The organism is Buttiauxella gaviniae ATCC 51604 (assembly GCF_001654835.1).
In the GTDB taxonomy this organism is placed as follows: Bacteria; Pseudomonadota; Gammaproteobacteria; order Enterobacterales; family Enterobacteriaceae; genus Buttiauxella; species Buttiauxella gaviniae.
The window spans coordinates 172,878-226,206 of sequence record NZ_LXEP01000029.1 but is presented as its reverse complement, the minus strand read 5'-3'; the positions used below and the strand labels follow the sequence as shown (position 1 = coordinate 226,206).

At 49.7% G+C, this 53,329-nt stretch carries 45 protein-coding genes and 1 other annotated feature (1 of these 46 running past the window's edge); of the genes, 25 read left to right on the top strand and 20 right to left on the bottom strand.

Features of this window, described 5'->3' with window-relative positions; genetic code table 11:
* Positions 1–1,017 (bottom strand): hypothetical protein (locus M977_RS15915; protein ID WP_157092082.1); only part of this gene is annotated, 1,017 nt, incomplete at its 3' end.
* A gap of 637 nt (positions 1,018–1,654) precedes the next feature.
* On the opposite strand from M977_RS15915, the gene M977_RS15910 reads away from it, so the two are divergent.
* From M977_RS15910 to M977_RS15880, 7 genes are all read left to right on the top strand, one after another.
* On the top strand, positions 1,655–3,823 hold the full coding sequence (locus M977_RS15910; RefSeq protein ID WP_064516746.1) for a type I secretion system permease/ATPase: 2,169 nt from the start codon (positions 1,655–1,657) through the stop codon (positions 3,821–3,823).
* Positions 3,820–5,217: an HlyD family type I secretion periplasmic adaptor subunit gene (locus M977_RS15905; RefSeq protein ID WP_064516744.1), complete on the top strand. Its 1,398-nt coding sequence runs from the start codon at positions 3,820–3,822 to the stop codon at positions 5,215–5,217. The genes M977_RS15910 and M977_RS15905 overlap by 4 nt, the downstream gene beginning before the upstream one ends.
* The gene (locus M977_RS15900) at positions 5,207–6,637 is read left to right on the top strand and encodes a TolC family protein (protein WP_209438606.1); all 1,431 of its coding nucleotides are present in this window, start codon (positions 5,207–5,209) and stop codon (positions 6,635–6,637) included. Before M977_RS15905 ends, M977_RS15900 begins: the two co-directional genes overlap by 11 nt.
* Positions 6,638–6,765: 128 nt before the next feature.
* Positions 6,766–9,273, top strand: a complete 2,508-nt coding sequence (gene copA / locus M977_RS15895; RefSeq protein ID WP_064516742.1) for a copper-exporting P-type ATPase CopA — start codon at positions 6,766–6,768, stop codon at positions 9,271–9,273.
* A gap of 91 nt (positions 9,274–9,364) precedes the next feature.
* Positions 9,365–10,171, top strand: coding sequence for a TraB/GumN family protein (locus M977_RS15890; RefSeq protein ID WP_064516740.1), 807 nt, complete (start codon positions 9,365–9,367; stop codon positions 10,169–10,171).
* Between the two features lie 485 nt (positions 10,172–10,656).
* Positions 10,657–11,136 carry a Cys-tRNA(Pro)/Cys-tRNA(Cys) deacylase YbaK gene (gene ybaK / locus M977_RS15885; protein ID WP_064516738.1) on the top strand — a complete coding sequence of 160 codons (480 nt, stop codon included), beginning with the start codon at positions 10,657–10,659 and terminating at the stop codon, positions 11,134–11,136.
* 83 nt (positions 11,137–11,219) lie between these two features.
* Positions 11,220–12,107 carry an AraC family transcriptional regulator gene (locus M977_RS15880; protein WP_064516736.1) on the top strand — a complete coding sequence of 296 codons (888 nt, stop codon included), beginning with the start codon at positions 11,220–11,222 and terminating at the stop codon, positions 12,105–12,107.
* An 85-nt stretch (positions 12,108–12,192) separates the two neighbouring features.
* Here M977_RS15880 and ushA read toward each other — a convergent pair whose 3' ends face one another.
* Positions 12,193–13,845: a bifunctional UDP-sugar hydrolase/5'-nucleotidase UshA gene (gene ushA / locus M977_RS15875; protein ID WP_064516734.1), complete on the bottom strand. Its 1,653-nt coding sequence runs from the start codon at positions 13,843–13,845 to the stop codon at positions 12,193–12,195.
* Between the two features lie 190 nt (positions 13,846–14,035).
* Between ushA and M977_RS15870 the strand changes: the two genes are divergently transcribed.
* Together M977_RS15870 and ybaL are read left to right on the top strand one after the other, a co-directional pair.
* Positions 14,036–15,244 (top strand): MFS transporter, encoded by a 1,209-nt coding sequence (locus M977_RS15870; RefSeq protein WP_064516732.1) that lies wholly within the window; start codon positions 14,036–14,038, stop codon positions 15,242–15,244.
* A 215-nt stretch (positions 15,245–15,459) separates the two neighbouring features.
* The gene (gene ybaL, locus M977_RS15865) at positions 15,460–17,136 is read left to right on the top strand and encodes a YbaL family putative K(+) efflux transporter (RefSeq protein WP_064516730.1); all 1,677 of its coding nucleotides are present in this window, start codon (positions 15,460–15,462) and stop codon (positions 17,134–17,136) included.
* Between the two features lie 39 nt (positions 17,137–17,175).
* Here ybaL and M977_RS15860 read toward each other — a convergent pair whose 3' ends face one another.
* The 7 genes from M977_RS15860 to M977_RS15830 all read right to left on the bottom strand — a co-directional run bounded on the left by M977_RS15860 (position 17,176) and on the right by M977_RS15830 (position 24,979).
* Complete coding sequence (locus M977_RS15860) at positions 17,176–18,480, bottom strand: inosine/guanosine kinase (RefSeq protein ID WP_064516728.1); 1,305 nt, start codon at positions 18,478–18,480, stop codon at positions 17,176–17,178.
* Between the two features lie 62 nt (positions 18,481–18,542).
* Complete coding sequence (gene hemH / locus M977_RS15855; protein ID WP_064516726.1) at positions 18,543–19,505, bottom strand: ferrochelatase; 963 nt, start codon at positions 19,503–19,505, stop codon at positions 18,543–18,545.
* A gap of 181 nt (positions 19,506–19,686) precedes the next feature.
* Positions 19,687–20,331: an adenylate kinase gene (gene adk / locus M977_RS15850; protein ID WP_064516724.1), complete on the bottom strand. Its 645-nt coding sequence runs from the start codon at positions 20,329–20,331 to the stop codon at positions 19,687–19,689.
* Between the two features lie 207 nt (positions 20,332–20,538).
* Positions 20,539–22,413 (bottom strand): molecular chaperone HtpG, encoded by a 1,875-nt coding sequence (gene htpG / locus M977_RS15845; RefSeq protein ID WP_064516722.1) that lies wholly within the window; start codon positions 22,411–22,413, stop codon positions 20,539–20,541.
* Positions 22,414–22,649: 236 nt separating this feature from the next.
* Positions 22,650–23,255, bottom strand: coding sequence for a recombination mediator RecR (gene recR, locus M977_RS15840; protein WP_034458095.1), 606 nt, complete (start codon positions 23,253–23,255; stop codon positions 22,650–22,652).
* Between the two features lie 105 nt (positions 23,256–23,360).
* Positions 23,361–24,038: an isochorismatase family protein gene (locus M977_RS15835; protein WP_064557068.1), complete on the bottom strand. Its 678-nt coding sequence runs from the start codon at positions 24,036–24,038 to the stop codon at positions 23,361–23,363.
* Positions 24,039–24,112: 74 nt separating this feature from the next.
* Positions 24,113–24,979: a pirin family protein gene (locus M977_RS15830; protein WP_064516718.1), complete on the bottom strand. Its 867-nt coding sequence runs from the start codon at positions 24,977–24,979 to the stop codon at positions 24,113–24,115.
* Positions 24,980–25,083: 104 nt separating this feature from the next.
* Between M977_RS15830 and M977_RS15825 the strand changes: the two genes are divergently transcribed.
* Positions 25,084–25,995, top strand: coding sequence for a LysR family transcriptional regulator (locus M977_RS15825; protein ID WP_245163512.1), 912 nt, complete (start codon positions 25,084–25,086; stop codon positions 25,993–25,995).
* 244 nt (positions 25,996–26,239) lie between these two features.
* Here the strand turns inward: M977_RS15825 and M977_RS15820 are convergent, their stop codons facing one another.
* The 4 genes from M977_RS15820 to M977_RS15805 form a co-directional block, all read right to left on the bottom strand.
* Positions 26,240–26,569, bottom strand: coding sequence for a YbaB/EbfC family nucleoid-associated protein (locus tag M977_RS15820; RefSeq protein WP_034458087.1), 330 nt, complete (start codon positions 26,567–26,569; stop codon positions 26,240–26,242).
* 212 nt (positions 26,570–26,781) lie between these two features.
* A complete protein-coding gene (dnaX, locus tag M977_RS15815; RefSeq protein WP_064516713.1) occupies positions 26,782–28,701 on the bottom strand; it encodes a DNA polymerase III subunit gamma/tau in 1,920 nt (639 codons plus the stop codon).
* Positions 27,388–27,452, bottom strand: a sequence feature (DnaX frameshifting element). It overlaps the preceding gene by 65 nt.
* A gap of 297 nt (positions 28,702–28,998) precedes the next feature.
* Entirely contained in the window at positions 28,999–29,550 is a 552-nt protein-coding gene (gene apt / locus M977_RS15810) for an adenine phosphoribosyltransferase (RefSeq protein WP_034493753.1), read from the bottom strand.
* 138 nt (positions 29,551–29,688) lie between these two features.
* Positions 29,689–30,066: a DUF454 family protein gene (locus M977_RS15805; RefSeq protein ID WP_034458081.1), complete on the bottom strand. Its 378-nt coding sequence runs from the start codon at positions 30,064–30,066 to the stop codon at positions 29,689–29,691.
* Between the two features lie 45 nt (positions 30,067–30,111).
* On the opposite strand from M977_RS15805, the gene priC reads away from it, so the two are divergent.
* The 3 genes from priC to rsmS are packed head-to-tail and all read left to right on the top strand — an operon-like array spanning position 30,112 to position 31,081.
* Complete coding sequence (priC, locus tag M977_RS15800; RefSeq protein WP_064516711.1) at positions 30,112–30,648, top strand: primosomal replication protein PriC; 537 nt, start codon at positions 30,112–30,114, stop codon at positions 30,646–30,648.
* Positions 30,649–30,676: 28 nt separating this feature from the next.
* Positions 30,677–30,925, top strand: a complete 249-nt coding sequence (locus M977_RS15795) for a GlsB/YeaQ/YmgE family stress response membrane protein (protein WP_064516709.1) — start codon at positions 30,677–30,679, stop codon at positions 30,923–30,925.
* Positions 30,926–31,081: a pleiotropic regulatory protein RsmS gene (gene rsmS / locus M977_RS15790; RefSeq protein ID WP_064516707.1), complete on the top strand. Its 156-nt coding sequence runs from the start codon at positions 30,926–30,928 to the stop codon at positions 31,079–31,081.
* Between the two features lie 3 nt (positions 31,082–31,084).
* Here the strand turns inward: rsmS and mscK are convergent, their stop codons facing one another.
* Together mscK and acrR are read right to left on the bottom strand one after the other, a co-directional pair.
* Positions 31,085–34,465 (bottom strand): mechanosensitive channel MscK, encoded by a 3,381-nt coding sequence (mscK, locus tag M977_RS15785; protein ID WP_064516706.1) that lies wholly within the window; start codon positions 34,463–34,465, stop codon positions 31,085–31,087.
* A 129-nt stretch (positions 34,466–34,594) separates the two neighbouring features.
* On the bottom strand, positions 34,595–35,236 hold the full coding sequence (gene acrR / locus M977_RS15780) for a multidrug efflux transporter transcriptional repressor AcrR (protein ID WP_064516704.1): 642 nt from the start codon (positions 35,234–35,236) through the stop codon (positions 34,595–34,597).
* 143 nt (positions 35,237–35,379) lie between these two features.
* Here acrR and acrA point away from each other — a divergent pair, with 143 nt between their 5' ends.
* From acrA to M977_RS15750, 6 genes are all read left to right on the top strand, one after another.
* A complete protein-coding gene (gene acrA / locus M977_RS15775; RefSeq protein WP_064516702.1) occupies positions 35,380–36,579 on the top strand; it encodes a multidrug efflux RND transporter periplasmic adaptor subunit AcrA in 1,200 nt (399 codons plus the stop codon).
* A 22-nt stretch (positions 36,580–36,601) separates the two neighbouring features.
* Complete coding sequence (acrB, locus tag M977_RS15770) at positions 36,602–39,751, top strand: multidrug efflux RND transporter permease subunit AcrB (RefSeq protein ID WP_064516700.1); 3,150 nt, start codon at positions 36,602–36,604, stop codon at positions 39,749–39,751.
* A gap of 553 nt (positions 39,752–40,304) precedes the next feature.
* Positions 40,305–40,679, top strand: coding sequence for an Hha toxicity modulator TomB (gene tomB / locus M977_RS15765; protein ID WP_034458068.1), 375 nt, complete (start codon positions 40,305–40,307; stop codon positions 40,677–40,679).
* 30 nt (positions 40,680–40,709) lie between these two features.
* A complete protein-coding gene (locus M977_RS15760) occupies positions 40,710–40,928 on the top strand; it encodes an HHA domain-containing protein (RefSeq protein WP_034458066.1) in 219 nt (72 codons plus the stop codon).
* Positions 40,929–41,250: 322 nt separating this feature from the next.
* Entirely contained in the window at positions 41,251–41,817 is a 567-nt protein-coding gene (maa, locus tag M977_RS15755) for a maltose O-acetyltransferase (RefSeq protein WP_064516698.1), read from the top strand.
* 101 nt (positions 41,818–41,918) lie between these two features.
* Positions 41,919–42,377, top strand: coding sequence for a YlaC family protein (locus M977_RS15750; protein ID WP_064516695.1), 459 nt, complete (start codon positions 41,919–41,921; stop codon positions 42,375–42,377).
* Positions 42,378–42,420: 43 nt separating this feature from the next.
* Here the strand turns inward: M977_RS15750 and ykgO are convergent, their stop codons facing one another.
* Together ykgO and M977_RS15740 are read right to left on the bottom strand one after the other, a co-directional pair.
* Positions 42,421–42,561: a type B 50S ribosomal protein L36 gene (gene ykgO / locus M977_RS15745; protein ID WP_034458060.1), complete on the bottom strand. Its 141-nt coding sequence runs from the start codon at positions 42,559–42,561 to the stop codon at positions 42,421–42,423.
* 3 nt (positions 42,562–42,564) lie between these two features.
* Positions 42,565–42,822, bottom strand: coding sequence for a type B 50S ribosomal protein L31 (locus M977_RS15740; protein WP_064516693.1), 258 nt, complete (start codon positions 42,820–42,822; stop codon positions 42,565–42,567).
* Positions 42,823–43,134: 312 nt separating this feature from the next.
* Here M977_RS15740 and M977_RS15735 point away from each other — a divergent pair, with 312 nt between their 5' ends.
* Genes M977_RS15735 through M977_RS15720 form a run of 4 tightly spaced genes read left to right on the top strand, consistent with a single transcriptional unit; the run spans position 43,135 to position 46,444 of the window.
* A complete protein-coding gene (locus tag M977_RS15735) occupies positions 43,135–44,172 on the top strand; it encodes an isopenicillin N synthase family dioxygenase (protein ID WP_064516766.1) in 1,038 nt (345 codons plus the stop codon).
* Between the two features lie 18 nt (positions 44,173–44,190).
* Positions 44,191–45,000: a MetQ/NlpA family ABC transporter substrate-binding protein gene (locus M977_RS15730; protein ID WP_034458056.1), complete on the top strand. Its 810-nt coding sequence runs from the start codon at positions 44,191–44,193 to the stop codon at positions 44,998–45,000.
* Positions 44,997–45,788 (top strand): methionine ABC transporter ATP-binding protein, encoded by a 792-nt coding sequence (locus tag M977_RS15725; RefSeq protein WP_074392043.1) that lies wholly within the window; start codon positions 44,997–44,999, stop codon positions 45,786–45,788. The genes M977_RS15730 and M977_RS15725 overlap by 4 nt, the downstream gene beginning before the upstream one ends.
* Positions 45,773–46,444, top strand: a complete 672-nt coding sequence (locus M977_RS15720; protein WP_064516690.1) for a methionine ABC transporter permease — start codon at positions 45,773–45,775, stop codon at positions 46,442–46,444. The genes M977_RS15725 and M977_RS15720 overlap by 16 nt, the downstream gene beginning before the upstream one ends.
* An 89-nt stretch (positions 46,445–46,533) precedes the next feature.
* Here M977_RS15720 and M977_RS15715 read toward each other — a convergent pair whose 3' ends face one another.
* Entirely contained in the window at positions 46,534–47,904 is a 1,371-nt protein-coding gene (locus tag M977_RS15715; protein WP_064516688.1) for a PTS transporter subunit EIIC, read from the bottom strand.
* 304 nt (positions 47,905–48,208) lie between these two features.
* On the opposite strand from M977_RS15715, the gene M977_RS15710 reads away from it, so the two are divergent.
* Complete coding sequence (locus M977_RS15710) at positions 48,209–49,408, top strand: enolase C-terminal domain-like protein (RefSeq protein WP_064516685.1); 1,200 nt, start codon at positions 48,209–48,211, stop codon at positions 49,406–49,408.
* Here M977_RS15710 and M977_RS15705 read toward each other — a convergent pair.
* Positions 49,396–50,118: a GntR family transcriptional regulator gene (locus M977_RS15705; RefSeq protein WP_064516683.1), complete on the bottom strand. Its 723-nt coding sequence runs from the start codon at positions 50,116–50,118 to the stop codon at positions 49,396–49,398. The two genes, M977_RS15710 and M977_RS15705, sit on opposite strands and share 13 nt — an antisense overlap.
* A gap of 142 nt (positions 50,119–50,260) precedes the next feature.
* On the opposite strand from M977_RS15705, the gene M977_RS15700 reads away from it, so the two are divergent.
* Positions 50,261–51,832 (top strand): EAL domain-containing protein, encoded by a 1,572-nt coding sequence (locus M977_RS15700; protein ID WP_064516681.1) that lies wholly within the window; start codon positions 50,261–50,263, stop codon positions 51,830–51,832.
* 5 nt (positions 51,833–51,837) lie between these two features.
* Here M977_RS15700 and norR read toward each other — a convergent pair whose 3' ends face one another.
* Positions 51,838–53,329, bottom strand: the 3' portion of a protein-coding gene (gene norR, locus M977_RS15695; protein WP_064516679.1) for a nitric oxide reductase transcriptional regulator NorR. It continues 23 nt past the right edge of the window; only the last 1,492 of its 1,515 coding nucleotides appear in the window; its start codon lies beyond the right edge, outside the window; its stop codon occupies positions 51,838–51,840.

Here is a 53,329-nt window from a genome sequence, read left to right as displayed (position 1 = left end):
AAAAGCATGCAGGTGTTCGCTATCCAGAGCCGCAAGTGTGGTGGTGGAAATCTGACCGGCCTGAACAGGCGTCATCGCCTGCAATGTTTCAAGGCTCAGGTTGTTCAACCATCCTGCGCTAAACCAGTTCATACCGATATTAATGCTTTGTATCTGTTCCGGAGTAAAGGCGCTGGCCGTGGCATCAGATATCCATGACGTGTGGGCCATCGCATGGATTTGCTCAGAGCTTAAAGTAGCAATCTGCTCAGGAGTCAGCTTTTGATAAACCGCCTGACTCATTGCGCCAATAGTAGATGTTGAAAGCTCTGAAAGATTCAGTACGGCAAATTTATCGTTACTTATTCCATCAAGCTGGCCGGCAGTGAGTGCGGAATACGAATTTTTCGTCAGATTTTTTAACGTTGAAACTGAAAGTTCGGAAATATTAAGCAGCCCAAACTGGGCGCTACTGAAGGCATCAAGGTGTGAAATGGCGTTAACCTGCCCCGCGTTTAACACCCACAGATGTGAGTCCTTCAGGTCTTTGAGGTTTTCAGCTGTGATACTGGAGAGTTGAGCGTGACTTAGTGCGCCGAAATTCCCCCTCGGTATCTCATTAAGATGAGCCGAAGTAATAGCGGCAAAAGCCTGCTGATTGAGACTGTTTAAAAAATCAGGCGTGAACCAGTAAAAATTCACCTGGATATTCGCTACCTGATCGGGTGTAAATGCCCCCAGATGAGCGTTGTCCAGGCCACAAAGAGTATTGGTAGTTAACTCATTCATCTGCTTTTGTGTCAGCCCATGTAATGCTTCGGTGCTGAGATGGTTAAACCATCCAGGTGCAAACCAGGACATGCTGATATTGATACTCGCCACCATTTCAGGTGTAAATCCAGCCGCTGTAGCGTCCGGCATCCACGAGGTATGACTCATGGCATGAATTTGGTCTGCAGTCATCTTGCTGACAAAATCTGCGGTCAGCAGTTCGTAATCAGATTTGCTCCATGAACCAATTGAATTAAGGTCGGGCATGGGGGGGGTATTTTGTATGGAATCAGGCACAGCGTGACCTCTTACCGGAATGGATAATATTTATTAGAAATGAATAACCACCTGCAATATAAGTATCGTGGCAGGCGGTTAAAGGTTAATAGCGCACACATCCTTTAAGTGATTGAAAGAAAAAGATGAGTTCATATAAATATTATCAATCAACATCATTACCAGCAGCTTTTATTTTTGCTGGAAAATTCAACACAACACATTAAATAGTAACATTTCAAAGTAACATAATACTTACAAGTATTAATTGGTATTTACTAAAGCAAAAGATTTTGTGTTTTTTCTGTTCAATTATCACTAATCAATGAGTGATAACTTAAAAAAAACTATATTTATTTATCAGTAAAGTTACAAGCAAGGTACTACTTCGCAACGTAACCGAGGCATAATATAATTCGCAAATGTCTAATTTTACTTATTTTTTATGAGCATGGCATTTTGACAACATTCAGTGCCTGTGATATTTAATCGCGCATATTTTATACCCGTAATACTTCAAGTTGCATGTACGTTAGCGTTCCTGCAACTCGAGTTATTTTGGGTATATATCCTACAATAATGACTGGTTTGTTAATAAATATGACTTCTTTACCGTCGGCGGTATCCCATGGATAGCGGTTTTTTCTGTTTGCAGGTAATTGGCTCCTTTCATCAGGTCGCTGTTGACAAAATAAACCTTCAGCATAAATTTGCCGGTCATCTTGAGATATCCCCCAACGGGCAGCCCGTGTTTGGCCAACGAGCAATTTTATTGGCGGCACAGGAGTTAGGACTTAAAACAAAGGTGGTGCGCCAGGATGCACGCCGAATGGATAAAGCTGCACTACCGGCCGTAGGCCAGAATCGTGATGGCCGTTATTTTATTCTGGGGAAATATGACCCTGGGAGTGATAGTGATAATCACGTCGCCAAACCACGGTTACTGATTCAATATGAAAACTGCCCTCCTGAGTTTATTTCCATCGATGAGTTACCCGAGGTTTGGACGGGTGAAGTTATTTACTTCGCAAGCAAAGTAAATTTCACAGGAACATTAGCTAAATTCGATTTCACCTGGTTTATTCCGGCATTGATTAAATACCGGCGAATTTTAGGGGAAATAATGCTCATTTCCCTGGTGTTGCAGTTAATCGGCTTAGCCACCCCACTTTTCTTTCAGGTGGTGATGGATAAAGTTTTGGTTAACCATGCCATGAAAACCCTTCATGTGGTTGCCATTGGCCTGGTGGCAGCAAATATCTTTGAAGCTTTATTAAGCGGGATCCGCACTTGGGTATTTGCACATACCAGCAGCAAGCTTGATGTGGAACTCGGCGCGCGTCTATTCCGCCATATGCTTAACCTGCCGATTGCTTATTTCCAGAGCCGGCGCGTTGGGGATTCGGTAGCGCGTGTGCGAGAGCTGGAAAATATCCGTTCGTTTCTGACGGGCAATGCCATCACCGTCGTACTCGATATTCTTTTCTCGTTCGTCTTCCTCGCCGTAATGTTCAGCTACAGCGTTAAGTTGACACTTATCGTGATTGCATCGATCCCGCTCTATGTTTTTCTATCGCTGGTGTTCACACCCGTGCTGCGCCGTCGGCTCAATGAAAAATTCAATAAATCGGCGGAAAACCAGTCGTTCCTCGTTGAGACCATCAGCAATATCGACACCGTAAAAGCCATGGCCGTTGAGCCGCGCTGGGTTAAGAACTGGGATGACCAACTGGCGGGCTATGTGACCTCTGGACTTTCAGCCACCAATATCTCGACCATCGCCAACGGTGGAATTACGTTGATCAGTAAGCTGGTGACCGCCGCTATCATGTGGATAGGTGCAAGCCTGGTTATCGATAACCAACTCACCGTAGGTGCACTCGTAGCATTCAACATGCTCTCCGGCCAGGTCTCACAGCCCATTTTGCGTCTTGCACAGTTATGGAATGATTTTCAGCAAGTCGGTATTTCAATGAGTCGACTTGGCGATATTTTAAATACTCACCCTGAAGTTGTTGATCAGAAATCGCGGCTGCCACGGCTGTCCGGGGCAATCGAGTTCGATAAGGTCTCATTCCGCTATCGCCCGGATGCATCCGAAGTATTGCGCCAGGTGAGCCTCACGGTTAAACCCGGCGAAGTCATTGGTATTGTCGGCCGTTCGGGTTCAGGGAAGAGCACTCTTACCAAGCTGGTGCAACGCCTGTACATCCCCGAACGCGGGCGCGTGTTACTGGACGGGCACGATCTCGCGGTGATAAACACCACGTCTCTGCGGCATCAAATTGGTGTGGTGCAGCAAGAAAACAACCTGTTTAACCGCTCGATTCGCGCCAATATCGCGCTGACTAACCCGACGCTGCCGATTGAAGCAGTAATAGAAGCCGCCCAACTTGCCGGAGCGCATGAGTTTATTTGTGAGTTACCGGAAGGCTACGACACCATGGTCGGCGAGCACGGCACCGGTTTGTCTGGCGGCCAGCGCCAGCGCATTGCCATTGCCCGCGCCTTAATCTCAAACCCACGTATTTTGATTTTTGATGAAGCCACCAGCGCGCTGGATTATGAGTCCGAAAAAATCATTCAGGATAATATGCGCCGCATCTGTGAAGGCCGAACAGTATTGATCATTGCGCATCGCCTCTCTGCGGTGCGTGAAGCCAACCGCATCGTGGTGATGGAGCGCGGAGAGATTGCCGAAGTCGGTCATCATGATGAACTGGTTCAACACGCCGGTGGGATCTACGCACATTTATATACTCTGCAACAAGGTCCGGTAAGAGAGGCTTGCGTATGAGCCTCAAACTCCGCTACAGCGCCTGGTGCGAATTGATGAAACGCTACCGTTCTCACTTTGCGTTTTTCTGGAAGCAGCGCCACTCACTCACTCCACCGGCTTTGAAAGCAGACGAAGCAGAATTTCTTCCGGCGGCCCTGGCATTACAGCTTGCCCCCGTTTCACCAACCGCTCGCTGGACGGCGCGCCTGCTTATGGTGTTAATCGTTTTCCTGGTGCTGTGGTCGGTATTGGGTAGGGTCGACATTATTGTTTCCGCCAGCGGGAAAATCATTCCCTCAAGTCACGCTAAAACCATTGCCTCTGTGGAAACCGCACGCGTTCAACATATCTTTGTTACCGATGGGCAAACCGTGCATGCCGGTGAACCACTGCTGCTGCTTGATACGCAAATTATCGACCATGAAAAAATGCGCGCGGAAGTTGGCCAGGATAACGCTGCCTTGCAGGTTGCACGTTCGCGTGCCTTGCTGGAATCAATTACCGCTCATCAATTTATTGGACTGAGCGATATAGAAAACATCACGCCAGAAAAGGTCGCTGACGCCCGTGAGCATCTTTCCAGCCAGTGGCAGAATGTAGAAAGCAGGCTAAGAGATCTGGATGGGGAAATTGCCCGTTACAGCCAGCAATTACCGATTGTCCGTGAGCGGGCACAAAATTATAAAGATCTGGCCCAAAACCATGACGTGTCGGTCACTTCATGGCAGGAAAAAGAGCAGGACAAAATTGAGTTGGAAGGCAAACTTGCCGATGCACGCCACCAGCGCGATTCATTTATCGCCGATACTCGTAAGAAAACCGAGGATGAGCTCAATGACGGGTTACGCCAGCAGGCCGAAGCACATCAGGATGTGCAACGAGCCGGCGCCCATAAAACTCAACTTCAGCTCACCGCCCCGGTTGACGGCACGGTACAACAATTAGCGGTACATACGGTTGGTGGCGTAGTAACGGCTGCCCAGCCGCTGATGGTCATCGTACCCAAGCAAAATCAGGTCGAGATCGAAGCAATCGTTGAAAACAAAGACATCGGTTTTGTGCACAAAGGCCAGCATGCCGCTGTGAAAATCGAGGCATTTGACTACACCAAATACGGCATGATGCAGGGTGAAGTGACTTATGTTTCGCGCGATGCAATGAATGCAGGAACCAGCAATGCAGCCGAAAGCACGCAATCAGGCCATAGCGATAACGCACAGAAACCGCAGAATTCTCAATACGCAATTCACATCAAACTTGACCACAAAACGATGGATATCGATGGAGAGCCCTCGACACTGCGACCGGGCATGAGCGCCTCAATCGAAATAAAAACGGGTAGCCGTCGAGTTATTGAGTACTTCCTGTCCCCTCTGATTCAACACACTCATGAGAGCCTGAATGAACGCTAAAAGGTATTTAGTCTCTCTTTGCCTGCTGACCTTGTGGGTGCAGCCTGCTGCTTTCGCTGAAGAGAAAAGTGGTTTACTGGACGATCCGTTACTGGCGCAACCTGTGCAATTGCAGGACGGCGCGACGCTCCCTGATACCAGCCGGATTAATTGTGCAACTGCGGTAGATTTCACCCAACCACTGGCGCTGACCGATGCTGTTGATACTGCGCTATGTAACAACCCGCAAATCCGCGCCACATGGGCAGAAATTAAGGTGCAAAGCGGCGTGGTAGGTGAAGCCCGAGCCGCTTATCTGCCAACCATCACCGGCTCGGTTAGCCGACTCAAAGACACCACAACCTATTCCTCTGGTTCACAACAGCCCGCATCCACCAGTATCGGCAACCAATATTATGGTTCATTAAACTGGCGCTTATTTGATTTTGGGGGCCGTGCTGCAAACCGTGAAGCGGCGAATCAAATGCTGTTAGCCGCGATTGCCGGGCATGACGCGGCTTTGCAAAAAACCATGGCATCGGTGATTCAGGCTTACTTTGAGGCGATGACCAGCCAGGCCGTAATGGAGGCTCGCATGCAGATTGCGCAGCTTGCCCAACAAACGTTAAGTGTTGCGAAACGGCGTGAGGAAAAAGGCGCAACCACGCAGGATGACACCTTGCAGGCCACCACCGCGCTGGCAAAAGCACAGCTTAATGCGATGCACAGCCGGGGGGATTTTGAAAAGAACCTTGCCCTGCTCAAGCAGGTCATGGGCATCAATCTTGAGATATCCGTTAAATTACCAGCGCAACCCGACAACGTTATCCCTTCGGACATTCACGACCTAAACCAGTGGCTGAAACAGGCGCAAATCCGCCACCCGGCAATTATGCAGGCGCGGGCAAAATGGCAGGCCGATAAAGATAAAATTATCCAGGTTCGCTCGGATGGTTTACCCACGCTCGATATGACGGCGCATATTTCCCGCAATGGTTTCCCGAATCAGGGTCTGTCGACTATTAACCAGACCGATAAAGATGTTGGCCTAACGGTTTCTATTCCATTGTTCGATGGCTTTAGTCGCCACTATAAAATCCTGGAAGCAAGGGCACAGGCCGAACAAAGCGAAGCCCAATTCGAAGATACCACCACACAGATTCTTACTGAGGTAGTGAAAGCCTGGGCTGATGCTAAAACGGCGTTGGGCGTGCTGACCGTAAGCCAACAATTGCTCGACGCCGCACAAGCCAGCGTTAATTCGTCACGCCGCCGTTACGATAAAGATGTGGCCGATATTCTTGAAGTTTTGAATGCTCAATCGGCACTGGCTGATGCACAACAGCAACGTATTCAGGCTATTGCTGAATGGCAATCTGCGCGCTTAAGCCTGCTTGCGAATACCGGAATACTGAGTCAACTGCCCGCAGGAACTGAATAATCTAACGGAGATATGCCCTAAATAGGTCGATGTATTGGCTGCGCCGCGAAATATTTAGGGTATAGCTTGACCTTACCCTTGATGGAAGGTTTAGGCTTACCACAATCCCACATAAAAGGAGTCGGATGATGTCTCACGTTATCGATCTAAACCTTGATGGCCTAACCTGCGGCCATTGCGTTAAACGCGTTAAAGAAAGCCTGGAGCAACGTCCTGACGTTGATACCGCTGAAGTGACGCAAACTCACGCCAGCGTAACCGGAACGGCTTCCGTTGATGAGTTAATCAACACAGTAAAACAAGCCGGGTACGAGGCGACTGCGGCCAGCCACCCAAAGTCTGATCCGCTGACAGAGTCATCAATCCCGTCGGAAGTGCTGACAGCGGACGCATTGAAGCTTCCGACAGCCACCGATGATGATGACGATAGCCAACAGTTGTTGATCAACGGGATGAGCTGTGCCAGCTGCGTGACCCGGGTACAAAGTGCATTGCAAAATGTCCCTGGTGTCAGCCTGGCGCGGGTAAACCTTGCCGAGCGCAGTGCCCTGATTATGGGTACTGCCTCCGCCGAATCTTTAGTAAAAGCGGTGGAAAGTGTCGGGTATGGTGCGGAAGCCATCGAAGATGATGCAAAACGCCGTGAACGCCAACAAGAGACCGCCAACGCCGCAGTAAAACGATTCCGCTGGCAGGCTATTCTGGCACTGGCCGTCGGTATCCCGGTAATGGTCTGGGGAATGTTCGGTGACAATATGATGGTCACCGATGACAACCGCTCGTTATGGCTGACCATCGGGATTATCACGCTGGGCGTGATGGTGTTTGCTGGTGGGCATTTCTATCGCAGCGCCTGGCGCAGCTTGCTCAACAAAACCGCCACCATGGATACGCTGGTCGCGCTAGGAACTGGCGCCGCGTGGATTTATTCCATCACAGTGAATATCTGGCCACAGCACTTCCCAATGGAAGCTCGCCACCTCTATTACGAGGCCAGTGCGATGATTATCGGCCTGATAAACCTTGGGCATATGCTGGAACAACGTGCACGCCAACGCTCTTCTAAAGCGCTGGAACGGTTGCTGGACTTAACGCCACCAACGGCGCGCGTGGTCACCGAAGAAGGTGAAAAGACACTGCCACTGGCAGAAGTCACCGCAGGCATGATATTGCGCTTAACCACCGGTGACCGCGTGCCGGTCGACGGTGAAATTACCCAGGGCGAAGCGTGGTTTGATGAAGCGATGCTCACCGGTGAACCGGTACCGCAGCAAAAATCCACCGACGAGCCGATTCATGCAGGCACCGTGGTACAAGACGGCAGCGTATTATTCCGTGCTACCGCAACCGGCAACCACACTACACTTTCGCGCATTATTCGAATGGTGCGCCAGGCGCAAAGCAGTAAGCCTGAGATTGGCCAACTTGCCGATAAAATTTCGGCGGTGTTTGTGCCTGTAGTGGTACTGATTGCTTTGTTTAGCGCCGCAATCTGGTACTTCTTCGGCCCGGCACCTCAAATCGTTTATACGCTGGTGATTGCCACAACCGTACTGATTATCGCCTGCCCTTGTGCGCTGGGTCTGGCAACACCGATGTCGATTATTTCCGGTGTGGGCCGTGCCGCTGAGTTTGGTGTATTAGTGCGTGATGCCGATGCCCTGCAACGCGCCAGTACACTCGATACTATTGTGTTTGATAAAACCGGTACGCTAACCGAAGGCAAACCGCAGGTTGTCGCCGTCGTGACTTACAACGACTACTCAGAAGCTGATGCATTAAGACTTGCCGCGGCCCTTGAACAAGGATCAAGCCACCCGCTTGCTCGCGCTATTATCGATAAAGCCGAAGGGGCTGAATTACCGCAGGTTAATACCTTCCGCACCTTGCGTGGGTTGGGTGTTAGCGGTGAAACCGAAGGGCATCAATTACTGCTTGGCAACAAAGCACTGCTTGATGAGCAAAACGTGGATACCAGCCCTATGGCTGCTGAAATTGAAGCACAGGCCAGCCGTGGTGCAACACCGGTGCTACTGGCGGTCGATGGCAAACTGGTCGCCCTGCTCGCCATCCGCGACCCGCTGCGTGCCGACAGTGTTAGCGCACTGCAACGCTTGCACCGTAACGGCTACCGCCTGGTGATGTTGACCGGCGATAACCCAACTACGGCTAACGCCATTGCCAAAGAAGCGGGTATTGATGAAGTGATTGCGGGCGTATTGCCGGATGGCAAAGCTGAAGCGATCAAAAAGCTGCAACAACAAGGGCGGCAAGTTGCAATGGTCGGCGATGGTATCAACGATGCGCCAGCGTTAGCACAGGCTGAAGTGGGTATTGCAATGGGTGGCGGTAGCGATGTTGCTATCGAAACGGCTGCCATCACGTTGATGCGCCATAGCCTGGTGGGTGTCGCTGATGCGCTGGCAATATCTAAAGCGACTTTGCGTAACATGAAGCAGAACCTGGTCGGGGCGTTTATCTACAACACGTTGGGTATCCCAATTGCTGCGGGGATTTTATATCCACTGACCGGAACGCTGCTTAACCCGGTAGTTGCGGGCGCTGCAATGGCACTGTCATCCATTACAGTAGTCAGTAACGCCAACCGTTTGTTGCGCTTTAAACCGAAGGACTGAATGATCTTCCCCACGGCGTAAAAACCGTGGGGGAAATTTGCACCAGGTCACTCGCAGCGGTAGCATGACTTTTTAGCCAGGGAATCTGCAAATGGGTCTGCTATCGCGAATTACCGCATTATTTTCAAGCCTTTCGAACACCCAATATCCCTGGCCTGCTCTGGATATTGTTCTACCCGGAGACCGCCATCTTCACCTTGTCGGCAGTATTCATATGGGTACGCGCGATATGGCGCCGCTGTCGAGCAAGCTTATCGATAAACTCAACAATTCCGATGCGCTGATTGTTGAAGCCGACATATCCGAAGGCGGTTCCCCCTTCCCGAATAATCCCGATGAACTCCCGCTTGAACAACGACTATCAGCTGATGACCTGGCGCAGGTGATGTCGTTAATCCACGAGTTGGGTATCCCCCTGAGCCAAATTGATAATCAACCCGCCTGGCAAATTGCGCTGGTGCTACAGGCCCACCAGGCACAGCGACTAGGGTTAAGAGCCGATTATGGGATTGATTTTCAGTTGCTGGAAGCCGCGAAGGCGCAGGCAGTACCGATTATTGAACTGGAAGGTGCGCAGCATCAGGTGGATATTCTCACCCGCCTTCCTGATGGCGGCATGCCGTTATTAACAGATACGCTCACCCATTGGCACACCAATGCGCGTTTGCTGCAAACGATGATTAGCTGGTGGCTGGAGTCGCCACCGCAAAGTGGGAAAGTGCTGCTACCTAATACATTTGGCGATGAGTTATACGATGTTCTTATGCATCAACGTAACCTTCATTGGCTACATTTCTTGCAGCAACTTCCTGCCGGTCGCTACGTTGTGGCCGTCGGAGCACTGCATTTGTACGGTGAGGGGAACCTACCAGGGCTATTGAAATATCCCACTAAATAAGCGGAAAGCCTGGTCTAAATAATTCGAGTTGCAGGACAAAAGGCTTTAGCCTTTTGAACAGCGCTTGCGCTGGCCCCTTCGGGGCGAGGCTACGCCGAGTAACGCGGCGACGCAGTGAATCCCCGGGAGCTTACTCCAGTAAGTGACTGGGGTGAACGAGGACAAATCTGCCGGGAGCTGATTTGAACGCAGCTCGCTGCGGCCCCAAAGGGGCGAGGCCCTGGATGGGCCGAGTATTGCCAACGCACCTGCTGCTTGAAGTATGACGACCGGGAAAAAAAACGGCCAATATCGCTATTGGCCCGTCAAAGAGGAATTTGTATATTATTTTAATTATTCTGGCCAAATTAATGGCCAGATACAGAATTGTCGCTCAATGTAACGATTAACGCCAACACTATTGCGTGACATTATAATATTTGAAAAACATATAACCCTGTTTATTAATTTGTGCGTATATCAGACAAATTCACTAAGAAGGTCCCATGACTCCCGCCGTAAAACTCCTCGAAAAAAACCGTGTTCCATTTCAGTTACATGCTTATGACCACGACCCAAGTGAAACAAACTTTGGCGATGAAGTGGTACGTAAACTCGGTCTGAATGCCGAGCAAGTCTACAAAACGCTGCTTGTTGCCATCAACGGTGACATGAAACAGTTAGCGGTTGCTGTTACGCCAGTTTCGGGCCAACTGGACTTAAAAAAAGTGGCCAAAGCATTGGGTGCCAAAAAAGTGGATATGGCTGACCCCATGGTAGCGCAGCGCATTACCGGTTATTTGGTCGGTGGCATTAGTCCGCTGGGGCAAAAGAAGCGCCTGCCAACGGTTATCGATGCCCCTGCACAAGAATTTACCTCTATCTATGTTTCCGGCGGTAAACGCGGGCTGGATATCGAACTGTCCGCCGCAGATCTCGCAAAATTGCTGAATGCGACTTTTGCTGAAATTGCCCGCCGTGACTGATCGTTATTTCCTCCCAAAAGAGCAATCTCAGTCAGGATGGAAAAGAGAGCCGCTGGCAAAGTAAACGTCTTGAGGGAGGAATTATGACGAGCAATAGACACGAACTTTATGCCCGGCGTTTTGAGCAAGTATTTGCCTGGATTGAACAGCATCTTGATAGCCCGTTAACGGTCGAGCAACTAAGTGAAGTCGCCTGTTTTTCGCGTTTTCATTTTCACCGGCAATTCAGCCAGTTTTGTGGAATCAGCGTTAGCCGTTACATCACTCTAATGCGGCTAAAAAGAGCCTCTTTCCAGTTAGTGAAAAATCCTCAGGAAAGAGTGATTAACATTGCCCTGGATGCCGGGTTTGAAAACCCCGAATCATTTTCCCGTGCCTTCAAAAATACCTTCGGCCTGACACCCAGCGAGTTTCGCAAAGATCCTGTTTGGGTTGACTGGCATGTGCATTTTCAATTTCCCGGACGGGAAAATCAGCAGAGGTTAAAAAATATGGACGTGAAAATCATTACTGTCGAACCAATGAAAGTCGCGGTGCTTGAGCATCTTGGCGATCCTATGCACGTAAATAATACCGTCGCGGCGTTTATTGAATGGCGTCAAGCATCAGGGCTTTCGGATTGCAGTACACAAGGGACTTACGGTGTTCCGTGGAACGACCCGCTGACCACACCGGGTCCAGAGTTTCGTTTTGATGTATGTGGTGAGCTAAACCCTAAGGCCACCGGCCTGGTTCCTGAAAATCCTCAGGGTGTTATCAGTAAAACAATACCCGGCGGGCGCTGTGCAGTGGTACGCCATGTTGGTGCTTATGAGCGCATCAGCGATAGCGTTTATTATCTTTATCGCCAGTGGTTGCCAAACAGCGGTGAGGAGTTACGCGATTTTCCGGTCTATTTCCGCTACCTCGAACTCGATAAAGACCATCCCGAGCATGCGCAGCAGACTGATATATTACTGCCGTTGAAATAAAAAATGGTGGATGTCGTTTCCGCTAATCCCCTTACAAAGGTTACCTTGTAGGTTGGATTAGCGTAGCGACATCCGACAAATGCCCTTACTGCCAGCTCACCTCGCCTTTCGGCTCATAAGCATTAACATCAAGCGGAGAATTCTTCTCGATATATTGCTTCAGCACTTCTGCATCAACAAAACCGGTGTTCACATAACCCGGTTTTTTATCGATAGCAGGATAGCCGTCACCGCCGGAAGCGTTAAAGTTTAACGTCGCCATACGGTAGGTTTTCGCAGGATCAACAGGCTCGCCCTTGATTTTAAGATCTTGCAGGCCAGCAGCCGTTGCCACAAAGCTGACATTCGCGAACTGCGGATACGCGCCAGAGTCTGGTTTTTTCTGCGCCACGGCGCTCAGATACTCGATGACTTCTTTGCCCGTCATATCGGTATAAACCACCGTGTTGCCAAACGGCTGCACCTTCAGCACATCTTTATAAGTGATGTCCCCGGTTTCAATCGAATCACGAATACCGCCGCCGCTCATCACAGCAAAATCAGCACCGGTACGGTCCATTTGTGCCGCCAGCAGCAGACGCGCCAGGTTGGTTTGCACGAAACGCACTTTGCTACGATCGCCTTCCATGTGGCCGTTAACGCTGCCGACTTTCACATTCAACTGCGCCTGGCCTTTATTCTGGAATGGCGTCAGCAGTGAGAGCATTTGCTGGTTTTCCGGGATCTGCGGTGTATACAGCACGCGCTCACTTTCACCGTTATCGTAGGTGATTTTTTTCTTCAAATTGATGGGGATCAGCTGGTAGTGCACCAGTTTCATTTCGCCATTACGGAATTCAAAATCAGCACGGCCGACATACTTGCCCCACTCATGGGCCTGCACAATCCATATACCGTTTTGCTGATCTGGCGCACATGGCGTGCCGGGCACGTAATCCACCTGCTTTTTATTTTCCGCCATCATGCAGACCGGATCTTGTGAGTGCCCTCCGACAATCATCGTCAACGCACCAGCAGGGAGGCTGCGCGCCATTTCTACGTCGCCCGGCGCGTTAGAACCATGGTCGCCGTTGTCATAGTGGCCCATATGGGTTGCCGCGATTAACACATCAGGTTTTTCAGTGCTTTGCAGCTCTTGAATCACCAATTTTGCTTCTTCAGCAGGTTTGCGGAATTCGATATCAGTGAAGTTTTCCGGGTTACCAATTTTCGCGGTGTCGTCAGTGGTTAAACCGATAACCGCAATTTTAATGCCCTGTGGCTTAAAGATGGCCCAAGGCTTAAATAGACGCTCGCCGGTGCTTTTCTGGTAAATGTTGGCCGAAAGCAGTGGGAATTTGGCCCACTTTTCTTGCTGACGTAACACTGTCAGCGGTTTGTCGAATTCGTGGTTACCGATTGCCATCGCGTCATAACCAATCAGGTTCATGCCACGAAAATCAGGCTCTGCATCCTGCAAGTCAGATTCAGGTACACCGGTGTTGATGTCGCCGCCAGAGAGTAACAATACGCTGCCTCCCTTCTCTGCCACCTCTTTACGAATGCTATCCACCAGAGTTTTCTGTGCAGCCAGGCCATATTCCGCGTGTTCGTTGCGCCAGAAATGACCGTGGTGATCGTTGGTGTGTAGAATGGTGATGTTATAAGTTTTATCTTTTTCCCAGGCCAGTGCAGATGCGCTGGTCAAGCCGACTGCTATAAGCAGTGCTGCGGTCACCCCTTTCACGACGAACTTCATTGCAAATCTCCATATTCAAAAAAAATACTTCCGCACCAATAGCAGACAGCTACTAGCATAGACAAATAACTTTTCACGATTGTGACTTTCTTCAGAAAGTTCCTGCAGGTATGTTAGCAGGGTAACTGTTTCCCACGGTTCCATCGCTGAACCGATATAAAATAATACAATCAATTCTTTGCAGGTATTTATGGCAATCTCGGAACAAACTCTCGCATCGCCGGAGCCTAAAAAGGCTCGCACCGCGTTTGGCATTCTGGGGGCAATTAGCCTCTCCCATTTGCTCAACGATATGATTCAGTCGCTTATTCTGGCGCTCTACCCGCTACTCCAGAGCGAGTTCTCTTTGAGCTTTGTGCAGATTGGGATGATAACGCTCACCTTCCAGGTGACCTCATCGCTCCTTCAGCCGGTGGTAGGATACTACACCGACAAATACCCGATGCCGTGGTCGTTGCCGATTGGTATGTGCTTCACACTTTGCGGGTTAGTTATCCTCGCTTTAGCGGGCAGTTTCCCGATGGTGCTGTTGGCCGCCGGGCTTGTAGGAACGGGTTCTTCCGTTTTCCACCCGGAATCATCCCGCGTAGCGCGTATGGCATCCGGTGGCCGTCATGGCCTTGCGCAGTCGCTGTTCCAGGTTGGCGGCAACTTTGGTAGCTCTTTAGGCCCATTGCTGGCTGCGCTGATTATCGCGCCTTACGGCAAAGGCAATGTCGGCTGGTTTGTGTTGGCCGCTCTACTGGCGATTATTGTATTGCTGCAAATTAGCCGTTGGTATGCCGCGCAGCATCGCATGGCGAAAGGTAAAACCGCAGCACCTGTCGTTAACCCGCTGCCGCGCAAGCAAGTGATTCAGGCGGTATCTGTACTGCTGGTACTAATTTTCTCCAAGTACTTTTATATGGCGAGTATCAGCAGCTACTACACCTTCTACCTGATGCACAAATTTGGTTTGTCGGTGCAAAATGCCCAATTCCATCTATTTGCCTTCCTGTTTGCAGTAGCAGCCGGGACAGTAATTGGTGGACCAGTGGGAGATAAAATTGGTCGCAAATACGTTATCTGGGGTTCAATCCTGGGCGTCGCGCCATTTACCCTGTTCCTGCCGTACGTTTCACTGTACTGGACCGGGATTCTGACCGTGATTATCGGCTTTATCCTTGCCTCCGCGTTTTCAGCGATTCTGGTTTACGCGCAAGAGCTGATGCCTGGACGTATCGGCATGGTTTCCGGGCTATTTTTCGGTTTTGCTTTTGGGATGGGTGGGCTGGGTGCTGCAATACTCGGCCTGGTAGCCGACCATACAAGTATCGAGTTAGTCTATAAAATATGTGCTTTCCTACCACTTCTTGGCATATTGACCATATTCCTACCTGATAATCGCCATAAGTCATAGTTATAAAGGGTCAGAGAGCACCTCTGATCCTTTATATTACCCAAATTTACCCATACCTTTCTTAAACTAAGTGTATAAAAACCCCTTCAGACACCATTTTTTGTCTAAATGCGCCTTTTATTAAAAAACGTTCTATTTAACACACACATCGATTAAAAAATTGTCATAAACTAAATGTAGATTATTGGATCTTATTTGTTACGAAAGGAGACGGAATGCATCACGCCACCCCGCTTATCACCACCATTGTCGGCGGCCTCGTATTGGCCTTTTTGCTCGGTATGATCGCCAACAAACTTCGCATCTCACCCCTGGTGGGCTACTTACTAGCAGGGGTACTTGCCGGCCCTTTTACGCCAGGCTTTGTAGCAGATACTAAACTCGCGCCTGAACTGGCAGAGCTCGGTGTGATTTTGCTGATGTTTGGCGTGGGTTTGCACTTTTCGTTAAAGGATTTGATGGCGGTAAAGGCCATCGCCATCCCCGGAGCTATCGCCCAGATTGGTGTGGCGACGCTACTGGGAATGGCGCTTTCATCGCTGATGGGCTGGTCGTTAATGACCGGCATCGTATTTGGCCTGTGTCTTTCCACCGCCAGTACCGTGGTACTGCTACGCGCCCTTGAAGAGCGGCAATTAATTGACAGCCAGCGCGGGCAAATCGCCATTGGCTGGCTGATTGTTGAAGACCTGGTGATGGTGTTAACGCTGGTTCTGTTGCCAGCTGTCGCCGGAATGATGGAAAAAGGCGACGTCGGCTTTGCGACGCTGACGCTGGACTTGGGTTTGACCATCGGTAAAGTGGTGGCGTTTATTGCCATTATGCTGATTGTTGGCCGCCGCGTGGTGCCGTGGATTCTGGCGCGAAGTGCTGCAACCGGTTCGCGCGAACTCTTCACACTGGCCGTTCTCACATTGGCTCTCGGCATTGCTTTTGGTGCGGTTGAACTGTTTGATGTTTCATTCGCCCTGGGTGCGTTTTTCGCAGGCATGGTGCTCAATGAATCTGAATTAAGCCACCGCGCCGCGCACGACACGCTGCCACTGCGCGATGCGTTTGCCGTGCTGTTCTTTGTTTCCGTCGGCATGCTGTTCGACCCATTAATTCTGATTCAGGAACCGCTCGCGGTGCTTGGCACGGTGGCTATCATCGTCTTTGGTAAGTCGTTAGCCGCTTTCTTCCTGGTGCGTCTGTTTGGTCACTCGCAACGCACAGCGTTAACCATCGCCACAAGCCTTGCGCAAATTGGTGAATTCGCCTTTATCCTTGCAGGTCTCGGTATGGCGCTAAATCTGCTGCCGCAGACCGGGCAAAATCTGGTACTGGCAGGGGCGATTTTGTCGATAATGCTCAACCCCATTTTGTTTGCGATTCTTGAGCGCTATCTCGCAAAAACCGAAACGCTGGAAGAACAGACACTGGAAGAAGCCATCGAAGATGAGAAACAAATTCCAGTCGATATTTGCCATCACGCGTTGCTGGTTGGTTTTGGCCGCGTAGGCAGCCTGCTGGGCGAGAAATTGCTGGCGCAAGGCATTCCACTGGTGGTGATTGAAACCTCTCGCAGTCGGGTTGATGAGCTACGTGCGCGTGGGATCCGTGCGGTACTCGGCAATGCGGCCAATGAAGAGATCATGAATCTCGCCCATCTGGATTGCGCGCGTTGGTTATTACTGACGATTCCTAATGGCTACGAGGCGGGTGAAATTGTTGCAGCAGCACGTGCAAAATGCCCGGATATCGAGATTATTGCCCGCGCTCATTATGACGATGAAGTGGATTACATCACCGAACGTGGTGCTAATCGGGTCGTGATGGGTGAGCGCGAGATAGCCAATACCATGATGGGGTTGCTGGAAAAACCAACAGTGCAGGAATCCGTCTCGGGGTAGTTGTTGTAGGGTGGGTTAACCACCCTACAAACTAAAGACTTAGCGAGCCCAATAAGACTCTTCGAGGCTATCTTCGCGCTCTGGCAAGCCACGAGTCAGGCGCGGAGAGTGCTGGTTCAATACCTGGTAACTTACGCGGTTTGCGTATTTACACACTTGTGCCAAAGAGGAATAAGTCAGCCACGTATGCTGGTGTTTGCTGGAGTTTGGCACGTTAGAACGGTGATAATTATTCGCCGTTATATCATGCAGAAGTGCAGCCAGCGCACCGTCTCCCGCGCCATTGGTGTTCATAATTTTCTCAGGCCCGCCCATGTATGGCGCGATATGCGAGAAAATACGCATCGGGTTCTGACAGTCTTTATGGCGCATTGCACGGCTAAATTCGTACTGGTTAAATTCAGCAATCGCACCCGGCAACAACGGATGTTGTGTCGTGCGTTTTGAAGACTCTTCTGTAAAGCCCGCCATGTACAGGCCAACAGGCCCTGCGGTACACAACACTAAATCGACCCAATCCAGCGCTTTATCCGCCGCCAGCAGCGGATCGTTTTCACCGGTCAGCGCCAGCCCTTCTTCTTCGTTCATCGCAAGAATCGAGACATGTTCTTTCAGGAACGCCTGCCACCACTCGGGATTTTCTGCGATGACATATTTAGTGCCCAGCGTCAGCACCACAGGAACGTTGTATTTTTTTGCATAGGCGATGGCCTGCATGGTCGCTTCTGGCATCGGTTCGCCGTCTTTGCAGCGCACCAGATACGACGTCAGAACCAACGCAGACGCGCCAGCAATCACCTCTTCCGGGATGCTCTCGGCGCGAAGCTGGTTCATGTAGCCGGGGCTTATCGCAAAAGTACGCTCGCCCTGCTCGCCAATCAGCGTAAAGCAGCGGCCAATCGGCCCGTTAACGCCTTGCAGGTAGTTGAGGTCGGTACGGCTGGAGGTGTTGCACAGGTAGCGGTAGGCGTAGCTACCAATTTCGATGTGGCTGCACATCACGCCCAACAAAACAGAGCGGTCATCGGCTAATACCGAATAGTTGTGCATGGTGTTGCCGATGGTGCCACCGGCAAACTGGTGAGTAATCAGATCTTTTTGCACCAGTTCCTGATACAGCGCTTCTGCAACATCATCTTCAATAACCAAAGAGTGCCCGAAACTCAAACCGTAACGATGAACAAACGCATCATCGACTTTGGCTTCGATATCCACCAGCGTCTGGTCTATCCCGACAATCCAGGAAGTGCCTGTTTCGTTTTCAGGCTGAACCTGTTGCAGTAACGGATCGCGCGCGTTTACAGGGAAGTAGTGTTTGGATTTTCGTTTGCCGGGAAATTTCATGATGTTGTTCGAGTTTGCTAATCAGGCCGGAAATGGTAGCACATTAACGGCCAGTAGTGAGATTAGCGATATTTCTGCACCAGATTCATCATCATGGCGATGTGAGCCGGGTCGTCATTAAGCGCAGGGATATATTCATATTTTGTGCCGCCCGCTTCGATGAAGACTTCACGGTTTTGCACCGCCATTTCCTCAAGCGTTTCGAGGCAATCGGCAGAAAAACCAGGGCACATCACCTGAATGTGTTTCACCCCTTTCTCCGCCAACATTTTCAGCGTTTCATCGGTATACGGCATCAGCCAGGGTTCGCGGCCAAAACGCGACTGGTAAGTCATCATCACTTTTTCTGGCGGCAACTCAAGCGCTGAAAGCAGCTCGCGCGTAGTGTCGCGGCAGCGTTGCGGGTAATCATCACCTTCGTTGGCATAACGCTGCGGAATGCCGTGGTACGAGAGCAATAACACATCCGGCTCGCCATGCTGGGCAAAAGAGTGTTTTACCGAAGCCACCAGCGCATTGATATATGAAGTGTCTTCAGCATAATCGCGAATCAGTGAGATTGATGGCAATGAGCGATAGTTAGCAAAAATACGCCCCAGTTCATCCCAGACGGCCGCAACCGTCGAGCAAGAAAATTGCGGATAGAGCGGCAGCACCACAATATGGTCTACATGATGCGACATCAGCTCTTCCACAGCACTTTTCAGCGAGGGAGAACCATAACTCATCCCGAGTACAACCGGAGTGCCTGGTAACTGCGCCGCAAGTGCGGCCTGTTGACGGCGGCTGTAGACCAGCAACGGAGAGCCTTCGTCCATCCATACCGACTGGTAAAGTTTGGCGACTCGAGCCGAGCGCAGAGGAAGAATCACACCACGCAGTAACGGCCACCAAATCAGGCGCGGTGTATCAACCACGCGTTTGTCGCTCAAAAACTGGCGTAAATAGCGTTTTACCGCAGCCGGAGTGGGTGCGTCAGGCGTGCCAAGGTTTGCCAGTAAGATACCCACTTTTTCCTGATTCATTTCCACTCCTTATCAACAGATTGCTGATAATTGTAACGTAAAAGCGCCTCAGGAGAACCGATTACAGCGAAAGGGCAAAATTTGGGCAAAAAAATACCAGGAACAGGTCCTGGTATTTTATCTACCCAAAGATTTCGAGGTGCAGGAGTGTTATCTGCAACTTGAAAGATGACGGGTACGATTAGCCGAGGATTTTAGCCAGCTCAGCGCTAACTTCTGTCACTTTACGGGTGCCGTCGATTTTCACGTATTTGGTGTTACCGGCTTGCGCTTCTTTGCTGTAGTAAGAGATAAGCGGAGCAGTCATCTGATGGTATTCCACCAGGCGCTTACGCACGGTCTCTTCCTGATCGTCTTTACGAGTAGTCAGCTCTTCGCCAGTCGCATCGTCTTTACCTTCCACTTTTGGTGGATTGAAGGTGACGTGATAAACGCGGCCAGATGGTGCGTGTACGCGACGGCCAACGATACGCTCAACAATCAGCTCGTCCGGCACTGCGAACTCCAGAACCACGTCCACATTGATGCCAGCTTCTTTCATTGCATCAGCTTGTGGAATAGTGCGTGGGAAACCATCAAGCAGGAAACCGTTACGGCAATCTTCCTGGGTAATACGTTCTTTAACCAGAGCGATAACCAGTTCATCTGTAACCAGTTTACCGGCATCCATGATGTCTTTTGCTTGTTTGCCCAGCTCTGAGCCAGATTTCACTGCAGCACGCAGCATGTCACCTGTGGAGATTTGCGGAATGCCATATTTCTCCATGATGAACTGAGCCTGAGTTCCTTTACCTGCGCCCGGAGCGCCAAGCAGAATAATACGCATTGCGTAATTCCCCATTCGTTTGGATTTTTGATTATTTAAAGCAGAGGCGATGACCTTACCATTAAAGGCGTATTCACCTCAAGAATAGCGGGGCTTGCGAGCGCTGTTAGCAGGGTTTAGATGAAAAAAAACCTGCCATTTTGGCAGGTTTTTGTCTTTTCTTGATGGAGGATGGCGGGTAAACGTAATCGCTACCCGCCCCTGTCATTAAGAAACCAGCAACTGGTTCATACGACGGATAAACTGGTTTGGATCTTCCAGCGTACCGCGCTCAGCTAACAGTGCCTGGTCGAGCAGCAGCTCAACCCACTCAGCGAACAACGCTTCATCCTGAGTATCCGCAACACGTTTCACGAGGCCATGATCCGGGTTCAGCTCGAAGATGTACTTCACTTCCGGCACTTCCTGGCCCGCAGCGGCAAACAGTTTTGCCATTTGCGTGCTCATGTCATTGCTGTCAGTGGTCACGATAGCCGGAGTGTCGGTCAGACGGTGCGTCAGACGCACTTCTTTCACACGTTCACCCAGCAGGGTTTTCACACGGTCAACAAACGGCTCAAGTGCTTTTTCAGCTTCTTTTGCTTCCGGAGTCTCTTCGTCGGCCATTTTTTCCAGTGACTCGTCAGTTTTGCTGACTGACTGGAACATTTTGCCGTCGAATTCGGTCAGGTAGCTCATCATCCACTCGTCGATGCGGTCAGAAAGCAGCAACACTTCGATGCCTTTCTTACGCAGCAACTCCAGATGCGGGCTGCTCTTCGCGGCTGCATAGCTGTCGGCGGTGATGTAGTAAATCTTCTCCTGCCCTTCTTTCATGCGTGACACGTACTCTTCCAGCGACACAGTCTGTGCAGCGGAATCGGTATGCGTGGTCGCAAAGCGCAGCAGTTTAGCGATAGTTTCCTGGTTCGCGTTGTCTTCAGCAGGGCCTTCTTTCAGCACCAGACCGAAGTTTTTCCAGAAGGTCTGGTATTTTTCGCTGTCGTCTTTTGCCAGTTTTTCCAGCATCTGCAATACGCGTTTGGTCAGTGCACTACGCAGGTTTTGCGTTACACGACTGTCTTGCAGAATTTCACGCGACACGTTCAGTGGCAGATCGTTGGAATCTATCAGACCACGTACAAAACGCAGGTAGTTCGGCATAAACTGCTCAGCGTCGTCCATGATGAAAACGCGCTGCACGTACAGCTTCAGGCCGTGCTTATGGTCACGGTTCCACATATCCCACGGCGCCTGAGACGGGATGTACAGCAGGCTGGTGTACTCTTGCTTCCCTTCCACGCGATTATGGCTATACGTCAGCGGGTCAGTGAAGTCATGAGCCACATGTTTGTAGAACTCGTTGTACTCTTCGTCTTTAATTTCAGACTTGCTACGGGTCCACAGCGCCTGGGCTTTGTTGATCTTTTCCCAACCGAGAATGGTTTCGCCATCTTTCTCTTCGCGAGTTTCAATCTCAACCGGCAATGCGATGTGGTCAGAGTATTTGCTGATGGTCGAACGCACGCGCCAATCATCTAAGAACTCATCTTCACCTTCACGCAGGTGCAGGGTAATTTCAGTACCGCGATCGGCTTTAGTGATATCCGCAACGGTATATTCGCCAGCACCTTCTGATTCCCAGAACACAGCTTGATCTGCAGGCACACCTGCTGCGCGAGTACGCACAGTCACTTTATCTGCCACGATAAACGCAGAGTAGAAGCCCACACCAAACTGGCCGATAAGCTGGCTGTCTTTTGCCTGGTCAGAACCCATAGATTCGAGGAACGCTTTGGTGCCAGATTTTGCAATCGTACCGAGGTGATCAATCGCTTCGTCGCGCGTCATACCGATGCCGTTGTCGGCAATGGTCAAAGTGCGTTTTTCTTTATCAAAAGAGACGCGCACGCGCAGTTCGCCGTCACCCTCGTAGAGGTCAGCCTGAGACAATGCGCGGAAGCGCAGTTTGTCTGCCGCATCAGAGGCGTTGGAGATCAGCTCACGCAGGAAAATTTCTTTATTTGAGTAGAGGGAGTGGATCATCAGGTGCAGAAGTTGTTTCACTTCAGACTGGAAGCCACGTGTCTCTTGTCCTTTCATGGTCATTGATACCTCAACAAAATCAAAATACAGGGGTGATGAAAACGCTGAAGGTGATATGAGGATAGAACTTGAGGTTTTCAAGCGGGAAAAGAGATTCTTCCAATCTTTACCCTAAATAATTGGAGTTGCATCAAGGCGGCAAGGGAGCAAATCCCCAGGAGCTTACTCAAGTAAGTGACTGGGGTTTGTGAGTGAAGCCAACGCCGATGCAGCTTCAAGTATGATGGGTAAAATTAGAAATTAATCTTGTGACGCCCTGCTAAAGAGTGCGACAACGTCGTGCCATCGACCATTTCCAGCTCGCCGCCCACCGGCACACCGTGCGCGATACGGCTGGCATCCACACCATATTGCCCGCATAGCTCGGCAATATAGTTGGCGGTGGCTTCACCTTCCACGGTTGGGTTGGTGGCAAGAATAAGTTCTTTGATGGTCTCGCGCTCAAGACGCTGTTCGAGCCTGTCGAGGCCAATATCTTGCGGGCCGATGCCGTCGATTGGAGACAAATGCCCCATCAGCACAAAGTAACGCCCGGAAAACTGCCCGGTCGCTTCAATGGCGTGGATATCCGCAGGCGTTTCCACCACACAAATCTGGCCATTTTCCTGGCGGCGCGGATTGGCGCAGATTGCGCACACTTCCTGTTCGGTAAAGGTACGGCAATCAGCACAGTGGCCGATTTCAGACATCGCGCGCGTTAACGCTTGAGCAAGACGCATTCCACCGCTGCGGTCGCGTTGCAGGAGCGCGAACGCCATACGTTGGGCAGACTTTGGGCCAACGCCTGGCAGGCAGCGCAAGGATTCCATAAGGGCGGTAAGTAAAGGACTGGTTTGCATCGCTCAGACTTCTGAAAAAAGAGTGGACCATAGCCTAACATTAGCCCCGCAGGAGGACATAGAAAATAATCCCCTTGTGCGAGGTGCTGCGCAAGGGGAAAACTTTTAAGCGCGTTGGGAGTCGAGTTGCTCCTGATTGGTCACTACGTCTTGCGCTTTTTGGTAGCTTTCCATCAGTAAGCCGTACTCAATAAACACGCCACCCCACAGGTTTGCCCACTCCATAGCATCATCACGGTTCCAGGTGTGCTGGACTTCGGCTACTACTGCGGCGGTGTCCATCGGCACAACACCCGCCTGCACCACACGCGCCAAAGTCACTTCCTGGGCCATTTTGGAATAGGTGCCGGAGGCGTCAATCACTGCAAAGACTTTAAAACCTTCGGCCGCGGCACTGATTGCCGGGAAAGCCATGCACACGCTGGTTACAGTACCGGCAATAATCAGTGTTTTGCGTCCGGTAGCTTTTACCGCAGCGACGAAATCAGGGTTGTCCCAGGCGTTGATTTCACCTTTACGCGGCACATACTGCGCATGCGGTGCGTACTGGTGGATTTCTGGAATCAGCGGGCCATTCGGGCCCTGTGGTACAGAAGCGGTGGTGATGACCGGAATATTTGCAAGCGTTGCAACTTTAGCAAGCACGGTGGCATGAGTGCGTAAAGTTGGCATTGGCATATCGTGCACGAGCTGGAACAAACCGCTTTGATGGTCGATAAGCAGCATTACCGCGTCACTCGGGTCAATCATTGGAATTTGTCCGTTAAAGTTTGCAGGTGCCATGTTCATATCCTCTTAATTTAATAAATAAACTACTGAAAGTTAACGGCTACCTGGACGATAGCCGTTTATGCTAGTTAAACTTTCTGACCAAATTTGCCCTGATTAAAATCGTCAATGGCCTCTTTGATTTCCTCGCGAGTGTTCATCACAAACGGTCCGTAGCCGACCACTGGCTCATTGATTGGCTCACCGCTCAATACCAGAACGACTGCGTCATTGTTGGCTTCAAGCGTCACTGTTTCACCTTTAGCATCCAGCACCACCAGTTGCGCCTCACGAACCACTTCCTGCCCATTGACCTGTACTGTGCCTTTGAGAACCACCAGCGCCGTGTTCCAGCCATCTGGCAGCGTCAGTTGCGTAGAACTGTGCGCATTGAGCCGCATATCCAGCACACGCAGTGGAGAAAATGTGTGTGCCGGGCCTTTTGCGCCATCCATTTCACCTGCGATGACACGTATCTGTCCTGCGTTATCCGGTAGCGTGACAACCGGGATATCGGCGTCGGTAATGGACTGGTAGTTCGGTGGCGTCGACTTGTCTTTGGCTGGCAAGTTGACCCACAGCTGAACCATTTCAAGCGTACCGCCCTTCTCGCTGAAAGCCGGTGAGTGGAACTCTTCATGCAAAATGCCACTGCCAGCGGTCATCCACTGCACGTCACCCGGGCCAATCACACCGCCGCTGCCGGTGGAGTCGCGGTGAGCCACTTCGCCTTTGTAGACGATGGTGACGGTCTCAAAACCGCGGTGCGGGTGTACATCAACGCCGCGCTGCCCTTTGTTGCTCGGCTTAAATTCCGCTGGGCCTGCGTAATCGAGCAGCAGGAACGGGCTGAGCTGTTTTTCAAATTTTGAGTAAGAAAACAGTGAGCGAACCGGGAAGCCATCGCCCACCCAGTGGGAAGTCGGTGCTGAATAAACGCCAAGAATTGATTTCATCGTTATCTCCATAGAGTGTCGATTTCTGTTGAGATAAAGCTTACTCATAAGACGAACTCCCCGGTAGACTCTGAAAATGAACTCAGTGTTCCATAAACAGGACAATGGCAATGCAAGACCTCAACGATCTGTGGTATTTCGTGCAAGTGGTGGATAACGGAGGGTTTTCTCCAGCAAGCCGCGTTATCGGCATTCCAAAATCACGCTTGAGTCGCCGTATTGCACTACTGGAAGAAAGTCTTGAGACACGTTTGATTCAGCGTTCAACACGCAGTTTCACGGTAACCGAGGCCGGGCAGATTTTTTATCGCCACTGCAAAGCAATGATTATTGAAGCCGAAGCCGCGCAGGAAGCGATTAACTCGTTACGCGCAGAGCCTCGTGGGCTGATTCGCCTGAGCTGTCCGATTGCTCTGCTGCATGTGCATATCGGAGAGATGCTGGCGAAGTTTATGGCCCTTTATCCGCAAGTCACCGTGCAGCTTGAAGAGACAAATCGCCAGGTTGATGTGCTAAATGAAAATGTCGACTTAGCGGTGCGGGTACGCCCATTGCCGCTGGACGATAGCGATCTGGTGATGCGCAAGCTGGCGGATCGCGGCATGTGCCTTGTGGCAAGCCCCGAACTGGTGGAGCGCTTTACAACGCCTGCATCAACGGCAGATCTTCAGCACTGGCCAAGTCTGGCATTGTCAAAACCGCAGCAGATTTACCGCTGGTGCCTGTTCGGACCGGATAATCAGGAAGTGACGCTGCACCACAAGCCACGCTTTGTGACCACCGATATGGATGCGCTACGAGCAGCTGCGCTGGCAGGTGTGGGGTTGGTTCAGTTGCCAATATTAATGGTTAACAAGCAACTGGCAGATGGAAGCCTGGTGCGTTTGTTACCCGAGTGGCGAGCAAGGCGTGAGGTTATTCATTTGGTGTTTCCTTCGCGGCGCGGTCAGTTACCGGCGGTCAGGGCATTGATTGATTTTCTGGTGGAGAGTTATGCGGAGTTTGAAGAGGAGTAAGGGTGTTAGTTAGATGCCCTCATTGAGTTAAGGGCAAACTATTAATGCCCTAAATAATTCGAGTTGCAGGTAGGCAGCAAAGGAGCAAATCCCCAGTCACTTACTCAAGTAAGTGACTGGGTTTTGCGACAAATCTGCCGGGAGCAGATTTGAACGCTGCTTGCTGCGGCCCCGAAGGGGTGAGGCTCACGGATGAGCCGAATAACGTAGCTAACGCCCCCGCAACACGAAGAATGACAGAAAATCAGAATGGCATTTTGAAGCCTGGTGGCAACTGCATCCCGCTGGAAACACCCGCCATTTTCTCTTTCTGCGCTTCGCCGATACGACGAGCCGCATCGTTGAAGGCCGCAGCAACCAGATCTTCAACCATCTCTTTGTCGTCTTCCATCAGGCTTGGATCGATTTCCACGCGACGGCAGTTGTGAGCACCATTGATGGTCACTTTGACCAGACCCGCGCCGGATTCGCCAGTGACTTCCATTTGGGCGATTTCTTCCTGAACCTGGGCCATTTTTTCCTGCATCTGCTGGGCTTGCTTCATGATGTTGCCCAGACCGCCTTTTCCAAACATAGTCTTCTCTCTTTTGCTCGGGCCGACTAACCGTACGTGACGATTAACGGCTATCAGGGTTTACAACAAACCGGCATATACCCAAGCTACTTCAAGATGCAGTTAGGCGGCAATCGAACGAATCCCGATGAGCTTACTTGAGTAAGTGATTCGGGTGAACGAGAGCAGCCAACAACCCTGCTACTTGAAGGGCGAAGGGTGTAACCGGTCTGTCAAATTGGTCGAATACTATCGTCATCCAGTTCCGCATCAAAGAAACGACGCAGCGTCTGAATGTTGTTGTCAGTTTTCATTGCTTCCCGCGCTTGTGCCAGCTTCTCTTCGTAGATGGCCTGGCGCCATTCAAGCGGGGTACGTTGCGCAAGATTATCATCTTCAATAATAGTCAGCTCAACAGTTTCACCACTAAAAGTACTCAACGCGTCCACCAGCGTTTTCTGCGCCGACGGTGAATTCAAATGCCGAAGTGCCGGGCGCAAGTGCAAACAGACACGGTTACCGTCCTGCTCTTTCCAGGCATTTAATGCAAGCTGCTGCACTAATTTCGGCAGCACCAGTTGGCTAATTTCAGCCGACCAGCTATCGCGCTCAATGGCCTCCAGAGCCAGTTTTTGCGCAAGCTCAGGCGTTTTCTCATGCTCCATCGCGCGCTTCAATGCTTTTGGTGTCGCAACGGGTTCTTCGACGACATCAGAAACAATTTGCGACTTCCAGCGATAAGCCTCGGGCTTGGGCTCAGGCTTTTCTTCTGTCTGCGCTGCGGGCCGGGACTGGATACGTTCGCTCACCGAGGCTAAACGTTCCAGAGCGGTACTGTTCTTTGCCGGCCGCGCTAGATTTGGCGCTGCCGGCTCACTCTTTTTTGCTTTGTTGGCTCCCTGCTGGCGCATGAGCTGTGTTCGCGCTTGCAACACCTGACTGGTGGTGTCTGGCAGCGCAGTCTCATTGGGCCGTGGCGCGGGTGTCATTTGTTGGCGCACCGGAACAGGGTTCACCACCGGAATACTCGGTGCCTGACGCGGTTGTTCTGGCTCTGGTAGTGGCTTGCGCGGGTGGAATGCCAGCGCGCGCAACAGAGTCATTTCAATGCCCATACGGCGATCTGGCGCCCAGGATAGCTCTTTGCGACCAATCAGCAAGGTTTGGTAATAAAGTTGGACTTCAGCAGGCGGCACGACACGCGCCAGCTCACGCATACGCTGTTCAATCGCGGCCATGTCGCTGCCTAAGGCTGCAGGCGAAAGCTGAACCATTGCTACGCGGTGCAGCAAACTCAGCATTTCCACTAGCAAAGCTTCCCACTCAACACCGCGCCCGGCGGCTTCATTAAGCAAGTTCATCACTCGCTCACCATCAGCCTGCACCATCGCCTCAACTAGCGAAAGAGCCTGGTCGTCATCGAGCGTGCCCAGCATCGTGCTGACAGCGGCTGTTGTTACATGCCCATCACCACTCGCAATCGCCTGGTCGGTAAGACTTAGTGCATCACGTAGGCTGCCATCTGCGGCGCGAGCCAACAGTTGCAGAGCACGGGTTTCGCTGGGGATTTTTTCTTCACCAAGAATGTATTCCAACTGATGGCGGATTTGTTCGACATCCAGCGCTTTCAGGTGGAATTGTAGGCAGCGAGAAAGAATAGTGACCGGCAGTTTTTGCGGGTCAGTCGTCGCCAGCAGGAATTTGACGTGCGATGGCGGCTCTTCCAGCGTCTTCAACAATGCGTTGAAGCTGTGGCGGGAGAGCATGTGCACTTCATCGATAAGATAAACTTTGAAGCGGCCACGCGCTGGCGCGTACTGAACGTTGTCCAGCAAATCACGCGTATCTTCTACTTTGGTGCGCGAGGCGGCATCAATTTCAATCAGATCAACAAAGCGACCTTGTTCGATTTCGCGGCAATTGTCGCATACACCGCAAGGAGTGGCGGTAATGCCGGTTTCACAATTTAACCCTTTCGCCAACAGGCGAGCGATGGACGTTTTACCCACGCCGCGCGTCCCTGAAAAGAGATAGGCGTGGTGGATTCGGCCCATGGATAAGCCATTAGCCAGGGCAGTCAACACGTGTTGCTGGCCGACTACATCAGCAAAAGTTTGTGGCCGCCATTTGCGGGCTAAGACCTGGTAGCTCATTCGAGATAGGCTCTACATCGCGGGAGTGAATTGAGGGGGTAATGCTAACATAAGCCTCACCTTATGGGCGAGGCTTCTATACCCATCATCCTTCAAGCTGCAGGGGTGTTGGCTGCATACGCTCATCCCAGTCACTTACTCATGTAAGCTCCATGGGATTAATGAGAGACTCCTGTCTCTCACCGGAGGCCAGCCTTCGGCTGGTCAAATTCGTTCCCGACGAATTTGTCTCGTCCTTGCCACCTACCTGCAACTCGAATGCTAACGGGTATAATTTGGGGAATACGAAGGCTGGACTTAGTGGCCAGGGAAAAGCACGAGGCTGTAGCTTTTCACGCCCATTTTTTCCAGGCGCTGCTCACCACCAATATCAAACAGATTGATGATAAACGCAGCGTCAGTCACTTCCCCACCCAAACGGCGGATCAGTTTCACTGTTGCTTCGATGGTGCCGCCAGTTGCCAGCAGGTCATCCACCACCAGAACTTTGTCGCCAGGCTGGATTGCATCAACGTGGATCTCCAGCTGATCGGTGCCGTATTCCAGCTCGTAGTTTTCAGCGATAGTTTCACGCGGCAGTTTGCCAGGCTTGCGTACCGGCACGAAGCCGACACCTAATTCCAGCGCAACCGGTGCGCCAAACAAGAACCCACGCGCTTCGGTACCCACCACTTTGGTGATACCGGCGTCTTTGAAGCGTGAGACTAATAACTCGATGCTGGTGGCGTAGGCTTTCGGATCTTCAAGCAAGCTGGTAACGTCACGGAATAAGATCCCAGGTTTTGGGTAGTCTGGAATACTTTTGATGCTATTTTTCAGATATTCAAGCTGCTGCGCAGTCGCGGTCATAATTAATGCCTGCTAAAAACATGATTCTAACAAAGCACGAGACGGATTTATTAAACGTTCAATAATCGGTCATACCGTGCTCGAAAACGGTCGAATTTACTGGCTGGCACCAACAATTGCAACCACTGCAAATGCGGTTTATGGCTTTTGTTGCTTTTCATCAATTACCGGCATACGCCACATAAAGAACAGCAGCGCGCACATCATCACTAATAATAGTAGTCTGACCCACAAAATATTGACCAGATAAAGGGATACCGCAAAGGTTAATACGATGAAAATCAGCGCCCTGGGTTTAGCTCCCGGCGGCAGCGCACGATGGTCCTGCCAATGGCGGATATAACTGCCAAACCATGAGCGGTACAGTAACCAGTGATGAAAGCGCGGCGAGGAACGGGCGAAGCACCAGGCCGCCAGCAGCAAAAATGGGGTTGTGGGAAGTAAAGGTAAAACAACACCCAGCGTCGCAAGGACTACCGCCAGCCAACCAATGATGATTAAAATGATCCGTTTCATTCATTATTCCGTACTTAAACACGTGCAACACTGGAGATTCATTTTGTGAAAACCGCCGCGCTGTTACAAGCTTTGGATGCTCGCGTCGCGGAACTCGCACAGGCCATTGCGCCTGTCTCGTTACAACGCGCATCGCAAGCACGCTTCGATCGTAAACTGTTTTCCACTCACAGTACGCAACTTAAAGATTATCTGACCGAAGTTCAGGCAAATCTCGCACAGCTACAGCTTAGCGTGAAAGTGGGTAAAGCGGAGCAAGTTGCGTATCTGGCCGAAAAGCTGGTGGCGCAGATTTCCGCTTTGCAGCGTGAGCTGGCGACCTGGAAGATGCGTAAAAACGATCCGCAGCCGCCGGTTGTCGAAAACTTGTATGAGAAGCTCTCCACTCACCAGGATTACGAACGCCGCATCCAGATTATGATTAGCGATCGTGAAAGCCAACTTTCAGTACAGGTCACGCTCGCCGGGCAACAAAAGCTCCAGAAGGAACTGGCCGCTCTTGAAGGCCGTTTGCAGCGTTGTCGCCAGGCTTTAACGCGTATCGAGCGATCCATCGAACGCCGGGAACGTGGGCTAAGCTAACGAGAGTCGGTCAATCGGGAGAAGCTCCATGGGACTTTTAGCCTGGGTATTAATCGGTGTGCTGGTCGCGGTAATGATGAGGCTGTTATGGCCAGCAAGAAGCGGCATGTTTGCGATTGCAGTCGTGACAACCACCGCAGGGGCACTGATCGGCGGCTATATTTGCGCCGTCTTTAATATTGGTACTTTGGCCACGCTTGATGCGCGAGCGCTGTTTGCCGCCGTCATTGGCGCGCTGTTATTTCTCTTTTTGTTTCGCAAACTACGGGTTAATTAAATGTCGCTGGAAAACGCACCAGAAGAAGTCAAACTGGCTGTCGATTTGATAATGTTGCTGGAACAACATGAAATCCCGACGGAAACCGCGCTCGCAGCGCTTGAGATTGTCCGTCAGGATTTTTTGCGTAAGCGGGAAGAGAACACCTCCCGCTAATTTTTACTGAGCAGGAACGATGTCGTCACCGTTTGAGTTGCCCTTGATATCGCGTTTCACTTCTGTCAATTCATTACCTTTGTCATTACGCAAATGCACTTCGAGTTGGTTGAAGGCGATATTAATGCCATTTTCGCGACACAGACGATCGATAGTCCGGTTTAGCTCATCGACGGTGTAGCTGCGATCACGCAGTTCACGCACATACAATCGCAGCTCGTGATCCAACGTACTGGCCCCAAAGGTAGTAAAGAACACTGTAGGCTCAGGGTCGTGCATCACTTTCGGATGCTCATGCGCAGCTTTCAGTAAGATCTCACGTACTTTATCCAGATCGGATCCGTACGCCACTCCCAGACGGATAACCACGCGGGTGATGGTGTCGGTAAGCGACCAGTTGATCAGTCGCTCCGTCACAAACGCTTTGTTCGGGATGATCACTTCTTTGCGGTCAAAGTCTGTAATCGTGGTGGCACGAATACGAATTTTGCTGACGCTACCGGAATATGCACCAATCGTAACGGTATCGCCGATACGCACCGGGCGTTCAAACAGGATAATAAGGCCGGAAACGAAGTTACCGAATATCTCCTGCAAACCAAAACCTAAGCCCACCGACAGCGCGGCTGCCAGCCATTGCAACTTATCCCATGACACACCGAGAGAGCCGAAGATGGTCATCGCCCCTACGGCAGTAATGGCGTAGTTAAGAATGGTAGTGATGGCGTATGAAGCACCCTGACGCATTTGCAGACGTGAGAGTACCAGTACTTCAAGCAGGCCCGGTAAGTTGCGAATCAGCACCCAGGCAACAGCGAAAGCAATCGCGGCAAATAACAGGCTGCCCATGGTGACGTTTTTCACTACTGCTACACCCGCTTCGGAAGCGCTATAACTCCATAGCTGGATACTGTCCAGGTAACCGAACACCCCGAACAAATCTGACCAAATGGTGTAGAACACCAGTGCAAACAGGGCGAACAGAGCAATGATAGCCAGACGCATGGTTTGCTGGTTGATTTGGTCCAACGCTAACGGTGGCTCTTCTACCGGCTCGCCCCCTTCTGCGCCCTCTTTCACCAGATTCTCACGGCGCGCAACGGCGCGGCGGTAAGCCATACGACGCGCTGCAACGCTTAATCCACGCAGTACGGTCTGATAAACCAGGTTCCAGATAAGTATCAGATAGATAGTTTCAATCCAGCGACCGGCAAGGCGAAGTGTCGTATAAAAATAGCCCATCGCTGTAAGCACGATTAACACCGCGGGTACCACGCCCATCATCGTGACAGTAAACAACTGCATGGTGTGGTTGTTTTTATTGCGCCAGTTTTCACGGCACATTGGGAAGACAAGCGCGGTGATAAGCAACAGGTTGAAGAAGATGATCAGTTGACCCAACGCATCTTCAACCAGATGTAGCGGCGAACGCTCCCCGAGCACCGACCAGAATAACAACGGTAATAGTGCACAACCAATACGCACCAGTTGGCGGCGATAATGGCTGCACAGTTGCGGTTGCATATTAAAGTGGCTAACAGCTACACCATTTTTAGAGAGCACCTGGTAAGTTAAGCCGAAGACTAACCAGAACAAGGAGAGCTGTTTGCAAAACGCCAACATCGATTCGCTGATGTTCATCTGCAAGCCAGCAAACACCAGGCCGATTGAGTAGATGACCAGAGCGCCCGGCAAAACTTTAACCAGCGTCAGAGCAATGGCTTTCGGGGTCAGCATTTGGCTGTCGTTACGCAATTGCCCGACACGACTCGCCTGCTTTTCCAGATAACGGTCTATCGCTTTAAAGCGCCAACGTATAACGCCTGCCAACAACAAAGCCGGAATCATCAGCAGCAGAATGGCGAGAATTTTAAGCGAGTTTTCTGGCCCTTTGAAATTGAGTCTGGCGTTTTTAAACTGATCGCGCAGAGAAGAAGGCAATGATTTCAGCCAGTCCCAATCCATCGGCTTATTACTGGTTACCCAGAAAATTTGCTCAGTCAGGATCTGGTCGAGGGATTTGGTGACGTTTTGCAGCTGCTGCTGGTTGTTCTGCAAGTTGATGGCCAGCATTAACTGCATGCCAAGCTGCTTATTCAACTGATCTAGCAATTCACGACGAGTATCCAGAACCTGCAATAACGCATCGTGAACTTCCGGGGTGACATCGGCTTTATGACCATCTTCGATTTTCGCGACCAGCTCGTCCGGTTGGAACAACGCGTCACGTTGCTGGTTTACATCAAACTGTTCGAGACGAATATCCGCAATGCGGTTGGTCAGATCTTCAGTGTCTTCCGCCGACGGTAGGTTTTGTTGCTGCTGTTGGTAAAGAATACGCGACAGCAACAAGCTGCCTTTCAGAACGGCGATCTGTTCTTTGAGGTTACGTTCAGATTGCAGAGCACGATCCAGCGTATTTTTAATGCGGATGCTCGAAGGCACCATTTCATTGGCATGCTGAGTGGCATCAATCAGACGCTGGCTCAACTGATGGTTGATATCGAGCTCCTGCTTAACCAACGGGTTTTGCTGAATTTTAACGGTATCTTCAGAGTCTATGGCGTCCTGCGCGGTCTGCTGCGTCAGGGTTAAACGCTTGCTGCTCGCCACTTTTTGCAGGATCTGGAGGGTCGCCTCCATTTGATTAATATGCGCATTGGTGTAGTCACGTTGCTTTTGCAACGTATCTTGCAAGATGGTGTTGCCTTTGAGGCTGTCACGCTGTTGATCTAACTGCGCGTTCAATAATGCTTGTTGGGCCAGTAATAAAGTTTGCTGGCTTGGTCGTAAGTCTACAGCGCCTGGAGTGACACCATTAAGACGATTGCGAATCGCTTCAAGCTGAGTCGATGCCGCAGTCATTGCATTCTGAACACGCTCAGGTTGCGTTTGCAGCGAAATCAGTTGGCTATTCCAGGTCGCTAAATCGCTTTGCGCGTTCTGTAACTCCGTCATTAAATCATTCAGGCGAGACTCAAGTTGGCGCAAACTGAGCGCTTCGATTTCCGCTTCTTCATCGGCCGGATTGGCGTGTTGGTTTTTAATCTCGTTGAGCGCATCAGTGGCTTTGCGCAGCACTTTTGGTGCTTCCGTCACCTGCTGATGGAGTTTTGCCGTTTCGTCCTTGACCCGATCAATTTTATCCAGCACCTCAAGAGTCTCATTGAGATCTTGTTGGGTGAGTTTGTCATTTGGAGACAGTGTCTTTTGCTTATTCAGTGCGGACAGCTGATTTTGAATCTCATCGCGGCTAGGGAGATCGCTACCATTTTTTTGCGCCCAGGCTGGCTGCGCCAGCACGCAAAGCAGGCTAACGAATGCAATGAGCAAAAAACGTGCGGGTACGCGACGTGAATACAGTGAATACAAGAGTTGCGGCATAGTTTGACAGTGTTTGAGAACAGGCCGAAGGATGGCGAGTTAAAGACGAAATATGAGCCGCAAGATTAGCACGTCTTTTCGGAAAAACCTTGGTCTACTATGTTCAGAATCACCCTAATAAGCATATTTTTATTGTGGGATGGATCTCAGGGTTGGGCAGGTTTGAAACATTTCCAGCAGAATGGCGACGTAGTCCTCGGCCTGGCCGTGGAGATCAAAACTATCTGGTGCAACCAGCCAGTTTTCAATCAGCCCGGTAATATAACTACGCAGTAAGATAACGGCGTGAGCAAGACGCAAGTTTTTGGGTAACATTTCAGCATCAATACAACGCTGCAAACTGCTCTCAATTCTCTCGTTTCCTTCCATATAAAGTTCGCGTCTGGCCTGTTGTAAAACAGCCAGTTCACCTACAAACTCGCACTTATGGAAGATGATTTCGGTCATTAAGCGGCGGCGTTCATCGGCGACAGTTGCTTGTAATATGTAAATAAGTAACTCTCTGACAACAGAAAGTGGATCGTCAGGAAATTTTGCCCGATACTCAGTTTCTAAATCGCCAATACTGGACTCAGTTAGCTCCCAGATTTCATTAAACAAATCCGACTTATTTTTGAAATGCCAGTAAATTGCACCACGGGTTACACCAGCTGCTTTTGCGATATCTGCAAGCGAAGTTGCGGAAACTCCGTATTGTGAAAACAAGCGGATCGCAACATCCAGAAGGTGTTGGCGTGTTTCCAGTGCTTGTTGTTTGGTTTTTCGTGCCATAAGTGGGTGAAATAACGGTAGTTAGATTTACATACATTTGTGAATGTATGTACCATAGCACGACGATAATATAAACGCAGCAATGGGTTTGTGGACATTTGATCCATTGAACAACTTTGAAATCGGACACTCGAGGTTTACATATGAACAAAAACAGAGGGTTTACGCCTCTGGCGGCCATTCTGATGCTCTCAGGCAGCTTAGTACTTACAGGATGTAATGACAAAGAGACAAAACAGAGTGCGCCGCATACCCCGGAAGTGGGTGTGGTAACTCTGAAAAGTGCTCCTTTGCAGATAACTACAGAGCTTCCTGGCCGTACAAGCGCTTATCGTATTGCAGAAGTTCGCCCGCAAGTCAGTGGCATCATCCTGAAACGTAACTTCGAAGAAGGAAGTGAAATCAAGGCTGGCGTTTCGCTGTATCAAATCGACCCTGCAACATACCAGGCCGCATATGACAGCGCTAAAGGCGACCTCGCAAAAGCACAAGCAAGTGCAAATATTGCTCAGCTGACGCTTAAACGTTATCAGAAACTGTTAGGTACTAAGTACATCAGTCAACAAGACTACGACACTGCACTTGCCGATTCTCAACAGGCAAACGCATCTGTTGTGGCTGCTAAAGCCGCCGTTGAAACTGCTCGCATTAACCTTGCCTATACCAAAGTGACTTCACCTATTAGCGGTCGCATTGGTAAGTCTTCTGTTACAGAAGGCGCTCTGGTGACTAGCGGACAAGCTTCTGCACTGGCAACCGTACAACAGCTCGACCCGATTTATGTCGATGTAACCCAATCCAGCAATGATTTCTTGCGCCTTAAGCAAGAGCTGGCTGAAGGCAAACTGAAACAAGAAAACGGTAAAGCTAAAGTCAAATTAGTGACCAACGACGGTATCACTTTCCCACAAGAAGGCTCTTTAGAGTTTTCTGATGTGACGGTTGACCAGACCACCGGTTCTATCACTTTGCGAGCTATCTTCCCGAATCCAGATAAAACGTTACTGCCGGGCATGTTTGTTCGCGCACAACTGGAAGAAGGTACCAATCCAAACGCACTGTTAGTTCCACAACAAGGTGTGACTCGTACACCGCGTGGTGATGCTTCAGCAATGGTTATTGGTAAAGATGACAAAGTAGAAGTGCGCAATATCACCGCAGCTCAAGCTATCGGCGACAAATGGCTGGTAACCAGTGGGTTGAAGGATGGTGATCGCGTTATTGTGACCGGTTTGCAAAAAGTGAAACCCGGTGTTCAGGTGAAAGTGCAGGAAGTGGCGGCAGAAAATAAAGGCCAGGATCAAGCAGCCGCTGGCGCACAGTCTGAACAAACGAAGTCTTAACTTAAACAGGAGCCGTTAAGACATGGCTAAGTTTTTTATCGATCGCCCGATTTTTGCCTGGGTAATCGCCATCATTATTATGTTGGCGGGCGGGCTTGCGATCATGAAATTACCGATCGCGCAATATCCAACCATTGCGCCACCGGCAATTTCGATCTCAGCAAACTATCCAGGTGCAGATGCGAAAACGGTACAGGATACCGTTACACAGGTTATCGAACAGAACATGAACGGTATCGACAACCTGCTGTACATGTCCTCATCCAGTGATTCCTCTGGTTCTGTAACCATAACTATTACCTTTGATTCTGGTACTGACGCGGATATCGCCCAGGTACAGGTTCAGAACAAACTGCAACTTGCGATGCCACTGCTTCCTCAAGAAGTACAGCAGCAAGGTGTTAGCGTTGAGAAGTCCTCCAGTAGCTTCCTGATGGTTCTCGGTATGATCAACACCGATGGCTCCATGACACAGGAAGATATTTCGGACTACGTTGGCGCAACCATTAAAGACCCGATCAGCCGTACTCGCGGTGTCGGTGATGTTCAGCTGTTTGGTGCTCAGTACGCGATGCGTATCTGGATGGATCCGAACAAACTGAACAATTACCAGCTCACGCCGGTTGATGTTATTGCCGCTATCAAAGCGCAGAACGCCCAGGTCGCAGCAGGTCAATTAGGCGGTACTCCGCCGGTTAAAGGCCAGCAACTTAACGCCTCAATCATTGCTCAGACCCGTTTGAAATCTGCCGATGAGTTCAGCAAAATTTTGCTGAAAGTGAACACGGATGGCTCACGCGTTCTGCTTAAAGATGTGGCAAAAGTTGAGTTGGGCGGCGAGAACTATAACGTTGTTGCACGTTTCAACGGCCAACCTGCGTCTGGTTTAGGTATCAAGCTGGCAACCGGTGCTAACGCCCTGGATACCGCGAATGCGGTACGTGCCACCGTGGAAAAACTGCAACCGTTCTTCCCGGCAGGTTTGAAAGTCGTTTATCCATATGACACCACGCCGTTCGTTAAAATCTCCATCAAAGAGGTAGTAAAAACCCTCGTTGAAGCCATCGTGCTGGTGTTCCTGGTCATGTATCTGTTCTTGCAGAACTTCCGCGCCACGCTGATTCCAACGATTGCCGTACCGGTGGTACTGCTGGGGACGTTCGCTATCCTTGCCATCTTTGGCTATTCGATAAACACCCTAACGATGTTCGGGATGGTGCTGGCGATAGGCCTGTTGGTAGATGACGCCATCGTGGTGGTAGAAAACGTTGAGCGTGTGATGGTGGAAGAAGGATTGCCACCGAAAGAAGCCACACGCAAATCAATGGAGCAGATTCAGGGCGCTCTGGTAGGGATCGCGATGGTACTGTCGGCGGTATTTATACCAATGGCATTCTTCGGTGGTTCTACAGGTGCAATCTATCGTCAGTTCTCTATTACCATCGTATCGGCAATGGTGCTTTCTGTACTGGTAGCAATGATTTTGACACCAGCACTTTGTGCCACCCTGCTTAAGCCAATCGCGAAAGGCGAGCACCACGAGAAGAAAGGCTTCTTCGGCTGGTTTAACAATATGTTCGACAAGAGCACGCATCACTATACCGACAGCGTCGGTAATATTTTGCGTAGCACCGGTCGTTACTTAGTGCTTTATCTGCTGATTGTGGTTGGCATGGCCTTCCTGTTTATTCGCCTGCCAAGTTCCTTCTTGCCGGATGAAGACCAGGGCGTGTTCCTGACCATGGCACAGCTGCCTGCGGGTGCAACACAAGAACGTACACAAGCCGTTCTTGATGATGTGACCAAGTACTACCTCGAAAAAGAGAAAGACAACGTTAACTCCGTATTTACCGTTAACGGCTTTGGCTTCTCTGGTCAGGGGCAGAACACCGGTCTGGCATTCGTATCCTTGAAAGATTGGGATGAGCGTCCAGGTGAAGAGAACAAGGTTCCGGCCATTGCAGCTCGCGCCAGTGCCGAGTTCTCGAAAATCAAAGATGCCATCGTGTTCGCATTTAACCTGCCAGCTATCGTTGAACTGGGTACTGCAACGGGCTTCGACTTCCAGTTGATTGACCAGGCAAACCTTGGCCACGAAAAACTGACTCAGGCGCGTAACCAGTTGTTTGGCGAAGTCGCTAAACACTCTGATCTGTTAGTGGGCGTGCGTCCAAACGGTCTGGAAGATACGCCGCAGTTCAAAATCGATATTGACCAGGAAAAAGCGCAAGCATTGGGTGTTTCTATCAGCGACATCAACACCACACTGGGTGCTGCATGGGGTGGTAGTTATGTGAACGACTTCATCGACCGTGGTCGTGTGAAGAAAGTTTACCTGATGGCTGATGCGCCATTCCGTATGCTGCCAAGCGATATCAACAGTTGGTATGTTCGCGGCTCTACTGGGCAGATGGTGCCATTCTCAGCGTTCTCTTCTGCGCACTGGGAATACGGTTCACCGCGTCTGGAACGTTACAACGGTTTACCGTCCATGGAAATCCTTGGTCAGGCGGCTCCGGGTAAGAGTACCGGTGAAGCGATGGACCTGATGGAACAACTGGCCAGCAAACTGCCAACCGGTATTGGTTATGACTGGACGGGTATGTCCTATCAGGAACGTTTATCTGGTAACCAGGCCCCTGCCCTGTATGCCATTTCCCTGATAGTGGTGTTCCTGTGTCTGGCTGCACTGTACGAGAGCTGGTCGATTCCATTCTCGGTCATGCTGGTTGTTCCACTTGGGGTTGTCGGTGCACTGCTTGCCGCGACGCTGCGTGGGCTGACCAACGACGTGTACTTCCAGGTAGGCCTGCTGACAACCATTGGCTTGTCGGCGAAGAACGCGATACTTATCGTGGAATTCGCCAAAGACTTGATGGAGAAAGAAGGCAAAGGCTTAATTGAAGCTACGCTGGAAGCTGTTCGTATGCGTCTGCGTCCAATTCTGATGACATCACTGGCGTTTATCCTCGGGGTAATGCCACTGGTAATCAGCTCCGGTGCAGGCTCTGGTGCACAGAACGCCGTAGGTACAGGGGTAATGGGCGGGATGGTTACTGCAACAGTCCTGGCTATCTTCTTCGTACCAGTGTTCTTCGTGGTAGTTCGCCGTCGCTTCAGCCGTAAGTCTGAAGATGTCGAACACACTCACGCTGTTGAGCACCACAAGTAAGTCTTAAATCTGCAATTAAAAGGCCGCGCAAGCGGCCTTTTTTATATCTGCGGCCCTATTTGTCATATTAATAAATAACGATAGCTGCTGGCTTTTTCTACGATAGGTTTCTAAATGTTGCAATAAAAACTCAGTTGAAGTTGAATATGATGACAAGATATTTCTTAAATTCACTGGCAGATAAGGCAAGAAGGTTCATACTTATATATTAGGAAGATTCTTAATTAACCTCTTATTTACACCTCGTTTAAGATTCATTGCGACAACACAAAATTAACCTATTGAATATAAACTGCTTTCCTAAACATTCACTTAAGTTAATTTATCAGACAATGCTTTTAAAAAAAGTGAAAGTCTTAATAAACATTACGTTAGAGTAAACAGCTTTGCTGTAAATGTAATTTTTCGTAATGGTGAAAGGAAATCTACTACGGATTGATTTATAGTAAACGTATATGGAATAATCGTTGTAATTGATTCCCACCTCATCCAGGTGTGTCCACCCCAAGGCGTTTTGTTTATCAAATTTTCTTCGATAAAAAGGGGCTGCATTATGGACGAATACTCACCAAAACGGCATGATATCGCGCAGCTTAAATTTCTCTGCGAAAACCTGTATCATGACTGCCTTACCAACCTTGGCGAGAGTAATCATGGTTGGGTTAATGATCCTACTTCGGCCATTAACTTGCAGTTGAATGAATTGATTGAGCATATTGCTGCTTTCGCACTTAATTACAAAATTAAGTACGATGATGAGAGTAAATTGATTGAACAAATTGACGAATATTTAGACGATACATTTATGCTGTTCAGTAACTATGGCATCAATGCCCAAGACTTGCAGAAATGGCGTAAGTCCGGGAATCGGTTATTCCGATGTTTCGTCACAGAGAGTCGCGCTAACCCTGTAAGCCTCTCCTTTTAGAACTATTACAAGATGTAATAAGGTGATTTCATGACAACAAAACCACTAACCAAGACCGATTATTTGATGCGCCTGCGACGCTGCCAAACAATTGACACTTTAGAGCGCGTAATCGAAAAGAATAAATACGAATTACCAGATAATGAGCTGGCTGTATTTTATTCAGCAGCAGACCATCGACTGGCTGAACTGACCATGAATAAGCTTTACGATAAAATACCACCATCTGTATGGAAATTTATCCGCTAATACCCCTTAACTGTTATTACCTTTATGGTTTCAGACTGACATGCTGTTGTAATCAGCGACAAATGGATTCAGAAACTCTTTTTGTCACTTAATAGCGTGCTAAATAGATATTTATCCTGGGCTGTTCAGCTTTCGAGATACAAGCTGCTCATCGCTCTTTTGTAAGGCTTGCTACATTCTGTCCGTCGCTTCCCTTAATTTGTGATTGTTAATAACACATTTAACCATGTGATTACCGTCACAAAAAGGAGCTATAGCCACATTAATTACAAACTAATCGCTTAGGGTAACGGGTGTCCTGTCTATTTTAAAAGGCGTCACCATGAGTGAAGAAAAAAACAAAATGATTGCAGGCGAATTTTATCGCCCTGCAGACCAACAGCTTCGAGATGACCGCGTAAAAGCGCGCCATCTGATTCACCGTTTTAATCACACCGCTCCAGATGAAAAAGCCATTCGTAGTGAACTGCTCGAACAACTATTAGGCCAAAGTCTGGATGCCTATATTGAACCATCGTTTCGTTGTGATTACGGCTACAATATTTTCCTCGGCAAAAACTTCTACGCCAATTTTGACTGTGTGATTCTCGACGTTTGTCCTGTTCACATCGGTGAGAATTGCATGTTGGCTCCAGGTGTTCATATTTATACTGCGACTCATCCGCTGGATGCTGAAACGCGCAACAATGGTGTTGAGTTCGGTAAACCTGTCACGATTGGCAATAATGTCTGGATTGGCGGGCGCGCGGTTATCAACCCTGGTGTGACTATTGGCGATAATGTAGTGATAGGTGCCGGCTCCGTCGTCACTAAAGATATTCCGGCGAATTCTGTAGTTGCAGGAAACCCAGCTCGGCTGATTAAAATGGTGCCTGACACGCCACATTAACTGTTATGGTTTTTTATGGCGAAACTGTTACTTTTTTACCCTCGCAGGGCTTCTTAAAATAACAGTTCTCTGCCTGTCGCGTTCCCGTTCAGAAGGCCATCATGACTGAAATTCAGCGTCTGCTCACCGATACAATCGAACAACTCAATGCGGAAGAAAAGCGCGACAATCGCCCGCGTTTTAGCATCAGCTTTATTCGCAAGCATCCGGGGTTATTTATTGGCATGTGGATAGGTTGGTTCGCAACTCTATGGGTGATGCTTGAGTCGGATACTCTGTCGGGATCGGTTTGGCTATTGGTTGTGTTGTTTGCGCTGCTAAACGGCTTTTTCTTTTTTGATGTGAATCCCCGTTATCGCTATGACGACATTGATGTGCTGGATTTACGCGTTTGCTATAACGGTGAGTGGTACAACACGCGTAACGTTCCACCCACATTGATCGATAAAATCCTGCATTCCCCTGGTGTTGACGAACAAAAAAAATCGCTACTGCATAAGATGGTGGCGACGAAAGGCGAGCTCTCATTTTACGATATTTTCTCGCTCGGACGTCCGTAACGTTCACAACTTATAAGAGCCAAGGGGCGAAATGCCCCTTGTCTTAACGCCGCTTCTTCCCACCCTGCACCGCTTTGAAACGCGGGTTACTTTTGCAAATCACATACAGCCGCCCTTTACGCTTCACAATCTGGCAATCTGGATGGCGCTGCTTTGCACTACGTAATGAATTCAGAACCTGCATCTCTTACTCTCCCTTGCCAAAAAAACGACCGAAACGCTGCTGGAAACGAGCCGGACTGCCTTCATTGGTGAATGTTCTTTGTTTACCGGTGTAATGTGGATGAGAGGCCGATGAAACCTCCAGTGTGATATAGGGATATTTCACACCCTCGAGCTCAATTTCCCGGTCTGTCTTGATAGTAGAACCCACTTTAAAGAACTCATTGGCGGTGGTGTCGTGGAACACGACTGTTCGATAGAAGGGATGGATGTCACGTTTCATTCTCTTTTCCAGGATATGTTATAACATAACAATAAAGTAAAAGATGAATGAAAAAAAAGCAAGCCTGTTTGGCAACAAACCTTAATTACCGTTGATTGCCAAATTCTGCAAAAGCTTAGAACCCCGTCCAGCAATAACTTAGAAGATAACAATATTGGGCGGCGTGACGCAGTTGCGGCAATGTCATTTCCACGAACAACATATCAATCAAGAAGGGATAAACCATGAGTCAGCGCTGTCGTTGTGGAAATTATTGTTGGGTTAAAACATCAAAACGTGACGGGAAAACATCTGAATTACGTGGAGTGCAAAATGAGCAAAACAACGACCCAGGCATTGCCAATACTCGATCTCTTAGCCCTTGATGGCACCGACACCGACCGTGCAGTCTTTCTTGAACAACTACGCCATGCTGCTCGTGACATCGGCTTCTTTTATCTGATTAATCATGGCATCAGCCCGGAACTGCAACAGGCCGTTCAGGATGAAGCCCAGCTGTTTTTCTCTTTGCCTGACGCAGAAAAACAAAAAGTAGCGATGATTCACTCCCCCCATTTTCGTGGTTACAACCGCGCCGCCAGCGAATTAACACGTGGTAAACCTGACTGGCGTGAGCAATTTGATATTGGCGCTGAACGCCCGGTACTTTCCGTCAGTCCATCACAGCCTGGCTGGCTGCGTCTGCAAGGGCCCAACCTGTGGCCTGAATCGCTGCCAACTCTCAAGCCGACTCTGTTGCAATTTCAGCGTGAAATGACCGCTGTGGCGTTGAAATTACTACGCACTTTTGCATTAGCGTTGAAGTTACCGGCTAATAGCTTTGATGACCTGTATGGCAACAAACCCAACGAGCATATCAAGCTGATTCGCTATCCCGGCCAACAGGCTACCGATAGTAATCAGGGTGTTGGCGCTCACAAGGACTCCGGCTTCCTAAGCTTCCTGCTACAAGACAGGCAGCAGGGTTTACAGGTTGAAGTCAGCCCCGATAACTGGATAGATGCAGCCCCCCTACCCGGTAGTTTTGTGGTGAATATTGGTGAGTTGCTTGAACTGGCAACCAATGGCTACTTGCGCGCCACGGTTCATCGCGTGGTTTCTCCTCCGCCTGGACAGGAGCGCCAGTCCATCGCATTTTTCCTTGGTGCACAGTTAGATGCCGTGGTTCCGGTTTATACATTGCCCCCTGAGCTTGCAAGCCAGGTTCATGGTCCGGAAAGCGATCCTCACAACCCGTTACTGCGTGATGTTGGTTGGAATTACCTGAAAGGCCGCCTGCGATCTCATCCCGACGTGGCGGAACGTTATTACCCGGATGTCTTACGTAGCAGCACTGAACTCATCGCTTAAATATTGAAGGAAACCACCATGAAATATGCCTCTTTTAAACTGGCAGGGATCGCGTTGTCTTTGACTCTGGCTTTCAGTGCTCAAGCAGCAGATACCTTACGTATTGCAGCAGATGCTGTACCACACGCAGAAATTCTGGCCTTTGTGCAGAAACTCGATCCTAATTTAAAGCTCAAAGTCATTGAGCTCAGTAACGGCGTAAATGCCAACGAACTACTGGCCAACGGCGATGTGGACGCCAACTACTTCCAGCATGTTCCGTATTTACGCGACCAGGAGAAAGCGTTAGGTAAAAAATTCACCGTTGCGGCCACTGTTCACATCGAGCCACTGGGGATTTATTCACACAAATATAAAGACCTGAAATCGGTGCCGGAAAATGCCACGATCGCCTTACCAAATAACGTTACCAACCTAAGTCGGGCTCTTTATCTATTGCAGGACAAAGGGCTTATCACGCTGAAACCTGAATTTAAAGATGCTGCGCAAAACCAGGCGACGCCGCGCGATATCGCCAGCAATCCTAAAAAGCTAAAAATTATTGAAATCGAAGCGCCGCAACTGCCGCGTTCGCTTGATGATGTCGATTTAGCCGTGATTAATGGTAACTACGCATTGGAAGCTGGGTTAACGCCGTCAAAAGATGCGCTGGGCCTGGAAAGTGCCACTCATAACCCGTATGCCAATATTCTGGTTACCAACCCAAATCTGGCAAACGATCCACGCATCAAGGAGCTGGCGAAAGATCTGCAATCACCGCAGGTTGCTGACTTTATTCGCAAGCAGTTTAATGGCTCAGTGATCCCGGTTGCTACGCCACAGTCATGATAACCCTTGAGCGGCTGAGCAAAGTGTATGCCGGAGGAGGCCAACCGGCACTGGATGATGTCTCACTGATTGTGCCAGACGGCGCAATCTACGGCATTCTCGGGCGCAGTGGCGCTGGGAAAAGCACCTTGATTCGCTGCCTTAATTTGTTGGAGCGGCCCACTTCGGGCCTCATTCTGATGCAAGGTGTCGATATCACCACGCTCAATAACCGGGAGTTGCGAGTGCATCGCCAACGCACCGGAATGGTATTCCAACACTTCAACCTGATTCATGCGCGAAATGTGGCGGACAACATTGCCGTACCGTTAGAAATTGCGGGCCTGCCTCGTGAAGAGCGGCAAAAACGCATCACTGAACTACTCGAGTTAGTAGGCCTTAGCGATAAAGCACAGGCTTTTCCTTCACAGCTATCCGGTGGGCAAAAACAGCGTGTAGGAATTGCTCGCGCGCTGGCTGCTCATCCTGATGTTCTGCTGTGTGATGAAGCAACCAGCGCATTAGATAGTGAAACCACCGCATCCGTGCTGGCACTACTGAAAGATATTAACCATAAGCTTGGCGTCACCATTGTGCTGATAACCCATCAACTGGAAGTCGTGAAAGCTATCTGCGACCACGCAGCATTGCTGGAAAACGGCAGGCTCATTGAAAGCGGCTCGTTATCTGAATTACTGCTCATCCCCAGTTCCCGTCTGCGCCAGGCGTTGCTCCCTGGAGATGCGGCCGAACAAGCATTCTTACGCCGTATCGGTGTGACAAGGAGTCTATTATGCGAAGTCGCCTAGACTGGGATGATTTATGGCCATTACTGTTAGATGGTTCACTGGATACGCTGTACATGGTCAGCCTCGCGGCACTCTTAACCGTGCTGATTGGATTGCCGTTGGGGGTGTTGTTGTTCCTCACTCGCCGTGATGGCGTATTGCCCGCTCCGCTATTTAATCAGGTCATTGGTAGTGTCGTGAATGTCGGTCGTTCACTGCCGTTTATTGTGCTGTTAATAGCGCTGATCCCCTTTACGCGCATAATTATCGGCACCACGTTAGGCAGCACAGCCGCAGTGGTTCCGATAACAATTGGTGCCTTCCCCTTCTTTGCGCGGGTAGTAGAAAACGCGTTAGATGAGGTCGATAAAGGTCGCATTGAGGCCATTTTATCCATGGGAGGAAATGTCTGGCATATCATCAGCAAAGTACTGCTACCCGAAGCGCTGCCTGCTCTGCTTGCAGGGATCACGCTGATCATCGTAATGCTAATTGGTTTTTCATCTATGGCTGGTGTGATTGGCGGTGGCGGCTTGGGAGACCTCGCAATTCGCTACGGCTATCAGCGATTTAATGACCAGGTCATGGTTGGCACCGTTGTCATTCTGGTGGCGATGGTACAATTAGTACAAAGTATTGGAGACCGTCTGGTACGCCGCCTGGCGCACCGACGTTAAAGCATTTGATGTCGCTACGTTAATCCAGCCTCCAAGACCCGTAGGGTGGATTAACGTCAGCGACATCCACCATTTGCAGTGGATCCCGTTTATGCTTTCTCGCGCACCAGCAAAGTAGTCAGCGTAAATGACAATCCTAATGCCAGTGCCACTCCCATCAAAGCAAAGATAAAGTATGGCCCGATGTAAGCCGGCAGGCTGAAAATACTCGACAAAATATAGCCATACAAACGCAAACCGAAGAAGGCAATAAATGCCGAGGCGATGGAGCTGGCAATCGTGGCGGCGATAAACGCTTTCTTGTAGCGCGTCAGAACACCAAACAATGCAGGTTCGGTAATACCCAGCAATGCGGAAATAGCCGCAGGCAGAACCACCGCTCTTTCTTCGCGAGATTTACTTTGTTTCCAGATGGCAAACGTTGATCCGGCAATTGCCATATTAGCCATAAACATCATTGGCATAAGCATGTCGTAGCCGCGGTCGGTAAAGTTTTGCAGCGCGATTGGTGTCATCGCGTGGTGCATTCCGGTCAAAATAGCTACCGGGCGAATAGCCCCCACTACCAATCCTGCAAAACTTGCGGATACACCAAACAGCCCTTCAATAAACCACGCCAACGCTTTACCCAAATAGATCCCCAACGGCCCGATCACCACCAGCGCAACTAACGCGGCGAGGAACAAAGTAAGCGTCGGAGTAAACACCGTTTTCAATACATCCGGCATAAACCGGTCCACCCAGCGATGGATGTAGCTCAGGGCCAGAACCGAGAAAATCACCGGGATCACGCTCGAGGCGTAGTTAAATACCGAAACAGGCACCACGTTCAGAAAATAGAACGTATCGACAGCATTAGGCGCATGACTTGCCAGTAACTTTGCCGCTTCGATAAGCGATGGATACATCAGGCAGGCCGCCACCGCTGCGGCCAGGTATTCGTTAGTTTTAAAGATACGTGCCGCAGAGATAGCCAGGAAAAACGGTAAAAAATAGAACACGCCGCTGGCAATTAAATCGATGACAATTACCGTATCGCTTTTTGCCGAAATGAATTTAAGCGCAATCAAACCTGCTAACAGACCTTTGATCATCCCGGCGCCAGCGATAGCGGGAACAATCGGCCCAAATACGCCCGATACGGTATCCATAAACATCGACACCAGGCTTTTACGGGCTTTCTTGTGAGTCGCGGGGACAATTTGCTCACCAGATGTCTCCAGCGCGCTGTTCAGCTGTTCGTACCAACTGTTCACCTGCGGGCCAATAATAATCTGGAATTGGTCACTCTGAATCTGCGCCCCTAATACACCGGGGATTTTTTTAATTTCGGACTGATCAATTTTATTCTCATCAATCAGAGAGAAGCGTAAGCGCGTCATACAGTGCCAGGCTTTGTTAATATTATCCGCACCACCTACAAGGTGAATAATATTATTAATGGCATCACGAGTCCCCATCTGTCGCTCCCAAAGAATTACTAATTATTATGTGTTGAATGCCTGAGATGGTAGAGAATCGAAAGAACCAAAACAAACCAATAAACTTTGAGCAACATCACAATTACGCCTATCAAAGGGCATTAAACACCTCAAACCAACAAATTGGTATGGTTTTTAGGTTGCACACAACTATTTTACGGACCAATAAAAATAAGCAAAAATAATGGTTTACCCACATATAAAAATAAGGTGATAGTAAATAACAGAAGCCTTTAATTGATGAGTAAATGACCGCGATTGACAAGGTCTGTGGAGTAATCTCGTGCAACCAACCATTATTGAAAATATTGAATGTTTTATTACCCGCCCTGACCGTCACAACCTGATTACGGTGCGTGTCACCACCAATAAGGGTGTAATAGGTCATGGATGTGCGACCTTCCAGCAACGCCCACTGGCAGTAAAAGTGATGGTCGATGAATATCTCAAACCACTGCTAATGGGGCGCGATGCCAATAACATTGAAGATCTGTGGCAGATGATGATGGTCAACGCTTACTGGCGCAACGGACCGGTTATCAATAACGCTATCGCAGGTGTCGATATGGCGCTTTGGGATATTAAAGGCCAACTGGCAGGAATGCCGCTATACCAACTTCTGGGCGGTAAATCGAAAGACGCTATCGCGGCATATAGCCACGCCGCCAGTGAAACGCTTGAAGGTTTGTATCTGGAAGTCGACAAACTTTTGGTACAAGGTTATCGCTACATTCGCTGTCAGTTAGGGTTTTATGGCGGAACACCTCAGGGGTTGCATGCTACAAAGACACCTACACCGGGCGCCTACTACGATCAGGACGAATACATGGCCAATACTGTGGCAATGTTTAAGGCGCTGCGCGAAAAGTACGGCAACCAGTTCCATATACTTCACGATGTGCATGAGCGTCTGTTCCCGCAACAAGCGGTGCAACTGGCAAAAGCTCTTGAGCCATACCAGCCATGGTTTATCGAAGACATTCTACCGCCGCAACAAAGCGCCTGGCTTGAGCAGGTTCGCGCGCATTCTTCGGTTCCACTTGCTTTGGGGGAGCTATTTAATAACCCTGCCGAATGGCATGATTTGATTGTTAATCGCCGTATCGATTTTATCCGCTGCCACGTTTCGCAAATTGGTGGAATCACCCCTGCATTGAAGCTCGCTATTCTATGTCAGGCATTCGGTGTACGCCTGGCATGGCATGGCCCATCGGATATGACGCCTATTGGCGTGGCGGTAAATACCCATTTAAATATCCATCTGCACAATGCAGCGATTCAGGAATTTATTCCCAATAAGCCAAATACCGAATCGGTCTTTCCAGGCAGCCCGGTTGCGGAGAAGGGCTATATTTATCCGCTTGAAAAACCGGGTATTGGCGTAGGTTTCGACCAACAAAAAGCGGAAACCTTCCCGGTGGAATATCGCCCACATGAGTGGACGCAAAGCCGCTTACCAAACGGAGCCATTCACACTCCCTGAATGCCCTGCCGCCAGGCCAAATTATCGTGGTTATAGGGGGTAACGTAGGTACAGGAATAATTGATATCAATGATATCGCTGATTTCAAAAACCCGTCCTCCGTCAAGAATTCCCCGGTTGATGATGTGCATCGCCGGGATACCTTTTTTACACTCCAGCAATACCGCCTGCTCTTTACTGACTGCTACCGCCTGATAACTGGTTAACAGGTGCGAAATCCGCAACCCTTTACTCAGCACATATTGTTGAATCGAGCGCTCGATGACCTGCTGGTTCAGATCGGGAAAATCCTGTACCGGCATGCGCGAAATCTCAATTTGTATCTTTTGATTTTCGACATATCGCAGGCGACAAAATTGCCAAATGTAGTCATCTTTACCCAAACCAAATACCTGCTGCTCTTCGCGATTGGGTAATTTCTTATGCAGATTGACCATGCGAAAAGCTATCTGGTCGAAATGCTTCTCGGTGATGGAGTTATAAACCAGTGGGTTGTTTCTTGCCTGCGGATTAATCCAAATCCCGGAGCCCTGAATAATCTCAATGACCCCAATGCTGACCAACTTTTCCAGCGCTTTACGAATCGTGAAACGCGAGACATCATATTCCAGTGCTAATTGGCGCTCAGGCGGTAATTTGCGCCTTTGGTTATCGTTGCGCTGATAAATTTTGCTCAGTAGATCCTGAATAACAAACTCTTTTTTCTTCATTTATTGCTCACCAGACACTCGTCTTCACAGGTTATCCCACTACAGAGGCAGGAAAACATAACATCACCTATTCATGTGAGATAGACTGTTCTCGTCTATGAAAAACCATTATAAAAACTAACTCTTAACTGGGTCTAAAAGAATGACATCCCGAAAGCTCATCAGCCTGGTAAGCGGTGTACTTATTTTGGCAGTTTTGCTACCAATTCTGTTAAGCATTTATCTTGCTCATCGTAATGCCGAACACGCATTTCATGATGAATTAGGAGAGTTTGCCGATCACGCATTGCTTCGCACCGGCAAAGTCATCGACCAGGCTGTTTCTGCGATTAATGATATTAACCACTTTAATGACAATACATGTTCGCCAGCACACGCGGAAGCCATGCATCGTATCGCTCTTGAATATCGCTACGTGCAAGAAGTGATGTTCCAGCAAGATGCGCATATTTTGTGTACTTCACTGGAGTCCATTACTCATAGTGCTACATTAGGTAAGCCAGACCGTCAGGGCATTCATGGTTTTAACGCTTGGTATACCACTCCACCGATACCCGATTTTCAACGCAAGATGGTATATATCGGCAAAAAGCCTCATCTTGCATTAATTGACCCAATGTCATTTATTGATGTTCTCCCCTTTGGTAGTTACACGTTAAATATTGCGATGATTGGGCTGCATAATAATCAGATCATTGCCAGCAACAGCCGATATATCCCCGAGACATGGTACGAAGCGCTGAAACAAGGTACGGACGAATTTCAAAGCAACAACAATTTCTACGTGATTCGTCGGGATAATAATCTTGGTCTGGCCATGATTGCCTGGGCGTCAATGGAACCCCTGACGACCGCCTGGTATCAGCAATTGTTTATCTGGCTGCCTGTGGGCTTAATTATAAGCCTCGCTGCAGGTGGACTCTTGATTAGTATTTTGCGTCGATTGTTATCACCTCGAAACAGGCTGATGGATGCTATTAAAAACAATGAATTTAGCGTGGTTTATCAACCTATTGTTCATCTTCAAAGTGGCGAGATTGTCGGTGCGGAAGCCTTAATTCGTTGGCAGCAACAAGATGGCTCAATGTTAAACCCGGATGTGTTTATCCCACTGGCGGAGCAAACCGGGTTGGTAACACAATTAACAGAGCAGGTCATTAAGCGCATTTTCCTTGAGTTGGGCGACTGGTTAAGCAAGCATCCTCATCATCATATTTCTGTGAACATGGGTGTTCAGGATGCGCGTAGCCTGCATATTCTTGATATCACTCGTCCGTACCTGGCACGTTATTCAGTTAATCCAAAACAGATAGCATTTGAGATTACTGAACGTGGCTTTTCTGACCCGAAAATTACAGCACCGATTATTGCGCAATATCGAAAGGCCGGGCACGCCATCTATATTGATGATTTTGGAACCGGTTATTCCAGCCTGAGTTATTTACAAGATCTGGATGTAGATATCCTTAAAATAGATAAATCATTCGTCGATGCTCTCGAATATAAAAATGTCACTCCGCATATTATTGAAATGGCAAAGGCTCTGGGTATTTTGATGGTGGCCGAAGGCATTGAAACCCCCAGTCAGGCGGCATGGTTGCGTAAACAGGGTGTGCAGTACGGACAGGGCTGGTTCTTCAGTAAAGCCCTGCCTAAAAATGAATTTATCGAGTGGGTAGCAGGCTCTTGTGCCAGGAAATCAAAAATTCCCTGAAAACACTACTTCACACCAAGACGTTTCGCCAGGCGGTGTAAATTAGCGACATCTAGTTGCAACTGCCGGGCACTCGCAGCCCAATTCCCCGCATTAGCCTCCAGCGTGCTGATAATAATCCGCCGCTGGAAATCATCAGTTGCCGTCCGCAAGTTATCGACCTCAGCCACGCGGGCTACAGCTGTACTTGCAGGTTTAGCCTCAACATCCATCAGTTGAAAATGCTGCGGTTCCAGCCAGATTTCTCCATCCGGTTTACCGGAGCGCGCAAGCACAGTGGCGCGATAAAGAGCATGCTCAAGCTCGCGAATATTTCCGGGCCAGTCGTATCGACGCAGTAATTCCCGAGCGCCATCCGTTAAGGCGACCTGTTTCAGCCCCATTTTTACGCGGCTTTGCTCACAGAAGAACCCAGCCAATAGAGTGATGTCATCGCCACGCTCGCGTAGCGGTGGAACGTGCAGTGGGAAGACGCTTAAACGGTGGAATAGATCGGCACGAAAATCACCTGCTAGTACGTGCTGCTTTAAGTCACGATTGGTCGCCGCCAGCACCCGCACATTTACCCTTTGGCTGCTGTCATCGCCCACACGCTGAATATCGCCATACTGTAAAACTCGCAACAATTTGGCTTGTAGCGTTAATGGCAGTTCCCCTATTTCATCGAGGAATAGCGTGCCGTTATCCGCCATTTCAAATTTGCCGGTTCGATGATGAATTGCCCCGGTAAATGCCCCCTTTACGTGACCAAACAGTTCACTTTCCGCCACGCTTTCCGGTAATGCCGCACAGTTGAGATACACCAGCGGATTTGCGGCACGTACCGACCCACTGTGAATAGCACGCGCCACCAGCTCTTTCCCAACACCCGTTTCCCCAGTTATCAGCACATTCAGGTCAGAACCGGCGACAATTTCTATCTCTTTCTTAAGCTGCATAATCCCTGCAGACAAGCCCACCATCTCGGCACTGCTGGTTTTGCTCGTAATGGGAGTGGAGACAACAGCAGGCGTTTGGTTTTCAAGCTGTTCCATCAACAAGGCATTATTCAGTGCCCCTGCGGCCAATACGCTAATTAAGCGTAACTCTTCATCGCTGAAATGATCGAACTGCAAAGGGTCCATACCATCCACGGTTAATGCACCTATCAGGTTCTGATCGGCAAATAGCGGCAACCCAAGGCAGGCATGGACTTTTAAGTCGGTGTGGTCAGGAATGAGTCCATCATAAGGATCGGGCAATTCACTTTCTGCCGGGAAGCGCACCACGTCCCCTGCCCGTGCTATTGCTTCCAGGCGAGGATGGGCATCTAAATCAAAACGTCGACCAAGCACATCTTGCGCCAGCCCATCAATTGCCAGCGGGCGAAACTGCCGCGCTTCATAACGCAGTAGCGCCGTGGCATCTCCCCCTAAAAGTTGGCGCAAAGTGCGAATTAAACGAGCAAAGCGATCCTGATGAGAAATGCCGCTTTGCAGGTCAATGGCAATGTTGGCA

What these genes read in the sequence shown, in the direction of transcription:
- htpG (WP_064516722.1), bottom strand. Translation starts at nt 22,413, where the DNA reads ATGAAAGGACAAGAGACACGTGGCTTCCAGTCTGAAGTGAAACAACTT.
- acrA (WP_064516702.1), top strand. Translation starts at nt 35,380, where the DNA reads ATGAACAAAAACAGAGGGTTTACGCCTCTGGCGGCCATTCTGATGCTC.
- ybaL (WP_064516730.1), top strand. Translation starts at nt 15,460, where the DNA reads ATGCATCACGCCACCCCGCTTATCACCACCATTGTCGGCGGCCTCGTA.
- ykgO (WP_034458060.1), bottom strand. Translation starts at nt 42,561, where the DNA reads ATGCAGGTTCTGAATTCATTACGTAGTGCAAAGCAGCGCCATCCAGAT.
- M977_RS15750 (WP_064516695.1), top strand. Translation starts at nt 41,919, where the DNA reads ATGACTGAAATTCAGCGTCTGCTCACCGATACAATCGAACAACTCAAT.
- M977_RS15720 (WP_064516690.1), top strand. Translation starts at nt 45,773, where the DNA reads ATGCGAAGTCGCCTAGACTGGGATGATTTATGGCCATTACTGTTAGAT.
- M977_RS15890 (WP_064516740.1), top strand. Translation starts at nt 9,365, where the DNA reads ATGGGTCTGCTATCGCGAATTACCGCATTATTTTCAAGCCTTTCGAAC.
- M977_RS15760 (WP_034458066.1), top strand. Translation starts at nt 40,710, where the DNA reads ATGACAACAAAACCACTAACCAAGACCGATTATTTGATGCGCCTGCGA.
- maa (WP_064516698.1), top strand. Translation starts at nt 41,251, where the DNA reads ATGAGTGAAGAAAAAAACAAAATGATTGCAGGCGAATTTTATCGCCCT.
- M977_RS15830 (WP_064516718.1), bottom strand. Translation starts at nt 24,979, where the DNA reads ATGAAATCAATTCTTGGCGTTTATTCAGCACCGACTTCCCACTGGGTG.
- M977_RS15900 (WP_209438606.1), top strand. Translation starts at nt 5,207, where the DNA reads ATGAACGCTAAAAGGTATTTAGTCTCTCTTTGCCTGCTGACCTTGTGG.
- mscK (WP_064516706.1), bottom strand. Translation starts at nt 34,465, where the DNA reads ATGCCGCAACTCTTGTATTCACTGTATTCACGTCGCGTACCCGCACGT.
- M977_RS15835 (WP_064557068.1), bottom strand. Translation starts at nt 24,038, where the DNA reads ATGGCACCTGCAAACTTTAACGGACAAATTCCAATGATTGACCCGAGT.
- acrB (WP_064516700.1), top strand. Translation starts at nt 36,602, where the DNA reads ATGGCTAAGTTTTTTATCGATCGCCCGATTTTTGCCTGGGTAATCGCC.
- adk (WP_064516724.1), bottom strand. Translation starts at nt 20,331, where the DNA reads ATGCGTATTATTCTGCTTGGCGCTCCGGGCGCAGGTAAAGGAACTCAG.
- M977_RS15725 (WP_074392043.1), top strand. Translation starts at nt 44,997, where the DNA reads ATGATAACCCTTGAGCGGCTGAGCAAAGTGTATGCCGGAGGAGGCCAA.
- M977_RS15870 (WP_064516732.1), top strand. Translation starts at nt 14,036, where the DNA reads ATGGCAATCTCGGAACAAACTCTCGCATCGCCGGAGCCTAAAAAGGCT.
- ybaK (WP_064516738.1), top strand. Translation starts at nt 10,657, where the DNA reads ATGACTCCCGCCGTAAAACTCCTCGAAAAAAACCGTGTTCCATTTCAG.
- M977_RS15795 (WP_064516709.1), top strand. Translation starts at nt 30,677, where the DNA reads ATGGGACTTTTAGCCTGGGTATTAATCGGTGTGCTGGTCGCGGTAATG.
- M977_RS15740 (WP_064516693.1), bottom strand. Translation starts at nt 42,822, where the DNA reads ATGAAACGTGACATCCATCCCTTCTATCGAACAGTCGTGTTCCACGAC.
- M977_RS15805 (WP_034458081.1), bottom strand. Translation starts at nt 30,066, where the DNA reads ATGAAACGGATCATTTTAATCATCATTGGTTGGCTGGCGGTAGTCCTT.
- tomB (WP_034458068.1), top strand. Translation starts at nt 40,305, where the DNA reads ATGGACGAATACTCACCAAAACGGCATGATATCGCGCAGCTTAAATTT.
- M977_RS15820 (WP_034458087.1), bottom strand. Translation starts at nt 26,569, where the DNA reads ATGTTTGGAAAAGGCGGTCTGGGCAACATCATGAAGCAAGCCCAGCAG.
- M977_RS15860 (WP_064516728.1), bottom strand. Translation starts at nt 18,480, where the DNA reads ATGAAATTTCCCGGCAAACGAAAATCCAAACACTACTTCCCTGTAAAC.
- M977_RS15905 (WP_064516744.1), top strand. Translation starts at nt 3,820, where the DNA reads ATGAGCCTCAAACTCCGCTACAGCGCCTGGTGCGAATTGATGAAACGC.
- rsmS (WP_064516707.1), top strand. Translation starts at nt 30,926, where the DNA reads ATGTCGCTGGAAAACGCACCAGAAGAAGTCAAACTGGCTGTCGATTTG.
- dnaX (WP_064516713.1), bottom strand. Translation starts at nt 28,701, where the DNA reads ATGAGCTACCAGGTCTTAGCCCGCAAATGGCGGCCACAAACTTTTGCT.
- M977_RS15880 (WP_064516736.1), top strand. Translation starts at nt 11,220, where the DNA reads ATGACGAGCAATAGACACGAACTTTATGCCCGGCGTTTTGAGCAAGTA.
- M977_RS15705 (WP_064516683.1), bottom strand. Translation starts at nt 50,118, where the DNA reads ATGAAGAAAAAAGAGTTTGTTATTCAGGATCTACTGAGCAAAATTTAT.
- M977_RS15700 (WP_064516681.1), top strand. Translation starts at nt 50,261, where the DNA reads ATGACATCCCGAAAGCTCATCAGCCTGGTAAGCGGTGTACTTATTTTG.
- copA (WP_064516742.1), top strand. Translation starts at nt 6,766, where the DNA reads ATGTCTCACGTTATCGATCTAAACCTTGATGGCCTAACCTGCGGCCAT.
- hemH (WP_064516726.1), bottom strand. Translation starts at nt 19,505, where the DNA reads ATGAATCAGGAAAAAGTGGGTATCTTACTGGCAAACCTTGGCACGCCT.
- ushA (WP_064516734.1), bottom strand. Translation starts at nt 13,845, where the DNA reads ATGAAGTTCGTCGTGAAAGGGGTGACCGCAGCACTGCTTATAGCAGTC.
- acrR (WP_064516704.1), bottom strand. Translation starts at nt 35,236, where the DNA reads ATGGCACGAAAAACCAAACAACAAGCACTGGAAACACGCCAACACCTT.
- apt (WP_034493753.1), bottom strand. Translation starts at nt 29,550, where the DNA reads ATGACCGCGACTGCGCAGCAGCTTGAATATCTGAAAAATAGCATCAAA.
- M977_RS15825 (WP_245163512.1), top strand. Translation starts at nt 25,084, where the DNA reads ATGGCAATGCAAGACCTCAACGATCTGTGGTATTTCGTGCAAGTGGTG.
- M977_RS15910 (WP_064516746.1), top strand. Translation starts at nt 1,655, where the DNA reads ATGGATAGCGGTTTTTTCTGTTTGCAGGTAATTGGCTCCTTTCATCAG.
- M977_RS15715 (WP_064516688.1), bottom strand. Translation starts at nt 47,904, where the DNA reads ATGGGGACTCGTGATGCCATTAATAATATTATTCACCTTGTAGGTGGT.
- M977_RS15730 (WP_034458056.1), top strand. Translation starts at nt 44,191, where the DNA reads ATGAAATATGCCTCTTTTAAACTGGCAGGGATCGCGTTGTCTTTGACT.
- recR (WP_034458095.1), bottom strand. Translation starts at nt 23,255, where the DNA reads ATGCAAACCAGTCCTTTACTTACCGCCCTTATGGAATCCTTGCGCTGC.
- M977_RS15735 (WP_064516766.1), top strand. Translation starts at nt 43,135, where the DNA reads ATGAGCAAAACAACGACCCAGGCATTGCCAATACTCGATCTCTTAGCC.